Genomic DNA, 44,820 nt, shown 5'->3' with positions numbered 1-44,820 from the left:
TCTGCCATCTGCACGCCCCACTTCGCGGTATATTTAGCCCCAATTCAGTCAGCGTAGCCCACTACGCCTCCTTCATCGGGGCCAAATCTCCCACAAAGTGTGACGCACAGCTGTCAGAAAGCAATTTTCAAACACACTCTGGAGCGTGACGCAAAAGCTGCTTACAGACACGCTTCAGTACTCCAGACGACCAGAATTATAAAGGAGGATGACCCATGAAAGCGAGGCAAATTTATGTATCAGTACTGATCCTGTCTCTTGTATTCCTGACGGGCTGTTCGAAAGCTCCCGTTCCGGAGGAAGAGACACTGTATCTGATCCAGGAAAACGCCGCCTCCCTTCCCGGAGATGAGCGCGCGGACCTGTGGCAGGACGAACACAATACCTTCGACAGCTACAGACTGCCGGATGGAACCAGACTTTTGACCATCTATAAGACCGTTGGACCTGCCAACTGCTATGTGGCCGGGACGGTAAGCTACAATGATTTAAGTGAATCTGCGCGGAAGGGCATAGACGATTACTACGGGAAACAGGGACTGCTCTACGACACGGAGGCAGAGCTTCAGAAGGCCTACGGGGATTACCTGACCTGCCGGGAGAATGGGACCGCGTACCAGGAACGCCATGTGCGTCAGGAGATCACGCCCTCGGCGTCCAATGATACAGCTGTAAGCTTTATCACAACGGTCACGCTCCCGGTAAACGGCCAGGAGGCTAAAGAACTTCGGCTCGGGGCCGTGTTCAACCGGGAGACGGGTGCCGTATACAGCAACTGGGACTTATTCAGCCTGCCAGAGGACGCGGCCCGGCAATGGCTTTTAGATGCCCCCGGCACCGTCAGTCCGGCGCTGCGCAAAGAGATGGAGGCAGCTCTGCGGCCAGAGTATATCCTTCTTTTCCCGGATCATCTGGAGATATCCTATCCCCAGGGAACCCTCCCAAGCCAGGAGTACAGCTACAGCATTGGTCTGGACTATGATGCAGAGCTTCTGTCAGTGCTTCAGCCATGGGCAGTGCCGGATGGAAGGGAGACGGCGGACTCACCGCAATAAATATCAGTATAGGAAATAAAAATCAGTATGGGAAATCAGCTGTTGCATACTACAACCGCTGATTTCCCATATCTATGCATATTTGGCATAATAGACAAGATCCATCCCGTCCTTAATCTTCTCCACCTTACCAGTCTTCGTATACCCCATCTTCTCATACAAATGGCAGAGCTTCGCCTCCTGGCTGATCGTGTCGAGTTCCCATCTCGGAATCTCCGGATACAGGGCTTCAGCCAGTTCGATGGCCTGCTGTGCATACCCGTGTCCCTGGAACTCAGGAAGGATGAACAGCTGTTTGAGTTTACATAATGTTTCAAAATGGCAGATGCGGATGGCACCGATATGCTTACCCTCTAAACTGATAAAATAGTAATCGGAAAAAGGATCCTTCAGCCTTTGAAGTGTACGGTCCTTCGTCTCCGCGCCGGGATTGGAATCGTAATCCTGGTATTTCTCCAGAAGCGGGCGGAAGGAAGCGGTCTGCAGGCTGTAGAGCTCCTCACAGTTTGAAAGTTTGGCCTTTGTCAGAGTGATCTCCATAATCTTTCCTCCTTACATCATCATTCCAAAATCATATATTTTATAATTCTTATCCAAAGCTTTTTTGCCCACCAGGAAATTCCTGCCGCATTCTCCGGAGTTCCACTGCGGTGCATGCGACTCTGCCTTATTATTCCATTTCTGATAGAATTCCACATGAATGACTGCATAATCCTTCAGGTTCTCCTGCCGCGCCCGTGTTTCGGCGTTGGGATAGGAAAACGCCTCGTTGTCTCCGGCGTACTGTTCACGGTCCAGGGTTGTGATGGAACGTATAATATAGGTTTCCATGGATTCGCCCTTTAAGAACGCTTCCTTCTCATTCTCCAGCGTGATCCTGTCAAGTTCCGTATTGGGAAGAAGTTTCTTCATTTCTTTAAAATCTCCCGTTATCTGGTTAAGGAAGTAACGGGCTACGGTGATCTCAGCGGCGGTCTTGGGCCGGTCTTCGTACCGGATGCTGCGGGTTCCGATGGTCGTATCCGCGGGAACCGGATAGCGGCGCGGCACCAGTAGACAGAACGCCGCCAGAAATGCCGCGGCTCCCAGGACAGATGCAGTCCATACTGCTTTCTTTTTCATAGACTCTCCTCCTTATAATGGTTGATTCTACCATTGAAGGGGAAAAAAGACTTTAAGGATTTATGAAAATTCTGTTACGATTCCCATAGGAACTACAAAAATGTCCGGTTGTTTTTTGGAGATGACGGCCGATGGAAGCTGATATAATAAAATTATGCAAATGAAACGGAAAACGGCAATATGAAAGGAGGATTGATTTCCTAATGGTACAGAATTACGTTATGGCAAAGGAGGCCAAAGAGGTGCTGAGCCTGCTGGCCGGATATGAGGGGCGCGGAAGGATCATAGCGGGCGGAACCGATCTGGTGCTGGATTTGCAGAGCGGGAAGTATCAGGCGGACTGTCTCGTGGATATCACGGGAATTCCGGGGCTGTCTGAGATGAAGCTGTGCGGCGGGGGGCTGGAAATCGGCGCGGCAGTCACCCATAATCAGGCGGCAGAGAGTCCCCTGATCAGACGGTACGCGCACGCGCTGGCAAAGGCGTCTCATTCGGTCGGCTCCAATCAGATTCGAAACTGCAGCACCATCGGCGGCAACATCGTGAACGGCCAGCCGGCGGCGGACAGCGCGGTGGCTCTGGCAGCCCTGGGGGCATCGGTGGAGGTGATGTGCGAGGACGGAACAGAGCTGCTGTCCATGGACCGCCTTTACGCCGGATTTGGAAAAAGCACGATTGACAGCACGAAGAGTCTTGTCACAAAGATTCTCATTCCGGCAGCGGAGCCCGGCGAGGGAAGCGGCTACGCCAGACTGGAACAGAGGAAGGCTCTGGCGCTTCCCATGGTCTGTGTGGCGGCATTTCTCGGAATCAGGGACGGCATGGTGGAACGGTGCCGCATAGCCATGGCCCCGGTCGGCGTGGGGCCGGTGCGGGCGATAGAGGCGGAACGCTTTTTAATTGGAAAAGCGGCGGCAAAGGAAGTATTTTCAGAGGCAGGAAGGCTTGCGCTAAAGAATGCGAATCCCAGGGACAGCCTGATCCGCGGTTCGAAGCACTACAGGGAGGAGGTACTTCCGGTGATGGTGGAACGGGCCTTATCGGAGGCGCTCACCGATGCTGAAGGCAGGGAAAAGGAGGTGGAGCAGTGATGAAACTGTCCTTTATATTAAATGAAGTTCCGGTCCGCGTGGAGATCGAGCCGCCTGAGCTGCTGGCGGATGTGCTGCGGGACCGGCTGGGACTCACCGGAACGAAGAAAGGATGCGGGCAGGGCGAATGCGGGGCCTGCACCGTGATACTGGACGGAAAAGCGGTCAATTCCTGTATGGTTCCGGCGGCGCGTGTGGAAGGCCGCCGCGTTGTTACCATAGAAGGTTTGAAGACAGCAGGAAAACCACACCCCATCCAGCAGGCATTTATCGATGCGGGAGCCATTCAGTGCGGCTTCTGCACGCCGGGGATGATCTTGTCAGCCAAGGCATTGCTCGATGAGAAGCCCCATCCGACGAGAGAGGAGATCCGGACAGCTCTGGCGGGCAACCTGTGCCGCTGCACCGGGTACGTGAAAATAGAACAGGCCGTGGAGCTGGCGGCCCATGCACTGTCCCTGATAGAAGGAGGTGAAACGGATGAAGACGGAAGGTGAAATAGGAAAACCATTGCCAAGAATTGACGCCCTGGAAAAGGCGACCGGAGTGGCTTCCTTTACCACGGATTTAAAGCTTCCCGGTATGCTGCACGCAAAGGTGCTCCGAAGCCCGTATCCACACGCCAGGATCGTGTCCATCGATACGGCGGAGGCGGAAAAACTGCCTGGAGTACGCGCCGTGGCTACATATGAAAATACGACGGAATGTTGTTTTAACAGCTCCTGCAGCGAGGCGAACCCGCCCGCAGTTCCGGTAGAAGATGAACAGATATTTAATCGGGAGCTGCGCTATGTGGGTGACGAGGTGGCTGCCGTTGCGGCGGACACGGAGGAGACGGCAAAACGAGCGCTGGAACTGATCAGGGTGGAATACGAGGAGCTGCCCGCAGTCTTCGATCCGCTGGAGGCCTTGAAGCCGGATGCACCGGCCGTTCATCCCTGCTTTATCGGAAATAATATTGCCGGCATGGCAAAGCTTCCCATGGGGGATTTAGAGAAGGGCTTTGCGGAGAGTGATATCATACTGGAGGAACAGTTTAAACTTCCGGTGGTGAAGCACTGTCAGCTGGAGACCCAGGCCGCGGTAGCCGATTACTCTGCGTCAGGGCATCTGACGGTGTGGTCCACGACCCAGAGCCCCCATCCGCTAAAAAATCTGCTGGCAAAGCTGTTCGGAATGCCGGCCAGCCGGGTTCGTGTGCTGAACCCTCCGTATATTGGAGGCGCATTCGGCTCCCATGTGGGGATGAGCGGCAAGGCGGAACCTATCGCTGCGGCGCTGGCGATGCTTGCGGGGAAGCCGGTGCGTTTTGTCTATGACAGAAAAGAGGATTTTATCGCTTCGACCACCAGGCATTCCGGCTATATTACGGTGAAGCTGGGAGCGAAGCGGGACGGAAGCTTCCAGGCTCTGTATCTGAATGCCGTTTTAAACACAGGCGGCTACGCCAACGCGGGACCCGACGTGACAGCGGTTCTGGGCGTGACCAACATAAGTATTTATCAGATACCCAACGTATTTTATGACGGTCTCTGCGTCTATACAAACACCACCACCGCGGGCGCCATGAGAGGATTTGGCAACCCGCAGGGAAACTTCGCGGTGGAGTCTACGGTCGATATGATGGCCGAACGGCTGGGCATGGACCCAATGGAGCTTCGGCTTAAAAATACCATGACTCCTTACGCACCATGGCTTCCGCCGTATCCCTGTGCCACCTGCGGCCTTGCAGAGTGTATGGAAAAGGGGGCGCAGAAGATCGGATGGGCGGACCGGGACAGCCTTTTAAAGAACCCGGGACACGGGAAAGTGCGGGGAATCGGAATGGCGGCAGGAACCCATGTAAGCAACTCCTGGCCTTTTGCAGTAGAATTTGACAACGCCTATCTGGCGGTAATGGAGGACGGCTCCGCCAATTTAGCGGTGGGCGTCCCCGATATGGGACAGGGAATCGCCACCACGCTGTCGCAGGTAGCGGCATCCTCTCTGGGGATACCCATGGATCAGGTGAGCATCGTCTTCGGCGATACGGCCAGTACCCCTTACGACATCGGAAGCCATGCCAGCAGAACGCTCTATTCGGCGGGAACCGCGGTGGAGGCGGCAGGACGGGATGCGAAGCAGAAGATTCTGGAATTTGCCGCAGAACAGCTGAAGACAGAGCCGGAAACACTGACTCTGGAAAACGGGATGATTCTTGCGGATGGGGAACCCCGTATGACCATGGGGGAAGCGGCCCATCTGATTCACAGAGCTAACCGGCAGATTATCGGGATCGGCCAGACCGTGCCGTTTAACGCGCCTCCGTGGCACGCTCATTTTGCTGAGGTGGAGGTGGATATGGAGACCGGGCAGATCGAGGTCCTTCATCTGGCGGCGGCTCACGATGTGGGCCGGGCCATCAATCCGGACATCGTGGAAGGGCAGATTCACGGTTCGGTGCTGCAGGGAATCGGCTACGCCTTAAGCGAGCAGATTGTCTATGACAAGAAGGGCAGGCAGGCCCAGGACAGCTTCCACAAGTATTACCTTCCGACCATGCTGGAGACGCCGGATATCGACGTGATTCTCGTGGAGACCAACGAGCCAAGCGGTCCCTTCGGAGCGAAGGGCGTCGGAGAATGCGGCCTGGTGCCGACGGCGGCGGCCATCGCCAACGCGGTTTACCATGCGACGGGAATCCGTTTCCATGAGATTCCCATAACAGAGGAAAAGATGTTAGATGCGATAAAAAAGAAAGAAAAGGAGTGAATTACAATGAAGAAAATGTTTCCAAAGCTGTTTGAACCGGGGCAGATCGGAACTCTGAGAGTGAAGAACCGTCTGGTAAAGGCACCTCAGACGACGGGACTCAGCAACAAGGATGGTACGGTGACCCAGAGACTGGTGGATCACTACACCCATCTGGCCGACGGCGGCGCCGGTCTGGTAATTGTAGAGTACGCCTATATTGACGACATTGCCAGCAAGTCCTGCCACTGTCAGGTCGGAATCAGCAGCCATGAGCACATCGCCGGTCTGGGATGGCTGGCGGACAGCATCAAGAACCATGGCGCGAAAGCGGGAATCCAGATTGAACACTGCGGCCGCCAGCGGTTCCTGGGACCGCCAATGAAATCAGCTTCCCCAATTCCGTGGCCCATGCTCTATGACCAGTTCCATACGATCCCGGAAGAATTGACCATCGATGAAATTCAGGTTTTGATCGAGGCATTTGGAGACGCGGCAAAGCGCGCCGTGGATGCAGGCTTTGACCTGGTGGAAATCCACGCGGCTCACGGCTATTTAATCACGAATTTCCTTTCTCCTTTTACAAATAAAAGAGGCGACTGGTACGGCGGATCAAGAGAAAACCGGTTCCGTTTCCTGAGACAGATCGTGGAAAACTGCCGTAAGAAGGTGGGGCCTGATTTCCCGCTGACGGTCCGTCTGTCCGGTACGGATTATGAGCCGGATGGGATGACCATCGAAGATACCATTTACTATGCAAAAGAACTGGAGAGGCTGGGAATCGACGCCTTCCATATTTCGGGCGGAGATCACCATACCATGATCCATCAGGTAAGCCCGATGGCCATGCCTGTCTGTTACAATGTATGGGCGGCCGAGGCCGTGAAGAAAGAGGTGCACGTTCCCGTCATGGCTTCTGGTTCCATCACACTTCCCCAGTATGCGGAAGATATTCTGGAGCAGGGAAAGGCCGACTTCATCACGCTGGGACGTCCGATGTGGGCGGACAACGAGTGGGTGAAGAAGGCGATGGAAGACCGTCCGGAGGATATCCGGCCGTGTATCCGCTGTAACGAGGGCTGTCTGCAGAGAAGCTCCTTCCTGGGCCGCACCGTCATGTGCGCGGTAAATCCGGTGCTGGGCTTTGAAGAAGACCTTGCCATAAAACCTGCGGAGACGAAGAAGAGAGTCGTCATTGCCGGAGGCGGCCCCGCGGGAATGGAGGCGGCCCGCGTCTTAAAGCTGAAAGGCCATGACGTGACCATCTATGAGAAAAGAAAACTGGGCGGTTATCTCCATGAGGCGTCTGCTCCGGAATTTAAGGAAGATATCCGGCATCTGATCGATTATCAGATTCATCAGATCGAGAAACTGGAGATTCCGGTTATCTGCGAGGAACTGACGCCGGAGATGGTGAAGGCCGGAGGATACGATGCGGTGATCTCGGCGGTCGGAGCCGAACCCGTGATCCCGCCGGTCCCGGGAATCAATGGGGAAAATGTGATCAATGCCCTTACCATCCTGGACAGCCATCCTGAGATCGGCAGAAAGGTGGTGGTCGTGGGCGGCGGAATGATCGGTACGGAGACTGCCATCGATCTGGCCGAAAAGGGCCACGAAGTGACCATTGTGGAGATGAAAGACGCGATCATGGCCGACTGTGCCGTGACCGATATTATCGCCTATTATGAAAAGATCGGAAGAAACCGGATCGCGGTCATTCCGGGACTGCGGGTGACAGAGGTCACAGATCAGGGCGTGCGCGGAGTGAATGACCGGACCGGCCGCAGAACTGAGCTTCCGGCGGACAGCGTGGTGATCGCGGTAGGATTGAAACCACGCCATGCGTTCTACGATACACTTGCGGGAGAACCGGATCTGGAGGTCTATGAAATCGGAGACTGTGTGAAGGCAGGCAAGATTCTGGACGCGTTCCATACTGCGTATAAAACGGCAGTGCGCATCTGATAAAACAGGAAGTGATTACAGGAAGCGGCAGTTGACTCTTTGCCCCCGGGGCGCTATGCTTAAGATAGTACGATTGCGCAATGGAGCGCGATGGGATATCTGTGATAGTAAAAGGGGGACTGCTTGTGGAAATGGAGTCGATTACCTGTTTTCAGTACAGACTGCGTAACCTGGCGTGTGATGGGGACATATTGGAGCTTCTGAAGGCGCTGAATGAGCGCTGCGGCGGCCAGTGGGTCTACAGTGTTCGCCAGGATTATGAGGTCTATCCGGACACGCCTGAGCTGAGCGAAGCGTTTTTCTATCCGGAGTGGTGGAAGCGCGGGCCGGTGAAGGCGGCTTTTCCGGGGATTCAGGAATTCAGTTGGGAGGGAGGAAGCAGTTTTCGTTTTATTCACAGCTCCATAACTCTTGGCGGAGAGGTGCGCCATCTGCTTCAGATACGGGGCAAGGAGGCGTTTACGGAGGAAGACCATGTGCTGCTCGACTACGCCTGTCTTCTGTCATGGTATACGCGGGATCTGCCGGCGGCGTCGGAGGGCATCAGCGCCATTATGAGGCAGTCCTATGAAGGAATACGGCCGGCGGCAGTTCCCGCCGGGGTATTTCCGGAAGAAGGATACGGAATCGTGCTGCTGGAACGGGGAGACAAGGGCATCTTAAAGCAGCAGGGGTATCTGGGATACCGGCTTCACCGCAGCTTTCGAAAGAGTCTGCGTTACTGTTTTCTGGACGAGACCCATCTGCTGCTGTTTGTCTCCACGGACAATGTCATGAAGGTGACGGAGCAGCTGGAAGGGATAATCGGGATTGGCGATGACGATATCATTATGGGGATCAGCGGCCGGTATCGTGCGTCTGAGATGGATCAGGCTCTCGGGGAGGCTCGCCACGCCGCGGAAGTGGGGAATCTGACCAATACGGACAGGCGCGTGTTCTTTCACAGTGAACTGGGGATATTCCGAATATTGGAATATCCGAAGCCGGGCAGTGCGGTAAACCGGATCCTGGAACAGATGACTGACAAGCTGATGGAATACCCGAAAGAGAAGCGGGATGCGCTGTCGGATACCATGTGCTGCTTTGTGCAGAACCATTTTAACTACCAGAAGACGGCGGACGCCATGTACGCCCACGTCAACACCATCCGTTACCGGATCAGCCTGATGGAGAATTTGTGGGGCTGTGACCTGCAGAGAGAGGAGGACCGCCTGCTGTTCGAGGTGGTAAGCCGCCTGCTTCCTCTCTGGATGAAGGAAACGGGATATGAGTGACCGGGGAGCCCGGCTGGTTATTCACCGGAGACAAGTGGTATTACTTAAATGCAGACGGTTCCATGGCCGCAGGCTGGATCAGGCTGGACGGAAAATGGTACTATCTGAATCAGAATGGGGATATGGAGACGGCTTCCAAAGAGATTGGAGGAAAGGTTTACTCCTTCGATGAAAAAGGGGCCTGCACGAATCCATAAAAGACTTCTGTGAGATATTTATAAGATATAGTTTGAAACACCGGTTAGTCTGTGATTAACCGGTGTTTTTTTGCTGTAAAAGCCATTTTTTTATCCCTTCTCCTTTGCCTGCCCCCAAAAAAGGTATTTAACACCATAAAACCGCGCATAATGTGACCAGATAGAAAATGGAGGTCTGGCATGAAAAAAATGTACAAGGAATTGTTTTTGTTTAAATGGGCACTTTTGCTGCTGATCCTGACCGTGATTGGTTCCGTGGCCGCGAATCTCGCGCTGCCCATGTATCTTTCCGAGGTAATCAACACTGCAATTCCGGCGGGAGATAAAGTCCGGGTCGTGTCCATCGGGGGAACCATGCTGCTGTTTGTATTGCTGGGGGTCCTGTGCAGCGTGGGAACCGGTTTTTTTGCGTCCCTGGCATCGGTTGGATTTGGAAGAAATGTGCGGAGCCGGATATTCCGAAAGGTGCAGTATTATTCCCAGACGGAATTTGACGGATTCTCCACCTCATCCCTGATTACCAGAACGAATAATGATGTCGTTCAGGTTCAGACCTTTATGAATATGCTTCTGAAGGTCTGTCTGATGGCGCCTATTATGTGTATCGGCGGAGTGGTGCTGGCCCTGGCCAAGAGCGTGACCATGTCGATGATCCTGATTGTATCCCTTCCTGTCATGATCGCATTTGTCCTGATCATTGCCCGGCTGGCATCTCCGCTGTCCAAGAAAATGCAGGAAAAGCTGGATGAGATCAACCTGGTCACCAGGGAGAAGCTGACGGGAATCCGTGTGGCCAGAGCCTTTGGAACAGAGCAGTTTGAGGAGGAGCGGTTTCGCCGGGTTAATGACGAATTCATGGTCAATACCGTCCGTATGAACAGCGTCATGGGGATCATGATTCCCGGGCTTAGCCTGATTCTGTATGCAACCATGGTTGCTTTAATTGCCTTCGGCGGCTACCAGATCATAAATATTCATACGGCGATCCCCATTGGCGATATCATTGCCGTCATCCAGTACGTGATGCAGATTATGATGTCGGTGATGATGCTGTCCATGATATTTGTCATGTATCCCAGGGCGGCCGTATCCGCGGGAAGAATCAATGAAGTACTGGACACGGTACCTGTCGTTGCAGACTGTGACGGAGCGGTGACAGAGACGGGGATAAAGGGATACGTTTCCTTCCGGGATGTGACATTTACCTTTCCCAATGCGGAGTCGCCGGCGCTCGAGCACATATCCTTTGATTCTTCTCCGGGGGAAGTTACGGCCGTGATCGGCTCCACGGGAAGCGGCAAATCCACCCTGATCAACTTAATTCCCAGGTTTTACGACGTACAGGAGGGAGAGATTCTGGTAGACGGGGTAAATGTGAAGGAGATGAGCCTGGAAATTCTTCGGGGAAAGATCGGACTGGTGCCCCAAAAGGCGTTTCTCTTCCGGGGAACCATTGCTGAAAATGTGGGATATGGTCAGGAAGAGCCGAACCAGGCGGATGTGGAGCACGCCGTAATGACTGCGCAGTCCTATGATTTTGTGACTGCCAAGGAGGGCGGCTTTGACGCCCCCATATCCCAGGGCGGAGCCAATGTGTCGGGAGGTCAGCGTCAGCGTCTCGCCATCGCAAGGGCGATTGCCAGAAAACCGGAAATCTATATCTTTGACGACAGCTTTTCCGCGCTGGATTATAAGACAGACGCGGCGCTGAGAAAGGCCCTGCTGTCAGAAGCGAAGGAGGCCACCGTGATTCTGGTGGCTCAGAGAGTCAGCACCATAAAAAATGCGGACAGAATCCTGGTGCTGGAAGATGGCCGCTGTGTTGGCCAGGGCAGGCACGAGGAACTGATGAAGAGCTGCGAGGTATACCGGGAGATCGTGTATTCCCAGCTTACCCAGGAGGAGGCAGAGAAAGATGAAGTCTAGAACCCACAATCAAAAAGCGGATTCCGATGCCGTTTTCCGGCGTCTGCTCCGGTTTATGGGCCCCTATCGCAAAGGCCTGACCATCTCCGTAATCTGCATCATACTCTCCTCCCTTTTTAACAGCTTCGGGCCGTTCGTGCTGGGGCGGGCGACGGATGCGCTGGCAGGGCTTGTGACAGGCGGGGAGCCGGTTTACAGCGAGATACGCAGATTCATCACCATACTGATTCTGCTGGCCTCCATTTATCTTTTGTATGCGATTTTCAAGTATATCAGCACGGTCATCCTTGTCCGGGTCTCCCAGAAAACAATCCGTGACCTGAGAAATGATATCGACCGGAAGTTTCAGAAGCTTCCCCTGAACTACTTTGATACGAACTCCTACGGGGATGTGCTCAGCCGCATCACCAACGATGTGGACACCATATCCAACAGCCTCCAGCAGAGTCTGGAGCAGATCGTGACGGCGGTTACCTCCGTCATCTTCATTCTGGCCATGATGCTCTATATCAGCCCCATGCTGACGCTGATCGGTATCGTGACCGTCCCCCTCGCGCTTGTGTTTTCCATGAAGATAGCAGGGGCCTCGCAGAAGTACTTTAAGACCCAGCAGGAGACGCTGGGGGAGATGAATGGATATGTGGAGGAAATGTATACGGGCCATACCATTGTCAGCGCCTACGGTACGGAGGAAGAGACTATCGACGAGTTTTCAGAAACCAACCGGACCCTGTATGACAGCGGATGGAAGTCCCAGTTTATGTCCAGCACCATGATGCCGGTTACCCAGGGGATGGCGAATCTGGGTTACGTGTTCGTCGTGATCGTGGGCGGCTCCTTCGTCATCGACAACCGGATGACCATCGGTATGATTCAGTCCTTTATCCAGTATTTAAGACAGTTTTCACAGCCCATCAACCAGACGGTGCAGATCGCCAACATCCTTCAGTCCACTGCGGCGGCAGCGGCCAGGGTATTCGAGTTCATTGATGAGAAGGAGGAGAGTCCGGATCCGGAACACCCGGTGATCCCTGAGCCTGTGGATGGATCTGTGGAATTCATACACGTAAAATTTGGGTATCTGCCGTACCACACCCTGATGCACGATGTGAGCCTGGAAGTGAAGCCAGGAAGTAAGGTGGCTATCGTCGGTCCCACCGGTGCAGGAAAAACCACGCTGATCAATCTGCTGCTGCGCTTCTATGATGTGAACGACGGTGAAATCCGCGTGAGCGGCATAAATATCAGGGAGATGACGCGGAAAGACCTCCGGGCTGTATTCGGCCTGGTCCTTCAGGATACGTGGCTGTTTACCGGCAGCATCATGGAAAATATCCGTTACGGAAGACTGGGGGCAGGAGATGAAGAGGTGATGGAAGCGGCTAGGGCGGCCAGAGCAGACTCCTTTATCCACACCTTGCCGGGCGGGTATCATTTCAGGCTGCAGGAGGGGGCGACGAATCTGGCCCAGGGAGAGCGGCAGCTAGTGACCATTGCCAGGGCCATCCTCTCGGACAGCCCGATCATGATTCTCGATGAGGCGACCAGCTCCGTCGATACGCGTACAGAGGTCCTGATTCAGGAGGCCATGGCAGTTCTCATGAGGGGGCGCACCAGCTTCGTGATTGCCCACAGACTCTCCACCATCAAGGACGCAGACATGATACTGTATATGGAGGGCGGAGATATCAGGGAGGTGGGAAACCACAGGGAGCTGATGGTCCGGGATGGGCTCTATGCAAAGCTGTATAACAGCCAGTTTGCCAAGGAAAACGGCTAAGGAAAATCTCCTCGATCCAGTCCGACGCTTTCTCAAACTGGATTACGCCTTCGTAATGTTCACCATAAATCGATTTTTCCATTGTGCTGGAGCCGTAGCATGGTGCGTCCAAATATCAGCTTCCCGTACTGGAATGGTGGCACGGACTGTCCATGGAGCTTTTAAGCCGTGAACTGTCCGAGGAGGAGATACTCGAGAAAAAGAAGCTTTTCCGGGCGAAGATCGTGGCTATTGTGCCGGAGGCCGACCACTTTGTGGATATCCTGGAACAGACCTGTCAGGTGGGGCTGGAGTGGTCCTGCGGAATCAGCCGGTTCAAGCATGGAATCGGGGCGCTGAGAGAAGCCTATGAGGAGTCCGGTAAGGCCCTGCGCTATCATCGGGCCAGCGAGAAAATGGGGATGATCTGGTATAAAAATATAGAAGCCCTGTTTTCCCAGGACCTGCCGGAGACTCAGGAGATCCTCCGGGAGCTGGTTGGCGTCCTGGCTAATCCTGAAGAGCGCGGCCGTGCGGTCTCCCAGCTGGAATCCGCACTGGAGAGTATCTGCGCGCAGAAAATGACCGTGATGCAGTTCCAGACCGTATGTATCCGGTGTCTGATCGAGCTGAATGGGCTGCTGCAGGGCATGAAGGGGGACGGCATAGATCTCCACGGCCAGCTGAATAAGATGCTGGAGAAGATTCTGCTCTGCGACAATTACCGGATGACTATTGACTGTATGACCGGCTATGCCGCCATGCTGGTGCAGAAGCTGAACGATTCCGATGAGGTGCAGCTGGGCGGCGGAGTGATCAAGGAGGTCCAGCTGTTTATCCGGCGCCATTACAATGAGACAATCACGCTCAATATGCTGACCGACCCGGAAAAGAAGGTGTCTGATATCAGCATGATGGCCGGATATGAGAATCCAAGGTATTTCAGCAAGGTATTTAAGCAGTTTACCGGGATGACTCCCAGTGAATACCGGGAGGCGCTGAATAAAGAGATGTAAACGCCATGCATTTCAGGCGTTTACACCTGCATTCACTGCCACGCATCTTCATTGGGAATAACGAGCAGCTGGCCTGGATAGATCCTGTCGGCATCCTTTATCGTGTCACCGTTTCGATGCAGGATATACTGCCAGTTCTTTGGAGAGCCATAATACTGTTTTGCAATCTTCCACAGACTGTCGCCCGCCTTTACGGTATAGGCTTCTAAGTCGGTAGGGATCAGGTAATAGCAGTCCGGCTCCTTTTTATCCAGATTTGTCACGAACGTAATTTGTGACTCCCAGCTTTCCGTTTTGCCGTTCGCCAGGGAATGCACAGTGAGAACTGAGGATACCATCAGGGTTTCCTCATCATGGCTGCGCCAGTTATAATCCTGAGGGAGATCGGGCACTACCGGTATTTCTGCCGGGTCATTTTTAATATAGGTATACTGTTCCCCCGGACTTTTGACTTCGGCCGCCGCCGCTGCTCTGTAAAATGTTAAAATGGTGTCTCCGGGAACGGTTATTTCTGTCCCGGCCCCGTTACTTTCATCCCTGATCTTGTACTCATAAGACAATTCATATCCTTCCGGCATATCCATGTAAAGCTTGCCGCTCTTCATGCTCCGGTAGCCTGGACCGTACGGGCTTTCCCGGTATGTTGTTCCGCTGTTCGATACGATCACATTCTTGTAGTGGGTTTCATATTTCTTCTGTTCTCCGGTTCCCTCTTCGGGGAGCGTTATGACACGCGAATAGTCAAAACGCTCCTGCTTACATGCTGCCATGAATTCAGGCTGCGTCAGCGGTCTGGTTTCTCCGTACGCAGGAAAGGTAACTTCCGCCATCAGGACCGCTGCAAGAATCAAAATTAATCGTTTCTTTTTTCTCATAATCATTCCTCCTGTTCAAATTTATACGTTTACAGCCTCTTCCCTTCATTTTCCCCCACGACAGGCAGCTTCACCCGGAAGGTTGCGCCGCCGCCTTCCGTTTCGTCCACCAAGATCCGTCCGCCGTGAAGCGTGGTCAGCTCTTTGGCGATGGAGAGGCCAAGGCCGAAATGGCGTTTGTCCGTCCTGGAGGTGTCACCCCGATAAAAGCGGTCGAAGATATGTGCCCTGACATCGGCGGAAATCCCGCACCCCTGGTCTGCTACGGAGACGGTTATATCTTTTCCATTCACTGCAGCGCTTATGGTGATCTTTTTATTGGCCGGTGTATAGGACACGGCGTTGTCTAAAAGGATAGTGAGCAGCTGTTTTAAGCAGGAGGCGTCGCCGGTTACATGGGGCAGCGTCTCTTCCGGCAGGTCAAGGGAAAGCCGGATCTGGCTGCTTTGGCAGACCGGTTCAAAGAGCTCGTAGGTTTCGATGAGAAGCGTATCCATATCCACTGTCTCCTGTTTGATGGACCAGCTGCCGGCGTCCGAGGAAGCGAGAAGCAGCATATCTCCCACAAGCGCCGCCATGCGCCTGCATTCGCTCCGTATATTTTTCAAATACTGGGCCTGTTTTTCCGAACATTCCGCCGACCGCAGGGAAGGAGGACTTCCCGAACATTCCGCCGACTGTAAGGGCGGGGGAGCTGCCGCTACTGCGTCGATGGCGGTGACACTGGATTCGATGACCGCCAGGGGGGAGCGAAGCTCGTGGGAAGCCGAAGCGATAAATTCGTTCTGGCGTTTTCTGCTCAACTCTACCGGCTCCAGGGATTTCCCAACGAAATACCAGCTGACGAGAAAGAGGGCGAAGATTCCCAGAATATCGAACAGCAGGAAACGGGGGCCCTGACTCCTGATTAAAGCGGCGCCCGGAGTCCGGTACCCCAGGAGCGTCAGGCTCTGATATCCTTTGGCCGTGGGAAATATAAGGATTGTGCCGTAATAGGAGTCCCCCTGTTCCCCCTTTACCGTGAAGACCGAGCTCTGAATGACCGAGGAGGAGACGGGGCGCACCGCTGGATTGACTTTTTCCTTCAGGGCCTCTTCCCGCGCCCGGTCGATGAGCGTCTGCCGGTCCGTGGCCGGAACCCAGGAACCGGGATAGAGAAATGGTTCCCGGTTCTCCTCAATATGTATGATCAGCTTTTCTGAGGCCTCAGTCTGGGCCAGCCAGCTTCTGGAAATGGTGGAACCGTACTGCATACGGGACGCGACGGCTACGATCTGATTCTGGAAGGTCTGCAGCGCGTCTTTTTCCGATACGCGCAGGTTGTAGAAGAGGAGTCCTGCGACTACCAGGGTCAGAATGGTTCCCGTGGTTACGGTGTATAACAGGGTTAGTTTTTTTCGAAGCTCTTTAATCATGGAATTCCTCCAGCCGGTAGCCGACGCCATGGACCGTCTGGATTTTCACATTTCCATGAAGCGCCTTTAAACGCCGGCGTAAAAAATAGATGTAGTTGTCCAGATTGCCGGCCTCCACCTCAGAATCCGGTCCCCACACGTAGGAGAGGATGGCATTACGCGGTAGCGTACGGCCTGCGTTTCTCATCAGATACTCCAGAAGCGACGACTCCCGGCCGGAGAGAGTGACCGTCTCGGAGGCGGCGCCGTCTCTGGTGAGTTCATGCTTGACCGCGTCCAGACAGAGGTTGCCGAGGTTCAGATTCGCGGTGTCCGCAGTTCGTCCGGGTCTGCGGGTGACGGCCCGGATCCTTGCTAAGAGTTCCTCTACCGCAAAGGGTTTGACCAGGTAGTCATCTGCGCCTGCGTCCAGCCCGTCGATTCTGTCGCCCACACCGTCGAGTGCAGTGGTGATGATGACAGGAGTCATGACGGATTTCTGCCGGATGGCCTGCAAGAGGCTTAATCCGTCCAGGCTCGGGAGCATCCGGTCCAGAATCAGCACGTCGTAGGGATACTCCGTCGCGTAGTAGAGGGCGTCGTCGCCCCGGTAACACTGATCTACTTGATATCCCGCCTGCTCTAACTGCATGGCTACCGTGCTGCACAGTATTTTATCATCTTCTACCAGTAAGATTCTCATGTCTGTGATCCCTGCTTTCTTATTTATTTTACAGATATTTAGTGTCTGATATTTTTCTTAATATTATAACAGAAAAATCTCTAAAAAATCTAAAAATCTAAAATATAGAAAAGGATTGGCAATGGACTATTTACCTGAAATGTGGTATTATTTACCTGAGTCATATGAGAGGAGTTGGGGTGAATGGATAATATAATGCTGATTTTGACAATAATAGGAACGTGTGCGACGGTAGTATCAACTGTTGTTGCAATTCGGGCTAAGAATGAGGCAAGAGAAATTCTTAAAGAAATACGTGAAGAAAAGAATCGCAATATTAAGAATACAGGGAAGATTGATATTAAAAATACTGGAACTAATAGTGGTATAATGAGTGGTATAAACACAGGAGAAATGAGAAATGGCAAGAAATGAAAAGATGGAAATAGATAACAGTGGTATTAATCAGGGGATCATGGTAGCAAATAATACCGGTAATATCTATGTAACACTGAATGAAACGAAAAAAATCCCATCATTAATTTCAATCGTTGTAAAATCACTTGGGTCTGCCTGTGATGATAGTGATCTGCCGGATGCTGCAGATGCCTTGAAGGAATTTAAACCGGATGAAAAATTAGAATATAACCATGTCATAAAATATAAATTTGTTATAAGAGAATTTTCGGCGTATTATACGTATTGTGATAATATATTAAACGTATATGATAACTCTAACCTGGGGAGTAAAGCTAGGATTTTGCGATGTGTACATATATGGTACTTAAAGGAAAAAGGAGAACTCTTATTTAAGTTAAAAGATGTTAAGAAGGATGATCTTAAAAAAGTACAAGAAAATTCTGATTACCTGATTGATAAAACAAAAGAAAAAATCTTAAGTACTATAAAAGATTCCGATTCTGATGGAGCTTGCATAGAAGATATAGAAGTTGGTATAGCCTGTTTTGTCTGTTACTGTTTTATGGAATGTAAAATTCTGGAGAAACCGATATGATTATAAATAAGGAACGTGATCCGGCCCTGTCACTCTATTATCTTGGCGCTGTAATTATCGAAATATTATCTGAAAATCCCAATTTTTTATTAGATGATTTATATGATAAGGTAAAAGAAAAGATAAATCAGAATATTCATATAGATTTTTTTTATTATGCATTAGATTGGTTGTTTATACAATCATTAATTGAATTACAGGAAAGGAGGGTTATCTATGTTAATAGAGCGGTTGATTGTGCGCAAAATGACGCCTGCTGAAGAAATTGTAAGGGATATTAAATTTAATCTAAACGGTTTAAGTTTGATTGTAGATAATACTTCGAATGAATCAAGTGAAAGTGGAAATAGTGTAGGGAAAACTACTGCAATAAAAATTATAGATTTATGCTTAGGCGCGAAATCCGTCAAAGATTTGTATTATGATTCCGATACGAGAAGTGAAAATCAGGTTGTCAAAAATTTTTTAGTATCGCATAAGGTGCAGGCTGAATTACTGCTTCTGGACACAGAAAAGAATTATAGATGTTCCGTTAAACGTGATTTATTCCCAAGAGGAAAAAAATATATTGGTGAGATTGATTTTCCTGAACAGGAGTTTTGGTCAGAATTAAAAAAAATTCTGTTTGGAATTAAGGAACCCAGACCTACATTCCGCCAACTTATACCAAAGTTTGTCCGACTTTCAAATACGTCAGAAGACAGCATGATAAAGTTTCTTCCGCCTATGACGTCTAAAGAGATATATGACACTATTTACTGTGTGTTATTTCAAATATACGGCAGGGATTTAGTTAGTGAAAAGGGAGAAATTGTTTCACAATTGAACGATTGTCAAAAAGCAATTGTGGCATTAGAGAAGAGTAAGAGTATAGGCTCCTTAAGTGTATTAAAGCAAAGCTTAGAATTAGTTAATAATGATTTGAAGGAATTTTATGCTAAGAGGAAGAGTATATCTTACATTGATGAATATAAAGATGAATTAGATACAAAAAGAAGACTTTCTTCACGAATTAATGAGTTGCAGGAAAAAATGCAGCTAACTGAATTTGAAATATCTACAATAAAAAATAGCATTGCACAATTATCTCAGGAAAAGAGTAATATTGATTTAAATATATTACAGAAAATCTATACGGAGGCAAAGTCATATATTCCTGAGTTACAAAAGAAGTTTGAAGATGTATTGAAATTCCATAACGCCATGATTCAAAATAAGATCAATTTTATAAAAGATCAGCTTTCTACGAAAGAAGAATTATTAGAAACCTATAAAAATCAAACAAATGATTTGTTAAAAGAAAAAAAGACTGTAACCTTAGAGGTACTGGATGAAGGGCTTCTGGATGAACTGAATATTCTGAATAGAAAGATTGAAGATTTATCACAGAAGAAAGGCGAAATTCTTAATTCTATAACTTTATTGGAGGAGCAAGATAAAGTAAAGGATAAGTTAAATGAAAGATTACAAGATATTGAGTCTAAGATGGATGGTTCAGAAGTTGAGAATAAGATAAAGATATTCAATCAAATTTTTTCTGATTACTGTGAAAGGTTGTATGGCGAGAAATATCTTCTTGCATATAATCAAAACTGGGAAGAAGAAAATAAGTTTCCAATTAGTATAGCATCTTTGGGGGGAAATGTAGGTACTGAAAAAAAGAAGGCAGTGATTGTTGCGTTTGATTTAGCATACATGCAGTATGCAATAACAATGAAAATTAAAGCGCCTCAGTTTGTGATTCACGATAAAATGGAGAATACACATATTAATCAATTGAAAACTATCTTTCAGATAGCTCAAAATATAGAAGGACAATATATAATGCCGATTTTGAGAGAACGAATTGATAAAGTGGATGAAGTTTATGTTGAAAAGTCTAAAGTTTTGGAGTTAAGCGAGAGTAATAAATTTTTCAACATTTAGTTGAGAATATACGGGAAGCAAAGTCCATCTGGTCTCTGTCAGAGATTAGATGGACTTTTTCTGTACTCTGATTTGTTAGCAAGTAGTAAAGAAAAATTAATCTCTGATTGCGGTTAAACCAGCCGTTTCCAGTTTTTTTAGAGATTTCTCTGGTATGATTACTTTAAAGGCAAATCCGGAATGGCAGAAAGGACAAAAAGGGATGGACAGAAAAAAAAGAATGACCGCACGGAAAGCCGCCGCATGGCTCTTGATACTGGCCGCGGTAACTGTGATGGCGGCAGGATGCGGCCCGAAGCCGGGCGGGGCGGATGCGCCGACGGCCGATCATGGAGGAACCGGTGATAACTCCAACGTCCCCAGGGGACGGTATGTGGAGCGGGAACTGACATTTCCGTTCGATCCATCAACAGAGATGATGGAAGCTATGATGCTTTCTCCGGAAGGAGATCTTCTGGTTCTCACATACAACTTAGAGATGGAAAACAGGATTTACCGGCTGGAAGATACGGGAGAGTGGAAAACGGATGAAGGCCTCACCAGCAGCATTCCGGAAGGCAGCATGATTTTAAATATGGATGGTACGAAGGACGCGGCGTATTACTACCTTACACAGGGGGATGACAGATACATCGGAAAGACAGCCTGGGGCAGCCGGGAGATGGAGCGGCTTGCAGATCCTGCGTTTGAAAAGGAGGGGATCTATAATGTTTCCGATTTTCTGGCGGCAGACAGCGGGGAGGTACTCTTTTCCCTGATGGATGGAGAGACCGTGGTCTGGAAGCCGGAAGACGGGGTGGCCTTCCATCTGTACCAAAAAAAGAGAAACAGCACGCTGAATAGCAGCAGCACACTGGTGGGGGATACGTACATAACGGCGGGTGACTTAGGATTTCTGGCTTATGACATGAAGACAGGAAAGGAACTGGAGACGATTCCTTACCAGACGGGGGATTCCGACGCGGAGGGCAGCCTCGCAGCCGGGGAAGACGACGATATCTATCTCTGCAACGCGGCGGGAATTCATCACATGGCGCTCGGCGGGACGATGTGGGAGACCATCGTGGACGGCAGCCTGAATTCCTTAAGCCTTCCGGGGATTAGAATTAGTAGGATATGTGTCGGTAAAAATAACGATTTTTTCGTATGGTACGAGAAAGACGGTAATCCAGTTCTTGCACACTATGTATACGATCCGGATACCATTTCCGTTCCGACATCGACGCTGACCGTATACGGTCTCGATCTGTCGGAGAAGTATCTGATCCGTCAGGGAGCCATACGGTTCCAGATGGAAAATCCCGATATTCGTGTCGAGGTGCTCGACGGAAGAAAGCAGATGGAAGGGATGACGGATGCGGATATCATCCGAAGCTTAAACGAGGAGCTGCTGACCGGAGCGGGAGCGGATGTTCTCGTACTGGACGGCCTTCCGGGAAAGTCCTATATAGAAAAAGGGATTCTGGAGGATATGAGCGAACTTCTCGCGCCGTTTACAGAGAGTGGGGAAATATACCGGAACCTGACCGACCATTTCCGGAGAAACGACGGATCTGTCTACGAGGTGCCGGTAAGGGTCCTGTTCCCGGTTGTATATGGGGAAGCTGAGGCCACAGCGAGTTTATCCAGCCTGCAGGCGTATCTGGAGTATCAGAAATCGCCGGGAGCCGGCTCTGTAAGTGGAAAGACTGTATATGAAAATATTCTCCGCCGCCTTGCATGTTTGTATGATCAGGAGCTTTGGGATGATGATGGAAAATTAAAGGAAGAGGAGCTTACAGACCTTCTGGAAGCGGCCATGCGGACCGGAGAGCATTCCGGCGCACGCGTTCTGTATCCGGAGGACGAGGATAACGGAGCCGGAAAACGGTATAATCTGGTCGCTGAGAACGGGTTTACCACTCCGGATCATCTGGGGATAATGGCGGGAGACAACGCGGCCTCCCTGGAGCTTCCGCGGGAAATGGCGGAGATGAGCCTTTCGTTTGCGGTCATGAGGGAAAAAGGGTATCAGCTTCAATCAGTCAATCGTACCTTCTATCCGGAAGAACGGGTCGCCATTAACAGGAACGGCAGGCAGAAAGAGACGGCGGAACGCTTTGTTGCCTTCCTGCTGTCGGAACAGATACAGGGAGAGGACGTAAAGGATGGCTTCCCCGTTACCCGTGCTGGTGTGGAACGATGGAAGCAGCGGCAGATAATGATGAGCTATGGGACGGGGAGCCAGGATGGGCTTATGATCTATGGGGATTATCCTACGGAATCAGAGAGGAAGCTTTTGCTGGATATGATCCCGAACCTGGATCATCCGGTCGTACCGGATCCCACGGTTCTGTCCATTATGGCGGAAGAATCGGAAGGTTATTTTAACGGGGCACAGGATATCCTGGCCGCTGTAAAGGCCATAACAGGGAAGGTGACGCTCTATCGGGCGGAGACAGAATAAAGACATCGTATAAATGTTTAGGATTGAGAGAAAGGAATAAAAGAAGATGAAAAACAGTCATTTGATTCAGAGAGCCGCGGCGCTGGCGCTGGCCGCGGTCATGGCGGCCATGACCGCCGGATGCGGCGCAAAGGAACAGAAGGATGGCGCCGCAGACGGTGCAAAGGAAAGTACAAAACAAACAGGGACTGCGGACCCGGGAGCCGCGGATGTTGCAAAGGGGCGTTACGTGGAGCAATCGGTTGCATATCCGTTTGAAGATGGAACGGAACGTGTTCTGGATATTATCCAGGACCAGAACGGGGAACTGGTGATGTTTACCTTAGTTGGACAGGAAGTAGAAGGAAAAAAGAAAGCTTATCGTTACGACGGTTCATCCTGGAGAGAAGATACAGCTTCTCCAGTAACGTCACTTATGGACAGCTTTTATTTAGCTTATTCCGCCTATGGACCGGATGGAACTCTGTATGTGATATATTCGGATAAGGATTACAAGGCACACCTTGTAAAATTTGCAGACGGGCAGACCATGCAGGAGATTTCAGCGGGAATTGAGGATGCCATGGTACTGCTGAACGGACTGTATGTCAGCGATGACAGCACTGTATTCATTCCATCCAATGATCAGGTAATTGTCGTAGGGGCAGACGGCACTGTGAAAAAAAAGCTTCCTCAGAGGTCTTCCTTCAGCAATTTCTGTGACAGCCACACGCTGACAGCCAATAGCTTTTTGACCACAGGCGACAGGGGATTTCTACGGTACGATTTAAAATCGCTGGCGGAGAAGGAAGTGATTCCGTTCCAAACCGACGAGTCAGATGTATACGGTAGTCTGGCCCGCGGAGACGGAGATGATTTCTACCTTGCCAATGCCAAAGGAATTCATCACATGGCGGATCAGGGAACGATGTGGGAGACTATCGTGGATGGCTCCCTGAATTCCATGAGCATGCCCAGCGCATACGTAAAACGTCTTCTCGTCGGAAACGACAATGATTTTTACTTATGGTACACGGAGAGTGAAGAACAGAAACTGGCCCGCTATACGTATGATCCGGAAATGCCGGCCATACCGTCCAAAACCCTTACGGTATACGGCCTCAACCTTTCTGAAAACCAGACAGTGAAACAGGCGGCCTCACTTTTCCAGATGGAACATCCCGATGTCAGGGTTGAGTTGATCGACGGAGCCAGCGAGTCGGGAAGCACCTTAAAATCCGATACGATCCGTTCATTAAATGCAGAACTGTTAAACGGCAACGGCGCCGACGTGCTGGTGCTGGATGGGCTTCCCATCGAATCCTATATTGAGAAAGGGGTTTTGGAAGATTTAAGCGATATTATCACTCCCATGGTAAAAGCGGGAGAGCTATACCCCAACATAGCGGAGAGTTTCACCGGTTCCGGTGGCAGTGTTTATCAGTACCCGGTCCGTGTCAGTATTCCGATTATCTACGGAAGCGGGACGGCAGTAAACCAGATGACCTCGATCGGCACTCTCCGGGCGTGGCAGGAAGCGAATCCCGATAAGGCTCTCTTCCCAAAGACCATCTATGAAAATATTTTGAGGCAGATGATCTATCTCTACTATCCGGAGCTGGCAGGAAAAGACGTCGGGCAGCTGGATACGGAGAAAGTCAGAATTCTTCTGGAAACCGCGAAGCTGGCGGGAGATGCCGGCGGAAGCAGGGGGATATTCGATGAATCGGAAGACGGCGGCCGCGGCCAGGTATACAATACCGTGGAAACGAGAGGCTTTACCGGGCTAAGTGATTACGGCCTGCTGACAAAAAGCACAGAGGTTTCTCTGGTGGAACTGTCGGGTATGATGGATGTTATGACACCTTCGGCAATCATTGATAAGTATGGCTACCAGATGGAACAGTTTAATGATATCTATTATCCGAAGGGACTCCTGGGGGTCACCAGCTTTGGTAAGGAAAAGGAGACCGCGCGAGAGTTTGTCGAGTTTGCCCTGTCACCGAAGGTTCAGAATGGGGATTTAAACGATGGCTTTACCGTAAATGTCACGGCTTCCGGTGCCTGGGAAGAACGGGCTTCCATGGTGAGCATCAGTTTCAGCTTTGACGGCGGTGAAACGCTGAGCGCGGAGTATCCGGACGACAAGAAGAAGGAAGAGATTATGGGAATGCTGGATAAGCTCCGTACCCCCATTTCTGTTGACGATATACTGCTGGAGATGATAGTCAGTGAAACAAAGGGATATTTTGAAGGGAAACAGACCGCGGCCGAGGCGGCCGGGCAGTTTGAAAACAAGGCGAAGCTGTATTATGCGGAATAAAACACAGTCGGGCCGTCTGGCACGGAAGGCGTATCTGTTCCTTCTGCCGAGTCTGGCGGGGACAGCCGTGTTTGTCCTGCTCCCGTATGTGGATGTTGTCCGCAGGTCATTTTTCGAGGCGGCAGGTGGGCGTTTCGTCGCCATGCAGAACTATGTGACAGTGGTCGGCAACAGCGCGTTTCGATTGGCATCTTTTAACACAATCCGCTTTCTGGTGATCTGCGTACCGCTTCTGGTGCTGGTGTCACTGTTTTGCTCCATGCTGATCGCGGGATTAAAGGAGGGGGGGACCGTCTTTAAGACGAGTCTCCTCGTTCCGCTTGCCATTCCCGTGGCTTCGATCGTCCTGCTGTGGAAGCTGTTTTTCCATCCACAGGGGATGGTCAACCAGATCACCGCGCTCTTCGGCATGGCGGGGATAGACTGGATCAATGGAGACACGGCCTTTGGCGTGCTGGTCTTTACCTACGTGTGGAAGAATCTGGGATACGATGTGGTTCTGTGGGTTGCGGGTCTGGCGGCTATATCGGATGAACTTTACGAGGCGGCCAGAGTGGACGGAGCGGGCATCCTGGCACGGTTTTTATACGTGACGCTGCCGGGCCTTTCCAAGACGGCATTTCTGGTGGTATCCCTTTCCGTGTTCAATTCCTTTAAGGTATTTCGGGAAGCGTACTTAATCGCAGGGGAGTATCCCCACGAGAGCATCTATATGCTGCAGCACCTGTTTAACCACTGGTTCGTGACTCTGGATATCCAGAAGATGAGTGCGGCCTCCGTCCTTCTTTTGCTGGTGGTTGCTCTGCCGGTTATCACGAAAGGGCTGGCTTCGAGGAGAGGTGAAACATGAAATGGTTGAGAGAACGGATGCCGGAGAAAAAGATTCTCCCGCACGTCAGAAGGCTTATCCTGTCGGTAATCTGCCTGTTTATCTGGCTTCCCCTGCTCATGATGGCGGGAAATTCCTTCCTGTCCAAGGGGGAAATGCTGTCCCGGTTCGGTCCGGTGTTAAACGGCGGAACCGGAGCTGTGAAAGTCACCCTGTTTCCGGACTTTCCCACCTTAAGTCCCTTTGTGGAGCTGCTTCTGGATTCCCCGGGATTTTTCGTGATGTTCTGGAACTCCTGCCTTCAGACCGGGGCTGTACTGTTCGGCCAGATGCTGGTGGCCGTTCCGGCGGCGTGGGCGTTTGCCATGTATTCATTTCCGGGGAAAAAGTTGTTGTTCATGGGATATATCATACTGATGATACTCCCGTTTCAGGTTCTGATGACCCCGGATTACTTTGTACTGAACCAGTTGCATATTTTAGATACCCATCTGGCGGTTATCCTTCCGGGGATATTTTCCACATTTCCGGTATTTATCATGACACAGTTTTTTTCCTCGATCCCACCGTCTCTGTTGGAAGCGGCGCGTCTGGATGGGGCGGGAGAAGGGGCGGTGTTCTTTCGGATCGGTATACCGATGGGGTTCCCGGGAATCATGTCGGCAGGAATCCTGGGCTTTTTAGAGAGCTGGAATGCCATCGAGGCGCCGATGGCATTTTTGAAGAACCGGACGCTCTGGCCGCTGTCCCTCTATCTTCCGGATATTACGGCGGATAAGGTCAGTGTGGCGTGGGTGGCCTCCGTGGCGGCTATGGCGCCCCCGCTCTTTCTGTTTTTGGCCGGGCAGAGTTTTTTGGAGCAGGGAATTATGGTATCAGGGATAAAGGAGTAGACAGATGGAGAGGAAAAAAATACGAAAATGGTGCAGAGATGGTTTCCTTATGTTTCTTGGAGCCATGGCGGTCTTTACCGTTCTTTCCAGAAGCCTGGATTCCCTGACGGTGCCGCAGGTCGGCACCTCTTACGGCAAGATGGGAAATGTAAATTATGAAATCAAAGGGGACGGGAAATTTCTCGCCTCCGGAATCACATACTTAAATCCCGAGGAAGGGTTAAAGGTCCAGTCCGTCGGAAAAACGGCCGGGCAGAAGGTGGAGGTGGGAGAGGTGCTTTTCGCCTATCAGCTGGAGGGCATTCAGAAGAAAAAGGAGGAACTGGCTCTTTCCATCGAAAAGATGAAGCTGGAGTTTTCTCAGTCCGAGGTCCGCTCGAAACAGATACCGGGCATATCCGAGGAGACGCTGGCCATTCAGTCGCTGGATGCGGCAAAACGGGCCCTGGATTTCGGATATCAGGACCTGGAGGAACTGAGGCGGGAGAGCGAAGAAAAGCTTGCAAAGCTCAAGCGCGACTACAATCAGAGCATGACCCAGTCCGAGGAAGAGATGGAGGAGGAGACGAGACGGCAGTACCGGACCGCCGAGCGGGCCTACGACGCGGCTGTGGCGAAGAAGGAGAGCGCGGTCAAGAAGGCGGAGCGCGAGGTGACCGACTGCGAAGAGAAGCTGGACCGCCTGGAAGAAGAGGGGGCTTCAGACGAGGAAATCGAGAAAGCCAGAAAAGCTTTGGACCGTGCAAATGAGGACCTGGAAGAGGTACGGGAAGAGCAGTCGCTTAACGTGGAGGAGGCCAAAGCGGCCTTAAACAGCGCCGAGGAAGATTACGGCGATGTCAGCGCCGGAAGGAGAACCGCGGCGGAAGCGCTGAAGAGCAGCTATGAGTCCTCGGTGGAAGCGGTGGAGACGCAGATCAAAGCCGGAGAGAAGAGCGTGAGGAGTTTGGAAGAAGCGCTCAGCCAGGCTGAACTCGCGGTATCCAACGCGCGGGCCAGGGATGCGGTGACGGCCGCTGAAAATCAAAAGGAGCAGACCGCCTCCGGCCTGGACCGCCAGGTGAAGCAGCTGGATATTACAAAGGCGGAGGAACAGTTAAAGGCCCTGGAAGCACTGGAGGCAGCATCCGGTGAAGTGACGGCTCCGGTATCCGGTGTGGTGACAGAGCTGGCCGTCGTCCCGGGAAAGACCGTGACGGGTGATGAGCTTGTGGCCATAGGTGACGGAAGGCTGAAATTCGAGGGAACGGTAGACAAAAAGCTGGGAGAACTGATTACGGCGGGAACGAAGATCAACCTGCAGTACGGAGAGTCCAGGCGAACGTATGAGGCGGTGGTGGACAGCGTGGACTTCTTATCGGAGGAAGAACAGGCGCATTTTACCGCTTCGGTCCAGGAGGACACGGGGGTTCTGGGAGCAACGGCCGCATTTTCGCTTAATCTGACATCCCAGCAGTACAATCAGGTCATTCCCATCGCAGGGCTCAGGCAGGAATCGGATGGTTACTACATCCTGGTGGTAAAACCGCAGAAGACGATACTAGGCGAAGAGCTGACAGCGGAAAAGATTCCCGTGGAATTACTGGAAAAGAGCAGCACCCAGGCAGCCGTGCAGGGTGCATTCAGCAATACGGACCAGCTGATCGTATCCAGCAGCAGGATCATCGAGGCAGGCGACCGTGTCAGAATATCCGGAGAGTGAGAGAACAATGAACAGTTTTAAGACATGGAACAGAACGGGCAGAGCCGCCAGACTAAAAGGCGTGTTTCTGGTGGCGCTTCTGTCGGCGGTTCTGTGGGGCGTTTCCCTGTGGCAGGGAGAGAAGATAGAGCCATACGCCGGTGATATCCAGATCCGTTACCACGGACAGGGGGTGTCCCGGCAGGCTTTAGAGCAAATAAAAGAAGCCGGGTTAAAGCCTGAAGCCGAGAACTTCCCGGAGACCGTGGCATGGAACGTGGAGTACTATGTGGAGGCCAAAAATCCAGTGCTGAATTTTAAGCAGGATGTCACCTGCATCATGGTCCGGGGAGAGATGGATCAGATTGTGAAGGACCGGCTGGTGGCCGGCACGTATGGCTTTGGAGATGATGAGGATGGATGTGTCGTCAGCAGTAAAACGGCATGGGAACTGTTCGGCTCCACCGATGTGACCGGCAGCTGGATCTCCGTTAAGGGGAAAAGGTTTGTCATTCGGGGAGTGACGGCCGCCTCCTATCCCATGGTGATGCTTCCGGCAGAACGGCTGGAGACAGAGTTTTTTCCCAACGTTTCCTTTTCTTATTCCGGTCAGGAGGGGCTTGAGGGACAGGCGGAAGAGATGATCATGCGCTTCGGACTGCCGGGACATGAAATCAGAATTAATGGGAGCATTTACTATGCCATGATAAGGTTTTGCCGCACGCTGCCCGGCTGGGCCCTGCTTATCTGTTTCTGGATTTTGATGCGGCGTGCGCGGCGTTTTCGAAAGTCTGATTTGCGGCTGCGGAAAGTTTTTTCCTTTGCGGTGATGGCTGGAGGCGTGGCAGCTCTGCTCTGGTATGGCTTCCGTTTTCCGGGAGAGTTTATTCCATCCCGGTGGTCGGATTTTTCCTTCTATACGGAAAAATTCACACAGGTAAAAGAGAATCTCTTTGACATAGCCATGCTGCCAAAGACCCGGTGGGATGTGGAGATGATACGCGCGTTTACTGCCTCCGTGTTCTGTTCGGCAAGTGCGGCTGCGCTGATCATCATAACGGGAAGTCTTCTGCTTTCCATGCCTGGCCATACCGGGCAGGAGTAGAAGGCTCCTTTTTTCGTCAAATATAAGTATTTCAAACAATTTATGCATAAGCTATTGACTGTGAACCCTGTTTATACCTTATAGTAAACAGCAAAAAAGGGAGAAAAGACGACATGACAATTAAGGAAGTGGAAGAAAAAACAGGGATTGTACGTTCCAGTGTCCGTTTCTACGAAAAAGAAAAACTGATCCATCCTGTCAGAAATAACAGGAATGGATACCGGGAGTATACGGAAGAGGATGTAAAGAACATTAAAAAAATAGCATACTTACGGACCTTGGGAATCTCACTGGAAAATATTCACCGCATAATCGATCACGAGGTATCCCTGCAGGTGGTCCTTGAAAGACAAGCGGATGCGCTGGAGAGCCAAATCGCAGATCTGGAGAAATACCATTATATATGTAAAAAGATGCTTACCGAAAAGGAAATGACGTATGATGATTTAGAGGTGGAAGCATACGTGACAGAGCTGGAAGATTACTGGAAAAGTAACAGTAAGGTCTTTCGGCTGGATTCGGTCGGTTTCCTGTATCTGTGGGGTGGATTGCTGGCATGGGGCGGAATCACAGCGGTGTGCTTCCTGCTTGCGCTGCTTGCATATCCGCATTTGCCATCCCAGGTTCCGATTCAGTGGAATAACGGCGAAATAAGCCGTCAGATTGGAAAAGCATTTATTTTTGTGTATCCCGCCGCCTGTATCATCATAAGATTTTTTTTACGTCAGTTTATATGGAGATGGCTGACACTCCGTCTGTTCTGCTTCAGTGATACCATCTGCGATTACGTGACCAACTGCCTGTGTTTTGTCATATTATCAGTAGAAGCATTTACAATCTTTTACGTGAATGGAATGATGCAAAATGTGACCACGATTCTGACTGCGGACGCGGTGGTGCTTGTGGGAGTCCTTCTGATCGGGTGGTATAAACTGACCGTGGGACATGCGCGGGATTGAAAGACCGGCCATAAATCAAATATAACTGTATGTTTTTGCATGCCTTTTCAAGAAGAAAAGGCAGAGCAGGAACCCTCCTGCTTCTGCTGCCGGAACGGCAAGCCAGACTCCGTCAAGCCCCATAATAAGAGGAAGGAGCAGTAAGCATAAGACGATCAGGCACAGCGTGCGCACAAAAGAAATTACAGCCGATACCCTGCCGTTAGATAAAGCGGTGAACAGAGCCGACGAAAAGATGTTGACTCCGGAAAATAAGTAGCCGAAAGAGAACACCATAAATCCGTGGCGGGCCAGATCGTATACGGCTGTGCCGGGGTGTGCGAAAATCGTTACGATAATCCCGCCAGCCAACTGCGCTGTGGCAAATACGAGGAACGAAGTGACACCGGTAAAGATCAGGGAGGTCTTAAACACCTGCTTTAGCTGCTTCGTATTGCGGCTGCCGTAATTGTAGCTGATGACAGGTGAGACGCCCTGTGAAAAACCCATGTACAGTGCATTTAACAGGAACTGTGAGTACTGGATAATGGTGATGGCCGCGACGCCGTCTTCTCCTGCGTAGTGCATCATCAGGAGGTTGAACAGGAACGTGATAATGCCGGAGGATAAATTGGTCACCATTTCCGAGGAACCGTTAATCAGCGTTTCCTTTAATTCTGCCGCGGAAAGACGGGGCTTTACGAGCCACAGTGCCTTGCGGGAAACGGCAAAGTAGATCAGACCGAATACAGCGGGGATCATGTAGCCGGTAACGGTTGCAATGGCCGCGCCAGCCACGCCCAGCTTTAGCGGGACGATGAGAATATAATCCAGAACCGCGTTGCTTAAGCCGGCCAGAATCGTGAGAAAAAGTCCCAGTCCGGGCCGCCCTTCCGTGATAAAATACATCTGAAACAGAATCTGAAGCATCAGCGCCGGAGCGAAGGCCATCTGCCATCTCATATAAGTAATACAGTCGCTCATGAGCAGGTCGCTGGCTCCCAGGAGCCGTACGAGCGGTACAGCAAAGAGATTGCCGAGAACCGCCGTTACGGCTCCGACGATGAGATTCAAATATATAATAGAAGTAAAGGCAGCCCGTGCTTCCTCTGGTTTTCCTTCGCCCATCTTCTTTGCAACAATGGCGCAGCTGCCGGTTGAAAACATGACCGCAATGCCGAGCACGATGTTAATGGCGGGATAAACGATATTGATGGATGAAAGCGCATTAGTCCCGACGAAACGCGATACAAAGACTCCGTCAATAATTGTATAGAGGGAGGTAAAAATCATCATGATGGTCGTCGGCAGTGCAAACATCATGAGGGAACCAAATGTAAATTTTTTTGCCAGTGAATAATTCATACTATTTCTCCTGATTTTCTTGTAAATTTCAGCCGCATGGACTATCATAGGGTATAGGGTAGGCCGATAGTCAAGTGGAGATTTATCTTTTACTCCTCTGACCGGAGGACACAGAAATGAATGAAAACTTTGAGTATAGAAAGGGATCACAATATGGAAAAACAGTCGGAGTTATATTTTACGACAGGCGAGTTTGCGAAGATTTTAGGGGTTAAGAAGCATACGCTGTTTCACTATGATGAGATTGGTCTGTTTTCGCCGGCGGTGAAGGATGAGGAGAATAATTACCGGTATTATTTTGTCTGGCAGATGGATACATTTGAGGTGATACGGGCATTGCAGAAGCTGGGGATGCCTCTCAGTGAGATCAGGGAGTATATGGAGAACCGGTCGCCGGAGCATTTTCTGGCGCTGGTGGATCAGAAGGATGCGGAGATCGACCAGGAGATTGAGCGTTTGAAAAATATGAAGCGTTTTATGGAGTGGGAGAGAACGACGATTAAGGAGGCGCTGGAGGCCGAGGTGGATAAGCCGAAGCTGGCGGAGAGAGGCCAGGAGTACTTATTTTCTTCCGAGGTGAATATCACGGGGGAACGGAAGCTGGCAGAGGAGATTGCACACCATGTCAGGGTCTGCGAGCAGTACCATATCAGCATGAACGCCGTGGGCGCGGTCTGTCTGGGCAAAGACTTAGAGGCAGGGAAATACGACCGCTACCGGAGTGTCTATACGCGGCTGGATAAGCGCATTTCGGCGCTGAAACCGTATGTGAAGCCGGCGGGAACCTACGTGGAACTGTATTACCGGGGGTACGACGGAGACATGGGGAAGGCGTATCCGGTTATTCGGGATTTCGCTGAACAACGGGGGATCCGTTTGGATGAGATGTGGTATGAGGACCTTCTCCTCGATGAACTGACGGTCAGGGACACAGAGGATTACGTTGTGAAGGTAGCGGTGCGTGTGAAATAACGCTTCCGGCCAATGAAGCGGGAAGCGTTTTCCGATCGCCTGGGTATACCGTTTACCACATATTGGCGAGGTGTTTTTCAATAAAGGAATCCAGCTGTTCCGGATCCAGGCCCAGGGCGGGAACAAGGAGGTTTTGGAGCTGTATCTTTGCCTGCTGTTCTGTGGCGGCTTCGTCGTCGCTGGGGCGCCTCCCGGTTTTCGGGTCGTTCCGGCAGATATAGATGGTTTTAATGACCTTGATCCATTCAACCGGATCGTCGGATTTCTGCGCGGCCCGGAGGGCGCTTAAGCGGTTTCTTTCGTTGGAGATCACAAAGGCCGGTATGTACGGCATTCTTTCGATCAGTTCTAAAGCGTCGTCTTTCGTCATGGTTATGTCCTCGTTTAGTCAGATTGAGTATAGGGTCCGGATCTATTTTACCATAGATAAATGCCGGATTTCAAAGGGCGTTTTGTACAAAGAAACAGGTCTGCTGATTGGTGAAATCTGTTTACAGCGTGCTGGAAGTCCCTTCGTTTGGTGAAATCCGCATTTGCCTTTTAAAGACGGTATGTTATAATGCAGATAGTGAAAAAGCTGTGGCAGGGAAGCCGTAAGGCTGATTTTAACGGGGGATAAAGGGATATGTACCGATTGATTATTATCGATGACGAGGAAAAAATTGTAGAAGGGATGGGGATGCTTTTTCCGTGGAAGACCATAGGATTTTCCGTGGAAGGTCTCTTTACCAGCGCAGTAGAAGCGCTGGAATTTATGGAAAACAATCAGGTGGATGTGGTGCTCAGCGATATTGAGATGCCGGATATGGATGGCATTGAGCTCAGCCGCAGATTGTTAGAGAAGGAAGAGGTGAAGGTGGTTTTATTCAGCAGCCATCAGGATTATGACTATTTCCGGGCGGCGATTCAGAACCGGGTGGAGGACTTTTTGCTGAAGCCGGTGGATTATGCCATGCTTCTGGAATGTCTGGGACGGGTGAAGGAGCAGCTGGATGCCAGAAGCCAGAAGAAGGTGGAGCTTCCCAAAGGGTATTACGACAAGATCGTGTCCGGCGTCAGGGAGTATCTGATGAAGCATTATCAGGATGCCTCCCTGGAGGGGGCGGCTGAGAAGGTGAATTTAAGCCCCGCTTACTTATCTAAGATCTTCAAAGAGAAGAATGGAACCAGCTTTTCGGATACGCTTCTTTCCATTCGAATGGAAAAGGCGAAGGAGATGCTGGAGGACATTCGTTATAAGAGCTATGACATTGCCTATTATATCGGGTACGACAATCCGAAGAACTTTTCCAGGGCGTTTAAGTCGTACTATGGAATGACTCCGATGGAATACCGAAAATCAAAGACGGAGGAAGGGCAGTGAAGAAAAAGTTCTTTTTCAAGCGTGTAGCGATTTATCTGGGCATGATGCTCCTGCCGATGACGCTCCTGTTTACGGCGTTCTGCGTACTGAATTTACGGACGATAGACCGGGACTTAAAGAGACAGGGGAGGCAGACGGTGGATGCGGTGGATGTGAATTTTGATCTGGTCCTGAGCAATGTCCTATACCAAAACGATCTGCTGACCAGCACGACCCGGATGAACCTGTCACTAAAGAGAATCCTGTCCCAGAGCGAAATGGCTTACGGCGATGCGGTCAACATCGACAGCCTCCTGGCCATCCTGCGGAGCATCAAGGATTCCCATGAGTATGTGGAGTCTATCTATCTCTACACCGACGGCGCGGCCCGGTATTTTTCTTCGGACAAGGGGATTCACACCATAGATGATAGTGCGGATTCCTCCTGGCTCGATGTTTACCGGGAGATTGCAAAGGACAGCAGCAGTTATATTGCGCCGCGGGAGATATCCCTGGGAGCGGATCAGGTAATTCCCGTTTTAAGTATTTACAAACGCCTTCTTTTACAGAAGGGCTGTATTGTTGTAAATATCGATGTGGCGAAGCTGGAGGAGATTCTGGCAAAGCAGATTTCCGGTCATGAGGAGACGATCTATCTGGTAAACAGGGACGGCGATGTGCTGGCGGAACAGTCAGTGGGAAGCGGTGGGAACGGAGACCGGAAGTACTTTGCCCGGTTGAAGGAACAGTATGGAGAAGGGTGGCAGGAGTATCTGAAGGGAATGGACGGCACCTGGGTCAGGACTCAGAACGGCACCTGTCTCTTAAGCGTGGGAAGTTACGATGCGATGGAAGTATATTATGTGTCAGCGATCTCCTCAAAGGCCAGAACTGAGAGCATTTTTGCCATGCTGCAGTCATTCCTTGCGTTTCTGGTCCTGGATCTCTGTGTGGTGGTGTTCCTGGCGTATTTGACGACGAAGCGGTCCTTTGATCAGATATCCTATATGATTTCTGTGTTCAACGAGGCGGAGAAGGGGCTGCCGGTGGCAAAGCCGGAAAACAGCAACCGGGACGAATACGATGTAATCATGAATAACATCATCTATCTGTTCCTGAATACCAATCATTTAAACGCCCAGTTAAAAGAAAATGAATATAAGAGAGAACACGCGGAAATGATGGCACTCCAGCTTCAGATCAATCCCCATTTTCTGTTCAATACGCTTCAGACCGTGGATATGGAGGTACGGAAGCAGGGGGCCAGTCCGGAGGAGGTCAGCACGATTATCCGCTGCGTCTCAGATATCCTGAAATATGCGCTGAGCGACCCCGGGGAGCCGGTTACGGTGGAGGAGGAGATCCAGTATTTGAAAAAATATGCGGCCATTCAGAAATTCCGGTTCGGCGACCAGTTTATCATCTACTATGAGGTCGATGACGAGGTGATGGACGCCGCGGTGTTCCGGCTGTTCTTACAGCCGCTGGTGGAGAACAGCCTGCTCCATGGAATACGCGGATCGAAGCAGAAGGGATACGTCAAGGTATCCATTCAGAAAAGGGGAGAACGCTTGCGCTGCTGTGTGATGGATACCGGAACGGGGATGACCAGAGAAGAGAAGGCCGGTCTGGAGAGCCGCTTTTCGAGTGATGAAACGGGAGGAATCGGACTGGCTAATCTGTACCGGAGACTCGTGCTCCGGTATGGAGAGGAAAGCGCCCTGCGTGTCTGGTCAAAAAAAGGGATGGGAACCGCGGTCAGCTTCTATATTCCCTGTGAAAAGATGAAAGTATAAGAGATGGTATCATTCCTTTGGATTATCAAAAGGAATGATACCATTTTTCGCAGATATCGCAATTTAAGAAGAATTTTAGAAAGCCGGACGCCTTTTATTTCTCCTGGTTTCATTATAAAATAAGAGTATCAAAAGGTGAGACGGTCCGGACGTCCAAACAAGAAAATGGAGGAAGGTTTCATGAAAAAATATTTAGCATTACCAGCGGTGTTCTGTCTGGCAGCCAGTTTATTGACAGCCTGTGGGGGCGGAAAAATTGAGACTGCTGCTGTGGATACGGCAGCAGAACAGGGTCAGGCCGCGGCAGAGGATAAAGAGACCACGAAAACAGAAACCACAAAAAAAGAGGAGGGCGGTACGGAGCAGATTACACTGCGTTTTTCCTGGTGGGGAGGTGAGGAACGCCTTGCGGCCACGCTCGATGTGATTAAGCAGTTTGAAGAACTGAATCCCAATATTACAATTGAGCCGGAATACGGAAGTTCGGACGGCTATGCAGACAAACTGGCGACTCAGCTTGCCAGCGGTACGGCGCCCGATATCATCCAGATCGATCCGGGGCTCATGCCGGCGCTGGTTTCCGACGAGACCAATTACTTTTTGGATTTAAATACCTCCAGCTTTGATTTTTCCAATTTCGACGAAAACTACTATAAGCTGAGAATCAACGGCTTCTATGATGGAAAGCAGCTCGGAATCCCGACCGGAATTTCCGGCGGTGCGGTTCTGGTAAACCAGGGGCTTGCAGATCAGATCGGAATCGATTTTCACACCCAGTATACCTGGGACGATATCTTTGCCTGGGCGAAAAAGGTGAGAGAGTACGACGATTCCATGTACTTAATCTGCTCCAACAAGGATTATGTGGCAAATATTCTGGCCAACAACTATGCGAAACAGTTAAGCGGAAAGACGTTTATCAACGAGGACACGAAGGAGATTAACTTAACACCCGAGCAGTGGCAGGAGGTCTATACTTTTGTGAAACGCCTGTACGATGAGGAAGTGATCGCTCCGGCTTCCTATTCGGCCGCATACTCCGGAGACAATATGCAGTCCGATCCCAACTGGATTGCCGGAAAATACGTCTGCAGCTTTACCTACATGTCAACCATGGAAACCCTGGCAGCTGCCAATGCGGATGCAGAATACACAGCCGGTCTCTTTCCTCTGTATCAGGGGTCCGATGTGGATGCATGGAATGCAAACTGCCCGCAGATTATAGCAATTAACGCCAAATCCAAAAATCCGGAAGCGGCAGTGGAATTTTTAGATTATTTCTTTAACAATGAGAAGGCCATGGAGACCCTGGGCTGCACCAGAAGTGTTCCTCCGACTGCAAAGGCCAGAGAAATCTGTACCGCGGACGGTTCTTTAAGCAAGCTGCTGTCAGAGGCCGCGGATGTGGCCGGCAGCTACAGCGGAATGGTTGACGACAAGTATTTTTCAGCCGCGGAAGCCAAGCAGATCGTGACCGATGAGGTGGAAGCGGTTGGTTTCGGAGTGGCAACTCCGGAAAGCGCGTCTGAGGAGACCATCAGCCTGCTGAACAATTATATTTCCGGCATTCAGTAAACGGCGGCAGAACCGGCAAAATACCATCAAAACCATACATACGATTTAACAGGAAGGGAGCTCAAAAAGCTCTCTTCTATAAATAAAGGGGAAAATATTATGGCAGCAAACCAGACAGCTATGAAACCCAAACGGTATAAGAAACGGGACTATCAGGCGTTTCTCTACCTGATGCCCTGGATTTTGGGAATGCTTATTCTACAGATATATCCATTTTTATGTTCTTTTTACTATTCTTTTACCAATTATCAGGTCAGCTCCAGCCCGATATGGACTGGTCTGGAAAATTACCGCTATCTCTTTACCAAGGATACGGAGTTCTGGAATTCGGTGAAGGTGACCGTGGTTTATACCCTGTACACGGTGCCCGGAAAGCTGGTCATGGCACTGGCGGTTGCCGTATTTTTAAACCGCAATATTAAGGGAATCAACCTGATCAGGACGCTTTACTACATACCGTCGCTGTTCGGCGGAAGCGTGGCGGTCTCTGTCCTGTGGAAGGCACTTTTTATTGATAATGGAGTGATTAATGCCCTGCTTACGGGCTTAAGCCTGCCGGCCATTCAGTTCTGGGGTGATCCAAGATATGCATTAAAGACTATCTGTGCCCTGGAGATCTGGCAGTTCGGTTCTTCCATGGTGATGTTTCTCGCAGCCTTAAAGCAGGTCCCGGTGTCACTATACGAGGCTGCCTCCATCGATGGAGCGGGAAAGATTCAGAGCTTTTTCCGGATTACGCTTCCGCAGATCACCCCAATCATATTTTTTAACCTGATCATGCAGACGATTCAGGCGCTGCAGAACTTCACCTCCGCCTTCGTCATTACCAAGGGAGGTCCGGTGAAATCCACCTATGTGCTGGGCATGAAGCTGTACAAAGAGGGCTTTTCTTACTTTAAAATGGGATATGCCTCGGCCATCTCCTGGGCCATCTTTGTCATGATCGTAGCAGTTACCATGTTGTTGTTCCGGTCCTCGTCTGTCTGGGTCCACTATGACGACGAAGGAAGCTTTTGATGGAAGAGGGATGAAGATGAATAGAAAAACGAAGAAAAAGACTGTAAAGACCGTATTATCCTATCTTGTAATCGCAGTGATCGGACTGGTGCTGCTGTACCCGATTCTCTGGATGTTTTTTGCGGCCTTCAAGACCAATGACGAAATATTTGGTTCCACCAGGCTGCTGGCAAGCCATTACAGCCTGAAGAATTTTATCGACGGCTGGAAGGGAAGCGGAACCATGACGTACGCCACCTATTTCTGGAACACGTTCCGGCTGGTGATCCCCGTGACACTTCTGACACTGGTGTCCAGCACACTTGTGGCCTACGGCTTTGCCAGATTTAATTTTCCATTTAAGAAGGCGCTGTTTTCCCTTCTGATAGCAACGCTGATGCTCCCAAACGCGGTCATTATCATTCCGCGCTACACGCTGTTTGCCAAATTCGGCTGGATTGACACCTATATCCCCTTTTACGCGCTGGCGGCGCTGGCCTGCTATCCGTTCTTTATCTTCATGCTGGTGCAGTTTTTGCGGGGAATTCCGCGGGATTTGGATGAGTCCGCATACATAGACGGATGCGGCACATTCCGCACGCTGATGCAGATTATTCTGCCGCTCATGAAGCCTTCCCTGTTCTCTGCGGCACTATTCCAGTTCATGTGGACATACAACGACTACTTTAATTCCCTGATTTTTATCAACTCAGGGAAGAAATATACCGTGTCTCTGGCGCTTCGCTTATCCCTGGATTCCGAATCCGTGATCAACTGGGGGAAAATTATGGCCACTTCCTTCGTAGTCGTACTGCCGCTGATCCTCCTGTTCTTCATGGCACAGAAATACTTTGTCGAAGGCATTGCCACCAGCGGATTAAAGGGTTAATGTGATTTTATGACCCGTTTCAGCAAAAGGAGAATAAACATACAATGAAAAAACCAGGATTTAACCCTTATCTTCCGTCATGGGAATATGTACCGGATGGAGAGCCGTACGTCTTACATCGAGCTTTCAACAGCCTGGGAGCTCTCTACTTCAGATACAGGGGAGAAAAGAACATCAGCCTTCATTCATTTACCCTAAGCAATTAATCTTTTTATGTATTTATTTGTATAACTAAAGTAACTAATTTCCCCTTGACAAATCCTCTCACTCTATCGTATACTGCGGATAGCACCATTTAAAAATATTAAAACAGGAAAGAAGGTTCTGTCGGAAGATGATGACAAAATAATGACGAAGAAAAGGCTGAGAAACACTGAGTTAAAGGGCATGCCCCACTGGAAAAGTGCGGAGAAGATGCCTGGGATTCTATGCCATTTCGTCCGGTCATCAGGGAAAATTCCGTACAGACATGAGTTTGTGCAGGCTTTGTTTCTGCGCTCGTTTCCTCATACGTATAGAATCTTTAATCCCTTCCGGACGATTGGCCAGGAGGGATTTTTATGTTACAGATTAAACAGTTGACCATAACACACAAAAAGGATTTAAGGGTAATATTAAAGGATTTCAGCTTTGTCTTAAATCCCGGGGACAAGGTGGTTTTGATCGGGGAAGAGGGAAATGGAAAGAGCACTCTTTTAAAGTGGATTTATGATCCCCGGCTGATCGAAGGTTATGCGGAGACGCAGGGAGAGCGAATCTGCACGGGAGAGCATCCGGGTTATCTGCCGCAGGAGCTTCCGGCGGAAGAAAAAGAAAAAACCGTATATGAATATTTTTGCGGGGAGGACGCCTTTGGGATGCAGACGCCCAGGGAAGTGACCCGTTTAGCAGGGCAGCTGAAGCTGCCGTCCGATTTCTTCTACCAGGACCAGAAGATGAACACGCTTTCCGGCGGGGAAAAGGTGAAAGCGCAGATGGCGCGGCTTCTCATGGCACAGCCTTCCGTTCTGCTGCTGGATGAGCCGTCCAATGACATTGATATCGAAACGCTGGAATGGCTGGAAAAACTGATTCTGGAAGCGCCGCAGCCGGTATTATTTATCTCTCACGATGAGACGCTGATCGAGCGGACTGCAAATGTGGTAATTCATATAGAACAGCTGAAGCGAAAGACGGAAAGCCGTTATAGTGTGGCGAAAACCGGCTATCGCCAGTACGAGGCAAACCGGGCGGCGCAGCTTGCAAGCCAGGAACAGCGGGCTTTAGGTGAGCGCAGGGAAGAGAAGAAGCGGCAGGAAAAATTCCGAAGGATCGAGCAGGCGGTGAATTACGATTTAAACAGCATAACCCGTCAGAACCCACACGGTGGATATCTGCTCAAAAAGAAGATGAGAGCTGTGAAATCTTTGGAAAAAAGGTATGAACGGGAGGCATTAGACAGAACGGAGATACCGGAGACCGAGGATGCAATATTCTTTAAGGTGGGAGAAAAGGTAAAAATGCCTGCCGGAAAAACTGTTCTGGAATTCTCCCTGGACCGGCTTTATGCGCCGTCCTCGAAGGAAGAGGTGCCGCGTCTTCTGTCTGAGCATATATTTCTGCGGATTAAGGGCGGAGAGCGGGTCTGCATCACCGGAAAAAACGGCGTGGGAAAAACAACGCTTCTGAAACAGATAGCAGAGCAGCTTCTAAGCCGGACCGATATCCGGGCCTGCTATATGCCGCAGAATTATGAGGATATTCTGGAACTGGACCGGACGCCTGTGGACTTTCTGTCCGTGACCGGAGACAAGGAGGAGACGACACGCATCCGGACGTATCTGGGCTCTATGAAATATACCGTCGATGAAATGACTCATCCAATGTCGGAACTTTCCGGCGGCCAGAAGGCAAAGGTTCTTCTGCTGAAGATGAGCCTGTCGGGGGCCGATGTCCTGATTCTGGATGAGCCGACCCGTAATTTCTCCCCGCTGTCGGGACCTGTGATCCGAAAGATACTGCGCCAGTACCAGGGAGCCATATTAAGCATTTCTCATGACCGGAAATATATCGAAGAGGTCTGTACTGCCGTTTATCAGCTGACGCCGGAGGGACTTGTGAAGACGGACGGAGAGAACGTGTAAGCTTGATTTATTCGGAACCTCTCAGGAAAAGAGAGGTTCCGAATAAAGGAATTTCATGGTATACTAGGCTGGTAAAGACTGCCGCCCCAACAGGCGGCCGAAGGGAGTTTATCATGAGCAGATTGAAACTTGGAATCCTGGGTAGTGGGTATCTGGGAGGAATTATTGCAGATGCGTGGAAAAACGGTTATTTGGATGAGTACGAGCTGGTGGGAATCGCGGGCCGCAATGAGGGGAAGACGAAGGCTCTGGCGGAAAAAACGGGATGCAGGCCGTGTGCGGATGTGGATGAGCTTTTGGCGCTGAAACCGGATTACATAGCCGAGGCGGCTTCTGTTGCCGCGGTAAAAGAGATGGCCGTTAAGGCTCTTTGTGCAGGAACCAGCATCATTGTTCTGTCGATCGGTGCATTTGCGGACGCGGATTTCTATGAGGAAGTGAAGAACACAGCCGTAGAGCATGGGACAAAGGTCCATATCGCATCCGGCGCGGTGGGTGGTTTTGATGTGCTTCGGACGGTTTCTCTGATGGGAGATGCGGTATCCGGTATTGAGACGAGGAAGGGGCCGAAATCGCTGAAGAATACGCCTCTGTTTGAAGGTCATTTGATGACAGACACAGAGGGTACCGAGGTATTCGCGGGCAATGCGAAGGAAGCGATTTCACTTCTGCCTACCAAGGTCAATGTGGCAGTGGCGGCTTCTCTGGCTACAACAGGTCCGGAACACACAAAGGTAAACATACACAGCATTCCCGGATTTGTGGGCGATGACCATAAGATTACGGCAGAAATTAAGGGGGTAAAGGCGGTCGTCGATATCTACTCCGACACCAGTGCGATCGCGGGCTGGAGCGTCGTGGCTGTTCTTCGCAATCTGGTGTCACCGATCGTATTTTGACGAAACAAGGAGGACGGGATATGTTTAAGAAATTAGTGGCCATCGAGCCGGTAAGTCTGGTGGAAGAGGCGGAAAAAGAGCTGCATCAGTATGCGGAGGAGGTCGTCATGTACGGCGACGTGCCGGCGGATGATGATGAGATTATCAGGAGAATCGGGGACGCGGATGGCGTTTTGCTCAGCTATACATCAAAAATCAACCGCTATGTATTTGAACATTGCCCTGCGGTCCGCTATGTGGGCATGTGCTGCAGTCTGTATTCCAAAGAGAGCGCCAACGTGGACATTGTCTGGGCGGAGGAGCATGGCGTTACCGTAAAGGGCATCCGGGACTATGGCGACAGGGGAGTCGTGGAATACGCGATCTGTGAGCTGGTGCGTTTTCTTCACGGCTATGACCGTCCCATGTGGAAAGAGATGCCGGTGGAGATCACGGGACTCAGGGTTGGCATGGTGGGAATGGGTGTTTCCGGTGGCATGATCGCTGAGGCCATGAAATTTATGGGCGCCGAGGTTTCCTATTACAGCAGGAGCAGGAAGCCGGGGTATGACGCAAAAGGTATGGTCTACCGTCCGTTACCCGAATTGCTGGAGCAGTCCGAGGTGGTATTTGCCTGCTTAAATAAGAATGTGATTCTCATGCACGAGGAGGAATTCAAGGCGCTGGGCAATGGGAAAATCCTGTTCAACACATCCATCGGGCCTGCCTTTGAGGCGGAAGATTTAAAGAACTGGCTGGATGGGGGAACGAATTACTTTGCCTGTGATACGGCTGGAGCCATCGGCGATCCGACGGGAGCACTTTTAAACCATCCGAGAGTATTCTGTGTCAACTATTCCGCAGGCAGGACGAAGCAGGCATTCGGCCTTCTGAGTGAGAAGGTGCTGGACAATATCCGAGAGTATATGGTGAATGCTTAAGTCAGGTCAAAGCTTTCTGGAGTCAAAAGCTAAAAAATGGCAAAGCTAAATATTGTAAAAGCCGGACGAACTACGGAAAATGTCTCTGGTTGGCAGGATTGTGATATAAAAAGGCAGAAATGGAATAGTGATATATGGGGAATTGAACTATAATGATACTTACAGAGAGAACAGAGAAATGGATCACCTTCCATTTCGTCAGGACGAATGACCAGTCTTTGTAAATATTTCATTATGAATGGGGGCCAAATGCTTTTGCATTTGACCCCCAAACCCCATCCATGACCCGGATACTGAGGACAGAATCGGTTAAACCTGAAGTTCCCGAATCCTTTTTTTTATCTGAGAAATAATTTTGGCTCTGTTTATTCCGCTGTATCCAATCTGCTCTGCCATTTTGTATAAATACTCCCGACAGAGCTGTATCATCTCAGGCTGAGATATTTCCAGGACGGAGACCGGATGAAATCCACGTACCAGAAGAACTCGATGGCCATCTTTTACCATAAGCGTACCTTCCTTTTGGGCTCTTGGATTAACGGGCACAAAATGGTAATTATCATATGTATCTAAAATATCCAGAATATTTTTTAAATGCAGAATATAAGTTTCAGATGTGTAATAAAGCGGAGGCGAGTCAACGTTATTATAAGACAGGAGAATAGGGACTTTGCCGCTTTTTACATCTTCTGCACTGGCAAGATACACAAGATCAATAAATACATATGGTTTGCTGCTGTTTTTAGAAAGGGTTAATTCCTGAAGGCAGAGATTACTGAGTTTCAACAGGTCGGGATGGGCCTGCTTTTCCGTGCAGTAGGCCATCAGCTCAGGGGGTGCTGTTTCTGCGGAAAGAGAGGGCAGCTTTTGAATACGGTCCCCATCAAATGATAAAAAACTGGTAAAACAGTACATTAGTCCCTGAGACTCAGTATATATAATCTGCATGGGGCGGCAAAGGGATATGTAGTCCTGAAACTGAGAGGCAAATGCCAGAGTCAGCCTTGTATCCGTAGTCAGCATTGTCTCGGTACTGATGGTTTGATGCGCGGCGGAGTTTGAAGTCATGGTGATTTCTCCGGGCACGACGATGAGCGTCCGCCGATGCAGACTGTCCCGTAGCCGGGGATAGAAATATGCAGTTACCTGGAAGGTCATATAGAGCGGAAGCCAGCGGGTTAATGACTCAAATGCCAGGTTGTAAGGCGCGGCAGGAGGGACAATTTGTAAAATTTTAAACCCTCTGTACAAAAGATTTAACCCCCAGGCCTGAAGGCTGCGGGAAAATTCTATATCTTCGGATATCCAGTCATCGGCTTCATCTGACAGAATGTAAATCGTACACGGTTTTTCCATCGACAGTAAATGCTGATAAACCGTGCGCATGGCCGATCGTTTTCCGTCATTTCCGTAATAGACGGCATTATCAATGTTTAGCCTGAATGGATCCGCTGGTATGCCTGCGGCCGGATTTCCAAAGGTGAGAGATTCAAAGGTTCGGATAAAACGACCGACTTCGGCGGATTCGCCGCAGAGCCAATAATAGAGTATTTCGGACAGCTGATCCTTTTTCAGGGTGAGCGCCTGCTTAATACCAAGCATTCCGGACAGCGCCTGACGCTGATATTCGGTGTTGCACCGTTTTGCGAAGTAGGAGGACATGGCTTTAATGAGATCGCGGTTGCGCGGAATTCCTCTGGCGCCGGTGCGCAGACGGCT

At 50.5% G+C, this 44,820-nt stretch carries 39 protein-coding genes (1 of these 39 running past the window's edge); 31 read left to right on the top strand and 8 right to left on the bottom strand.

The window, feature by feature from the left end; all coding sequences use genetic code 11:
- The first annotated feature begins 74 nt into the window (after positions 1-74).
- Positions 75-149, top strand: coding sequence for a DUF6783 domain-containing protein (locus tag DFR60_RS31365; protein WP_432764097.1), 75 nt, complete (start codon positions 75-77; stop codon positions 147-149).
- A 66-nt stretch (positions 150-215) separates the two neighbouring features.
- Complete coding sequence (locus DFR60_RS02575; protein WP_110321483.1) at positions 216-1,055, top strand: hypothetical protein; 840 nt, start codon at positions 216-218, stop codon at positions 1,053-1,055.
- A 72-nt stretch (positions 1,056-1,127) separates the two neighbouring features.
- Here DFR60_RS02575 and DFR60_RS02570 read toward each other — a convergent pair whose 3' ends face one another.
- On the bottom strand, positions 1,128-1,595 hold the full coding sequence (locus tag DFR60_RS02570) for a GNAT family N-acetyltransferase (protein ID WP_110321482.1): 468 nt from the start codon (positions 1,593-1,595) through the stop codon (positions 1,128-1,130).
- A gap of 12 nt (positions 1,596-1,607) precedes the next feature.
- Positions 1,608-2,177: a hypothetical protein gene (locus DFR60_RS02565; protein WP_110321481.1), complete on the bottom strand. Its 570-nt coding sequence runs from the start codon at positions 2,175-2,177 to the stop codon at positions 1,608-1,610.
- A 203-nt stretch (positions 2,178-2,380) separates the two neighbouring features.
- On the opposite strand from DFR60_RS02565, the gene DFR60_RS02560 reads away from it, so the two are divergent.
- The 9 genes from DFR60_RS02560 (at position 2,381) to DFR60_RS02520 (ending at position 14,138) form a co-directional block, all read left to right on the top strand.
- A complete protein-coding gene (locus tag DFR60_RS02560) occupies positions 2,381-3,268 on the top strand; it encodes an FAD binding domain-containing protein (RefSeq protein ID WP_110321480.1) in 888 nt (295 codons plus the stop codon).
- Positions 3,268-3,765, top strand: coding sequence for a (2Fe-2S)-binding protein (locus tag DFR60_RS02555; RefSeq protein ID WP_110321479.1), 498 nt, complete (start codon positions 3,268-3,270; stop codon positions 3,763-3,765). Before DFR60_RS02560 ends, DFR60_RS02555 begins: the two co-directional genes overlap by 1 nt.
- Complete coding sequence (locus DFR60_RS02550; protein WP_110321478.1) at positions 3,749-6,019, top strand: xanthine dehydrogenase family protein molybdopterin-binding subunit; 2,271 nt, start codon at positions 3,749-3,751, stop codon at positions 6,017-6,019. The genes DFR60_RS02555 and DFR60_RS02550 overlap by 17 nt, the downstream gene beginning before the upstream one ends.
- A 6-nt stretch (positions 6,020-6,025) precedes the next feature.
- Positions 6,026-7,966: an FAD-dependent oxidoreductase gene (locus DFR60_RS02545; RefSeq protein WP_110321477.1), complete on the top strand. Its 1,941-nt coding sequence runs from the start codon at positions 6,026-6,028 to the stop codon at positions 7,964-7,966.
- A gap of 131 nt (positions 7,967-8,097) precedes the next feature.
- The gene (locus tag DFR60_RS02540; protein WP_243004967.1) at positions 8,098-9,240 is read left to right on the top strand and encodes a PucR family transcriptional regulator; all 1,143 of its coding nucleotides are present in this window, start codon (positions 8,098-8,100) and stop codon (positions 9,238-9,240) included.
- Positions 9,237-9,437 carry a choline-binding protein A gene (locus DFR60_RS30765; RefSeq protein ID WP_432764094.1) on the top strand — a complete coding sequence of 67 codons (201 nt, stop codon included), beginning with the start codon at positions 9,237-9,239 and terminating at the stop codon, positions 9,435-9,437. The genes DFR60_RS02540 and DFR60_RS30765 overlap by 4 nt, the downstream gene beginning before the upstream one ends.
- 180 nt (positions 9,438-9,617) lie before the next feature.
- Positions 9,618-11,363 (top strand): ABC transporter ATP-binding protein, encoded by a 1,746-nt coding sequence (locus tag DFR60_RS02530; protein ID WP_110321475.1) that lies wholly within the window; start codon positions 9,618-9,620, stop codon positions 11,361-11,363.
- Entirely contained in the window at positions 11,353-13,143 is a 1,791-nt protein-coding gene (locus DFR60_RS02525) for an ABC transporter ATP-binding protein (protein WP_110321474.1), read from the top strand. The genes DFR60_RS02530 and DFR60_RS02525 overlap by 11 nt, the downstream gene beginning before the upstream one ends.
- Before the next feature lie 152 nt (positions 13,144-13,295).
- On the top strand, positions 13,296-14,138 hold the full coding sequence (locus tag DFR60_RS02520; protein WP_243004961.1) for an AraC family transcriptional regulator: 843 nt from the start codon (positions 13,296-13,298) through the stop codon (positions 14,136-14,138).
- 32 nt (positions 14,139-14,170) lie between these two features.
- Here the strand turns inward: DFR60_RS02520 and DFR60_RS02515 are convergent, their stop codons facing one another.
- The 3 genes from DFR60_RS02515 to DFR60_RS02505 are packed head-to-tail and all read right to left on the bottom strand — an operon-like array spanning position 14,171 to position 17,110.
- A complete protein-coding gene (locus DFR60_RS02515) occupies positions 14,171-15,013 on the bottom strand; it encodes a LysM peptidoglycan-binding domain-containing protein (protein WP_167437486.1) in 843 nt (280 codons plus the stop codon).
- Between the two features lie 29 nt (positions 15,014-15,042).
- Positions 15,043-16,428, bottom strand: a complete 1,386-nt coding sequence (locus DFR60_RS02510; protein ID WP_110321472.1) for a sensor histidine kinase — start codon at positions 16,426-16,428, stop codon at positions 15,043-15,045.
- Positions 16,421-17,110 (bottom strand): response regulator transcription factor, encoded by a 690-nt coding sequence (locus DFR60_RS02505; protein ID WP_110321471.1) that lies wholly within the window; start codon positions 17,108-17,110, stop codon positions 16,421-16,423. The genes DFR60_RS02510 and DFR60_RS02505 overlap by 8 nt, the downstream gene beginning before the upstream one ends.
- 183 nt (positions 17,111-17,293) lie before the next feature.
- On the opposite strand from DFR60_RS02505, the gene DFR60_RS02500 reads away from it, so the two are divergent.
- The 11 genes from DFR60_RS02500 (at position 17,294) to DFR60_RS02450 (ending at position 30,245) form a co-directional block, all read left to right on the top strand.
- Positions 17,294-17,524 carry a hypothetical protein gene (locus tag DFR60_RS02500; RefSeq protein ID WP_110321470.1) on the top strand — a complete coding sequence of 77 codons (231 nt, stop codon included), beginning with the start codon at positions 17,294-17,296 and terminating at the stop codon, positions 17,522-17,524.
- On the top strand, positions 17,511-18,104 hold the full coding sequence (locus DFR60_RS02495) for a hypothetical protein (RefSeq protein ID WP_110321469.1): 594 nt from the start codon (positions 17,511-17,513) through the stop codon (positions 18,102-18,104). Before DFR60_RS02500 ends, DFR60_RS02495 begins: the two co-directional genes overlap by 14 nt.
- Positions 18,101-18,364, top strand: coding sequence for an ABC-three component system middle component 6 (locus DFR60_RS02490; RefSeq protein ID WP_110321468.1), 264 nt, complete (start codon positions 18,101-18,103; stop codon positions 18,362-18,364). The genes DFR60_RS02495 and DFR60_RS02490 overlap by 4 nt, the downstream gene beginning before the upstream one ends.
- Positions 18,321-20,030, top strand: a complete 1,710-nt coding sequence (locus DFR60_RS02485; RefSeq protein WP_110321467.1) for a DUF2326 domain-containing protein — start codon at positions 18,321-18,323, stop codon at positions 20,028-20,030. The genes DFR60_RS02490 and DFR60_RS02485 overlap by 44 nt, the downstream gene beginning before the upstream one ends.
- A 202-nt stretch (positions 20,031-20,232) precedes the next feature.
- Positions 20,233-22,476 (top strand): type 2 periplasmic-binding domain-containing protein, encoded by a 2,244-nt coding sequence (locus DFR60_RS02480; protein WP_146218571.1) that lies wholly within the window; start codon positions 20,233-20,235, stop codon positions 22,474-22,476.
- 46 nt (positions 22,477-22,522) lie between these two features.
- Positions 22,523-24,778, top strand: coding sequence for an extracellular solute-binding protein (locus DFR60_RS02475; RefSeq protein ID WP_110321465.1), 2,256 nt, complete (start codon positions 22,523-22,525; stop codon positions 24,776-24,778).
- Positions 24,768-25,628, top strand: coding sequence for a carbohydrate ABC transporter permease (locus DFR60_RS02470; RefSeq protein ID WP_110321464.1), 861 nt, complete (start codon positions 24,768-24,770; stop codon positions 25,626-25,628). Before DFR60_RS02475 ends, DFR60_RS02470 begins: the two co-directional genes overlap by 11 nt.
- Entirely contained in the window at positions 25,625-26,500 is an 876-nt protein-coding gene (locus tag DFR60_RS02465; protein ID WP_110321463.1) for a carbohydrate ABC transporter permease, read from the top strand. Before DFR60_RS02470 ends, DFR60_RS02465 begins: the two co-directional genes overlap by 4 nt.
- A gap of 4 nt (positions 26,501-26,504) precedes the next feature.
- Complete coding sequence (locus DFR60_RS02460; protein WP_110321462.1) at positions 26,505-28,202, top strand: efflux RND transporter periplasmic adaptor subunit; 1,698 nt, start codon at positions 26,505-26,507, stop codon at positions 28,200-28,202.
- 7 nt (positions 28,203-28,209) lie between these two features.
- Positions 28,210-29,286: an ABC transporter permease gene (locus DFR60_RS02455; RefSeq protein ID WP_110321461.1), complete on the top strand. Its 1,077-nt coding sequence runs from the start codon at positions 28,210-28,212 to the stop codon at positions 29,284-29,286.
- 113 nt (positions 29,287-29,399) lie between these two features.
- Positions 29,400-30,245 (top strand): MerR family transcriptional regulator, encoded by an 846-nt coding sequence (locus tag DFR60_RS02450; protein WP_110321460.1) that lies wholly within the window; start codon positions 29,400-29,402, stop codon positions 30,243-30,245.
- 15 nt (positions 30,246-30,260) lie between these two features.
- Here DFR60_RS02450 and DFR60_RS02445 read toward each other — a convergent pair whose 3' ends face one another.
- Entirely contained in the window at positions 30,261-31,589 is a 1,329-nt protein-coding gene (locus tag DFR60_RS02445; RefSeq protein WP_110321459.1) for an MATE family efflux transporter, read from the bottom strand.
- 153 nt (positions 31,590-31,742) lie between these two features.
- Between DFR60_RS02445 and DFR60_RS02440 the strand changes: the two genes are divergently transcribed.
- A complete protein-coding gene (locus tag DFR60_RS02440; protein ID WP_110321458.1) occupies positions 31,743-32,561 on the top strand; it encodes a MerR family transcriptional regulator in 819 nt (272 codons plus the stop codon).
- Between the two features lie 52 nt (positions 32,562-32,613).
- On the opposite strand, the gene DFR60_RS02435 is transcribed toward DFR60_RS02440, so the two are convergent.
- Positions 32,614-32,931 (bottom strand): hypothetical protein, encoded by a 318-nt coding sequence (locus tag DFR60_RS02435; protein WP_110321457.1) that lies wholly within the window; start codon positions 32,929-32,931, stop codon positions 32,614-32,616.
- 255 nt (positions 32,932-33,186) lie between these two features.
- On the opposite strand from DFR60_RS02435, the gene DFR60_RS02430 reads away from it, so the two are divergent.
- The 8 genes from DFR60_RS02430 (at position 33,187) to DFR60_RS02395 (ending at position 43,101) form a co-directional block, all read left to right on the top strand.
- Positions 33,187-33,924: a response regulator transcription factor gene (locus DFR60_RS02430; protein WP_110321456.1), complete on the top strand. Its 738-nt coding sequence runs from the start codon at positions 33,187-33,189 to the stop codon at positions 33,922-33,924.
- Complete coding sequence (locus DFR60_RS02425; RefSeq protein WP_110321455.1) at positions 33,921-35,699, top strand: cache domain-containing sensor histidine kinase; 1,779 nt, start codon at positions 33,921-33,923, stop codon at positions 35,697-35,699. Before DFR60_RS02430 ends, DFR60_RS02425 begins: the two co-directional genes overlap by 4 nt.
- 180 nt (positions 35,700-35,879) lie before the next feature.
- The gene (locus DFR60_RS02420; protein WP_167437485.1) at positions 35,880-37,274 is read left to right on the top strand and encodes an ABC transporter substrate-binding protein; all 1,395 of its coding nucleotides are present in this window, start codon (positions 35,880-35,882) and stop codon (positions 37,272-37,274) included.
- A 99-nt stretch (positions 37,275-37,373) separates the two neighbouring features.
- The gene (locus DFR60_RS02415; RefSeq protein WP_110321453.1) at positions 37,374-38,291 is read left to right on the top strand and encodes a carbohydrate ABC transporter permease; all 918 of its coding nucleotides are present in this window, start codon (positions 37,374-37,376) and stop codon (positions 38,289-38,291) included.
- A gap of 16 nt (positions 38,292-38,307) precedes the next feature.
- A complete protein-coding gene (locus tag DFR60_RS02410; protein ID WP_110321452.1) occupies positions 38,308-39,159 on the top strand; it encodes a carbohydrate ABC transporter permease in 852 nt (283 codons plus the stop codon).
- 560 nt (positions 39,160-39,719) lie between these two features.
- On the top strand, positions 39,720-41,282 hold the full coding sequence (locus tag DFR60_RS02405; RefSeq protein WP_110321451.1) for an ATP-binding cassette domain-containing protein: 1,563 nt from the start codon (positions 39,720-39,722) through the stop codon (positions 41,280-41,282).
- 113 nt (positions 41,283-41,395) lie between these two features.
- Positions 41,396-42,181, top strand: coding sequence for an aspartate dehydrogenase domain-containing protein (locus tag DFR60_RS02400; protein WP_110321450.1), 786 nt, complete (start codon positions 41,396-41,398; stop codon positions 42,179-42,181).
- A 20-nt stretch (positions 42,182-42,201) separates the two neighbouring features.
- Positions 42,202-43,101 carry an NAD(P)-dependent oxidoreductase gene (locus tag DFR60_RS02395; protein ID WP_110321449.1) on the top strand — a complete coding sequence of 300 codons (900 nt, stop codon included), beginning with the start codon at positions 42,202-42,204 and terminating at the stop codon, positions 43,099-43,101.
- A 309-nt stretch (positions 43,102-43,410) separates the two neighbouring features.
- On the opposite strand, the gene DFR60_RS02390 is transcribed toward DFR60_RS02395, so the two are convergent.
- Positions 43,411-44,820, bottom strand: the 3' portion of a protein-coding gene (locus tag DFR60_RS02390) for a hypothetical protein (RefSeq protein ID WP_243004960.1). 39 nt of this gene lie beyond the right edge of the window; 1,410 of the gene's 1,449 nt are visible here — the last part of the coding sequence; its start codon lies off the right edge, out of view — the gene reads right to left on this strand; the stop codon is at positions 43,411-43,413.

The sequence above is a fragment of the Hungatella effluvii genome, from assembly GCF_003201875.1.
GTDB lineage: Bacteria > Bacillota > Clostridia > Lachnospirales > Lachnospiraceae > Hungatella > Hungatella effluvii.
This window is presented reverse-complemented; position numbering and strand designations above follow the sequence as displayed.

Coding starts and splice junctions, on each gene's coding strand:
- DFR60_RS02570 (WP_110321482.1), bottom strand. CDS start 1,595: ATGGAGATCACTCTGACAAAGGCCAAACTTTCAAACTGTGAGGAGCTC.
- DFR60_RS02505 (WP_110321471.1), bottom strand. CDS start 17,110: ATGAGAATCTTACTGGTAGAAGATGATAAAATACTGTGCAGCACGGTA.
- DFR60_RS02420 (WP_167437485.1), top strand. CDS start 35,880: ATGAAAAAATATTTAGCATTACCAGCGGTGTTCTGTCTGGCAGCCAGT.
- DFR60_RS02395 (WP_110321449.1), top strand. CDS start 42,202: ATGTTTAAGAAATTAGTGGCCATCGAGCCGGTAAGTCTGGTGGAAGAG.
- DFR60_RS02485 (WP_110321467.1), top strand. CDS start 18,321: ATGTTAATAGAGCGGTTGATTGTGCGCAAAATGACGCCTGCTGAAGAA.
- DFR60_RS02460 (WP_110321462.1), top strand. CDS start 26,505: ATGGAGAGGAAAAAAATACGAAAATGGTGCAGAGATGGTTTCCTTATG.
- DFR60_RS02540 (WP_243004967.1), top strand. CDS start 8,098: ATGGAGTCGATTACCTGTTTTCAGTACAGACTGCGTAACCTGGCGTGT.
- DFR60_RS02555 (WP_110321479.1), top strand. CDS start 3,268: ATGAAACTGTCCTTTATATTAAATGAAGTTCCGGTCCGCGTGGAGATC.
- DFR60_RS02575 (WP_110321483.1), top strand. CDS start 216: ATGAAAGCGAGGCAAATTTATGTATCAGTACTGATCCTGTCTCTTGTA.
- DFR60_RS02450 (WP_110321460.1), top strand. CDS start 29,400: ATGACAATTAAGGAAGTGGAAGAAAAAACAGGGATTGTACGTTCCAGT.
- DFR60_RS02475 (WP_110321465.1), top strand. CDS start 22,523: ATGAAAAACAGTCATTTGATTCAGAGAGCCGCGGCGCTGGCGCTGGCC.
- DFR60_RS02515 (WP_167437486.1), bottom strand. CDS start 15,013: ATGAGAAAAAAGAAACGATTAATTTTGATTCTTGCAGCGGTCCTGATG.
- DFR60_RS02480 (WP_146218571.1), top strand. CDS start 20,233: ATGGACAGAAAAAAAAGAATGACCGCACGGAAAGCCGCCGCATGGCTC.
- DFR60_RS02415 (WP_110321453.1), top strand. CDS start 37,374: ATGGCAGCAAACCAGACAGCTATGAAACCCAAACGGTATAAGAAACGG.
- DFR60_RS02445 (WP_110321459.1), bottom strand. CDS start 31,589: ATGAATTATTCACTGGCAAAAAAATTTACATTTGGTTCCCTCATGATG.
- DFR60_RS02490 (WP_110321468.1), top strand. CDS start 18,101: ATGATTATAAATAAGGAACGTGATCCGGCCCTGTCACTCTATTATCTT.
- DFR60_RS02495 (WP_110321469.1), top strand. CDS start 17,511: ATGGCAAGAAATGAAAAGATGGAAATAGATAACAGTGGTATTAATCAG.
- DFR60_RS02530 (WP_110321475.1), top strand. CDS start 9,618: ATGAAAAAAATGTACAAGGAATTGTTTTTGTTTAAATGGGCACTTTTG.
- DFR60_RS02525 (WP_110321474.1), top strand. CDS start 11,353: ATGAAGTCTAGAACCCACAATCAAAAAGCGGATTCCGATGCCGTTTTC.
- DFR60_RS02400 (WP_110321450.1), top strand. CDS start 41,396: ATGAGCAGATTGAAACTTGGAATCCTGGGTAGTGGGTATCTGGGAGGA.
- DFR60_RS02560 (WP_110321480.1), top strand. CDS start 2,381: ATGGTACAGAATTACGTTATGGCAAAGGAGGCCAAAGAGGTGCTGAGC.
- DFR60_RS02435 (WP_110321457.1), bottom strand. CDS start 32,931: ATGACGAAAGACGACGCTTTAGAACTGATCGAAAGAATGCCGTACATA.
- DFR60_RS02430 (WP_110321456.1), top strand. CDS start 33,187: ATGTACCGATTGATTATTATCGATGACGAGGAAAAAATTGTAGAAGGG.
- DFR60_RS02410 (WP_110321452.1), top strand. CDS start 38,308: ATGAATAGAAAAACGAAGAAAAAGACTGTAAAGACCGTATTATCCTAT.
- DFR60_RS02545 (WP_110321477.1), top strand. CDS start 6,026: ATGAAGAAAATGTTTCCAAAGCTGTTTGAACCGGGGCAGATCGGAACT.
- DFR60_RS02510 (WP_110321472.1), bottom strand. CDS start 16,428: ATGATTAAAGAGCTTCGAAAAAAACTAACCCTGTTATACACCGTAACC.
- DFR60_RS02405 (WP_110321451.1), top strand. CDS start 39,720: ATGTTACAGATTAAACAGTTGACCATAACACACAAAAAGGATTTAAGG.
- DFR60_RS02500 (WP_110321470.1), top strand. CDS start 17,294: ATGGATAATATAATGCTGATTTTGACAATAATAGGAACGTGTGCGACG.
- DFR60_RS02465 (WP_110321463.1), top strand. CDS start 25,625: ATGAAATGGTTGAGAGAACGGATGCCGGAGAAAAAGATTCTCCCGCAC.
- DFR60_RS02520 (WP_243004961.1), top strand. CDS start 13,296: ATGGAGCTTTTAAGCCGTGAACTGTCCGAGGAGGAGATACTCGAGAAA.
- DFR60_RS02550 (WP_110321478.1), top strand. CDS start 3,749: ATGAAGACGGAAGGTGAAATAGGAAAACCATTGCCAAGAATTGACGCC.
- DFR60_RS02455 (WP_110321461.1), top strand. CDS start 28,210: ATGAACAGTTTTAAGACATGGAACAGAACGGGCAGAGCCGCCAGACTA.
- DFR60_RS02440 (WP_110321458.1), top strand. CDS start 31,743: ATGGAAAAACAGTCGGAGTTATATTTTACGACAGGCGAGTTTGCGAAG.
- DFR60_RS02470 (WP_110321464.1), top strand. CDS start 24,768: ATGCGGAATAAAACACAGTCGGGCCGTCTGGCACGGAAGGCGTATCTG.
- DFR60_RS02565 (WP_110321481.1), bottom strand. CDS start 2,177: ATGAAAAAGAAAGCAGTATGGACTGCATCTGTCCTGGGAGCCGCGGCA.